This is a genomic window from Bacillus sp. FSL W8-0645, from assembly GCF_038007905.1.
Taxonomy (GTDB): domain Bacteria; phylum Bacillota; class Bacilli; order Bacillales; family Bacillaceae; genus Bacillus; species Bacillus pumilus.
The window spans coordinates 2,360,221-2,417,891 of sequence record NZ_JBBOYC010000001.1 but is presented as its reverse complement, the minus strand read 5'-3'; the positions used below and the strand labels follow the sequence as shown (position 1 = coordinate 2,417,891).

Genomic DNA, 57,671 nt, shown 5'->3' with positions numbered 1-57,671 from the left:
ATGGAAGAGGTATTCCCAGGTTCGACTTATGCCGATCAAGATGAAGAAATCAGCTATATTTGGCAGAGTGATAAAGGGGATGACATGTATTCAGTCATTCACGATTTAAGCTTTTTTGTAAAGGACGGAGACGTGTATCAGCGTTATGATGAGACACATGAACAGCGTACATTTCCATTTGAGACCTATGCGGCGTTCCTTGAGTCCGCTGGCTTTGAACAAATAGAAGTGACCGCTGATTTTACAAATGAAGCGCCCAGGGAATTCGCCGAAAGATATTTCATTTCAGCTAAGAAACCAAAAACCATCGTTTAATGGAACGATGGTTTTTTAAAACCCTTTTTTCGCTTGTTGCAGAGTTGATTAATTTCTGCGATCATCAGTAAACACACTTGGTGGATATTGATGCGCAACTGCTTCAAGATCTTCATCGAATTTTTCATGGGTGTTTTGAAAAAGGCGATGAAACATATCTTGAACACCTGCTTCAAGTGCTTTAATTCCTTCACCCGTGACGCCGCCTTTTACACATACTTTGTCTTGCAGTGTCGGAAGGGTATAGACTCTTTTTTCAATCAAACGGCCAAGCCCTACAAGCATATCTTCTGATAAGGTGGTGGCTTCTTCTTTAGAAATATCTGTTTCTTCAACGGCTGCTTCAATCATTTTCTGAACGAGAAAGCTGATAAAGGCAGGTCCGCAACTGACGATATCTGACGCCGCTCTTGTAATCGAATGATGAATTTCAATGGGTGTTGAAATGCAGGAAGCTAACTGTCTTAGTGCTGTTTTCGTCGCGACATTGCATGACGATCCAAATGTTAAAAGTGACGCACCTGATAAAGCGCGGTTCGTAATGCTTGGAATCAGCCTGGCGGTTTGACAAGGAACGATATCCTGAAGCTGTTCAGGATGAACTGGACTTGTAATGATGACAATGGTTTGGTGCTCTTTTAAAAGAGGGCTTAGCTCTTTTAAAAGAGGATAAATATCAAGCGGCTTGACACAAACAAAGATGAAATCTTTATCCATGACAGCTCCTGTAAGCTGTTTTGTTACTTCAAGCTCTGGGTGGTTCTTTTTTATATTGAACGCTTTTTCTATGGTCCGGTTTGTAATGGTGATGGATGAGGGATTGACTGCCTTTGATTCAATAAATGCCTCAGTAAGTATGGTACCCATGTTTCCTGTACCGATTATCCCGATATTCAAACGTTCTCCCTCCTTAGGCGCATAGGATCTGTTATCTTCTAAACAGTATGTTGTGCAATAGAAAAATATGATTGAAAGAAGCGTGAGCACGTGAAGCGACTCATTCCATTGAAAAAATACAGTCTTTATATCGGAGCTGGGCTCATGGGCGCGATCATCATCACTTTCTTCCTTTTGGCAGGAAATAAGGAGAGCGCTAGAGAGCCAAGTGTATTGAAGGGCGATCAAGACAAACAAGTCACATTAGAAGACAAACAAGAAAAAACCGATAATGAATCATCCTCCATTTTTGTGGAAGTCAAAGGGGCTGTAAAAAAGCCAGGTGTGTATACGTTTCAATCTGATGCACGGGTAGAAGAAGCCATTCGAAGAGCAGGAGGCTTTACTAGTAAAGCAGACACGAAAGAAATTAATCAAGCAGCAAAATTAGAAGACAGTATGATGATTTATGTCCGGAAGCAGGGACAAGCAGAGAGAGAGGCACAAACAGCAGGTGTAGATGCTCCATCGGGTAATGAAAAGAGTCAAGGTGTCAATGTGAATCAGGCTGATGCAGCGGAATTGCAAACCATTAATGGAATAGGGCCAGCTAAAGCAGAAGCTATCATTACGTACAGAGAGGAACACGGAGAATTTCAACAAATTGAAGATTTGCGGAACATTTCAGGTTTTGGGGAGAAGACCATTGAACGGCTGAAAAATGAATTGACCGTTAAGTAGAATTGACGGTATAGAAGGAAGGCATGTACACTTAATACCAACCATCATTCTGGAGGGATCAGCTCGTGGAAAGAATTTCATGGAATCAATATTTTATGGCGCAAAGCCATTTGCTTGCTTTACGAAGCACCTGTGAGCGGTTAGCTGTTGGGGCGACCATCGTCAGAGACAAGCGTATCATTGCAGGGGGATATAATGGCTCAATTGCTGGTGATGTCCATTGTGCAGATGTGGGATGCTATGTCATTGATCATCACTGCGTTCGCACCATCCATGCGGAAATGAATGCTATTTTACAATGTGCCAAATTTGGTGCACCTACAGCCGATGCTGAAATATATGTCACACATTTTCCTTGTTTGCAGTGCTGTAAAGCCATTATTCAAGCAGGTATTCGAACCGTTTACTATGCAAAGGATTATAAAAATCACCCATATGCCATTGATTTATTTGAGCAGGCAGGTGTTCAAACGGAACAAGTTGAACTCGATGAAATGATCATCGACTTAAAAAATCAAGAAAAATTAGCCTTTGTTGCAGATCTAATTGGCAAACTAAGTGAATCAGGACTTAGTGAATCAGAAATTCGCAATATGCATGAGAAGGCGAATCAATTATTTACTTCCTATGTTTAATTATTTGCCGTTTGGGGCAATTTCAGCAGCTGTTGGAATTGCTCTGGCTGCATATCATCTTCATATGTACTTCCTTCTCTTTCTTCTCATCATCTTACTTCTCAGCCTACTGAAAAAAATCCCCAAACTCTTTCTCATGATCAGCCTATGTGGAGCCGTCTATACTCTTATTTTTATGGTTCATGAGTTTTTTGAAACGGATCAACCTGTTCAAGAAAAATTCTTTTCCGGCTCTGTTGTGATTGAAACGATTCCGAAAACAGATGGCAATCGTTTTTCGGCAACTGTGTCAACAGAAGATGACCGGTTAGCCGCTTTCTATACCATTCAAACAGAGCGTGAAAAAGAGACGTTAAAAGACGTAGAGCCAGGTATGAGCTGTCATATGACAGGTGAAGTTCGGGCGCCTAAACACGCAACCATTCCTAACGGGTTTCAATACGATCAATTTCTAAAATCAAAAGGCATTCGCGCTATTTTCTTACCGCAGTCAATCAAAGGCTGTACAAAAAATGATCGTCCTTCCTATTATCTTCAAATGATGAGGCAAAAGGGCTTAAAATTTTTAGAAGATCATGTGCCGAAAAACTCTGTAGGTATTTTACAGGCTCTTATTTTTGGAGACCGAGAATTGATTGATCCTGACACGCTAAGAGACTATCAAATGCTCGGCATTATTCATCTGTTAGCGATCTCAGGGCTGCATGTGCAAACGCTTCTTGCCTGTTTATTTTGGTGTCTGCTTCGTGCCGGTGTGACAAGAGAGACAGCGCGTCTTCTTCTATTATGCTTTCTGCCTGTTTATGCTTGTTTGACAGGTGCTGCACCATCAGTTTTAAGAGCTTGCCTCATGGCAGGAATCTATTTAGTGATGACAAGCCTTCCAAAAGAAATGAAACAGCCTTCTGCTGTCGTATTAAGCGCAACGTTTTTATTCTTATTAGCGATTCATCCTTTATATCTATTCGAGATCGGATTTCAGCTTTCATTCATGGTAACGTTTTTTATTTTGTTATCGACCAGAATCTTATCACAAGCGAAAAGCGCAGTGATGCAGTTATTCCTTATCTCCTTTGTTGCACAGCTTGCCTCGCTTCCTGTTCTTTTATATCATTTTCAGCAATTTTCTTTGCTGAGCATCCCATTGAATATGATATTTGTCCCTTTTTATACAACAGTTGTCCTGCCTCTGTCCTTACTCTTTTATCTTTTGTCTATCATTTCTCTTCCGCTTGGACAAGTGTTGTTCCAGCTGCTTGATTCGGTCATCCAGTTAAGTCATCAGTTGTCAGCATATATGGCAGTTTTTGATGGGTTCAACTTGATTTTTATGAAATCGACTTGGTGGCATATTCTGCTTGAAGTGAGCGCCATTGTTTTTTTGCTATTTGTGATGGAGTGCAAAATGTCCGTGAAATCTTATGCCGTGCCGATTATATTACTCATTGGTGTCTTGAGTGCACACTATTTCACCCCGAATTTTCTCCAAAAAGGGGAGGTCACGATGCTGGATGTCGGACAAGGGGATAGTTTGTTTATTCAGCTCCCTTACCAAAAGGGACATCTACTTGTGGACACAGGTGGCAGACTTTCTTTTGATGATGAACCATGGAAAAAAAGACGTAAAGTGTCTACGATCGGTGATCAAACACTAATCCCGTTTTTCCATTCAAAAGGTATAGCAAAACTTGATGTGTTGATTCTCACGCATGCAGATCAAGACCACATGGGAGAGGCAGTTCGTCTAATCAAGCGAAATAAGGTAAAGCGGCTGGCCATACCAAAAGGTTTTGCCCGAAGTCCAGAGGATGCAAAGCTGCTAAAAGAAGCAGCTGAAAAAGGGATTATAATTGATGAATTAGAAAGAGGAGATCAGCTCCAAGTTGGAGAGCATATATTTGAGGTTCTTCACCCTTCGCAAGACACGGTGACAAGTAAGAACAATGATTCACTTGTTCTAGCTTTTACTCTTGGCGGGAAACGCTTTCTGTTCACTGGAGACCTTGAACATGAAGGGGAACGAGATATTATAGAAGCCTATCCTCACCTGCGAGCAGATGTCTTAAAGGTTGGGCATCATGGGAGCAAAGGGTCAACAAGTGATGAGTGGCTTCGGCATCTGGAGCCGTCGCATGCACTCATTTCGGCTGGTGAACGCAATCGTTATCAGCATCCTCATCAGGAAGTCTTGAAAAAACTAAAGGATCATCAAACGAAGGTGTACCGCACAGATCGAGATGGGAGTGTGACCTTTGAATTTCTTGAGGAGAAAGGAACGTTTTACACGCATCCTCCATATGATATCTTACAAAATCAATAAAAAAAACTGCCAAAACGGCAGTCATGTAGCAATCATGAAGTTAAGATCCAACGAGGTGTATAATGGTTGCCAAAATAAACATTGAGGCGAAAAATCCGAATGTGACGATAAAACCAACAGCTGAGTCGATCGCATCATTTCGCTTGCTTTGAACATTTTTTTCAAATTCATTCATTTTCATCCCTCCTGGCTAATTTTAGTATACTTGAACTCATTTGGAATTGCTAGAACGTAAAGTAACCGTTTTCCATTTTCATGATCATTTTATGAATATCGTCTGAAGCAAGCTGACCCGGGAGCTTGCACCAGACGTTTACTATAAATGAGGAGGCGGTACTTTCAGCTTCCTCTTTACTAATGTCTTCGCACACTTTAGGATAGAGGAGGAAGTGAAAGAGAGGGATTCAATTTATGGTCTTTGAGGTTTGGAACAATTTAAAAAGAGGGGATATCCATCCCGTTTATTGCTTATATGGAAAAGAAACGTATTTACTGCAAGAAACAGCAGCTAAATTAAGACAAGCTGTAGTAGACGAAGAGACAAAGGATTTTAATTTCTCCGTCTTTGATATGGAAGAGGTGCCGCTTGAACAGGCTGTGACAGATGCAGAAACCTTTCCGTTCATGGGAGAAAGGCGTCTCGTTTTGATCAAGAACCCTTATTTTCTTACAGCGGAAAAGAAAAAAGAGAAGATTGAGCATGAGCTTTCTCTGTTAGAAGCTTATTTAGAAAAACCGGCGCCTTATACCATTCTCGTCTTATTAGCACCATATGAAAAGCTGGATGAACGGAAGAAAATCACCAAATTGTTAAAAAAGAAAGCGGCTATGGTTGAGGCAAAAGAGTTAAACCCAAAAGAAACAACGGATTTCACCATTACACTGGTGAAAACAGAAGGAAAGACGATGACATCTGAAGCGGCTGAGCAGCTTGTGATGCTGTGCGGCGGGAGCCTATCCTCATTGTTTCAAGAGGTCAGGAAGCTAAGTACATATATTGGAGAGCGAGAAGAAATTGAATTAACGGATGTCAATCAGCTCGTTGCAAGAAGCTTAGAGCAGAATATTTTCGAATTAATTAACCAAATTGTCAACAGACGCCGCTCTCAGGCCATGCAGATGTTTTATGATTTGCTGAAACAAAATGAGGAACCCATTAAAATATTAGCACTTATATCCACTCAATTTCGTTTGATTTTGCAGACGAAGTATTTCGCTCAGCAAGGATATGGGCAAAAACAAATTGCTTCAAATCTAAAAGTCCACCCATTCCGCGTCAAACTTGCTATGGATCAGGCAAGGCTGTTTTCAGAAGAAGAGCTGAAGCAGATTGTCAAAGAGCTATCAACGATCGATTATGAAATGAAAACGGGTAAAAAGGACAAGCAGCTATTGCTAGAATTGTTTCTGCTTCGCCTATTAGGCGCTTGAACATAAAAAAACGACCTTCTAAAAAGAGGGTCGTTTTTGTTTAGATGTATAATTGTCAGTCTGTCCTAATGGCTGAGCCGGTCAGGACGGACGTACAGTTAAACAGTTGCCTCATTACTGAGGCGTTGCAAGCATTATGCAGAAAGTCCGTTTACTTGTTTAGCAAGTCTTGACTTGTAACGCGCAGCTGCGTTTTTGTGTACAAGACCAGTTTTAACGGCTTTGTCAATGCGTTTTGCAGCAGAAGAAAGAGCAGCTTTTGCTTGCTCAGCATCGTTGTTAGCTACAGAAACTTCAACTTGTTTAATCGCAGTGCGCATCGCAGACTTGATTGTTACGTTGTGTGCACGGCGTTCGTTATTCGTTTTTGTACGTTTGATCGCTGATTTAATATTTGGCATGTGTTTCACCTCCTAAGATACAACCTAAACACAATTGTCTTAAGGTTAAATCTTCACAATAGAACAAGTTGTATTCTATCAAACACACCTTTAGAATGCAATATAAATGTAAAGTATTTTTCATTGATGAAGCGCTCGAATGTTTCTTTCAAGAGATGGAAAGACTACTGTTAATTACTTGGTGGAAGGAGTCTTTTTATGGAGAAACAGAAACTTGATTTAAGTGCTTATCAAATTCGGACAGACTTGGCTGTTGAAACAAAAGAGATACTAGAACAAGAGAACGATCCGAATGTTGTCAAAAAGGATGGAATTCAAGGGATTGTCGAAAAGGAAAAAGAGGAGCATGGCATCCGTATACGCACGGTGGAGATCACGAAAGAAGGGGAGGCGCTGACCAGCAAAAAGGCAGGAACATACTTGACACTTGAGGCACAGGGCATTCGGGAGAAAGATTCTGAGATGCAGGAAAAAGTTGTCGAAGTCTTTGCCCATCATTTTGCTCAGTTTTTAAAAGATCGAGGCATTCAGACTGATGCGAGCTGTCTTGTAGTAGGACTAGGAAACTGGAATGTCACGCCAGATGCGCTAGGTCCGCTCACGGTTGAAAGTCTGCTTGTGACCCGGCATCTTTTTGAATTACAGCCGGAAAATGTACAGGAAGGCTACCGCCCAGTGTCTTCTTTATCACCGGGAGTGATGGGACTGACTGGTATTGAAACAAGCGACATTATACAAGGCGTGATCGAGCGGTCCAAACCCGATTTTGTCATTGCAATCGATGCCCTTGCTGCTCGTGCAGTGGAACGGGTGAATACCACGATTCAAATCTCTGATACAGGTATCCATCCCGGTTCAGGTGTAGGGAATAAGCGAAAAGAATTAAGCAAAGAAACGTTGGGAATTCCAGTGATTGCGATTGGCGTTCCGACAGTGGTAGATGCAGTCACCATTGCAAGTGACACAATTGATTATGTCTTAAAGCATTTTGGTAGAGAACTGAAAGATGACAGGCCGTCCCGCTCTCTTGTGCCGGCTGGTTTGACGTTTGGGAAGAAAAAAGTACTAAACGAAGAAGACTTACCAGATGAAGAAACGCGTCAATCATTCTTAGGTATCGTAGGAACTCTTCCAGAAGAAGAGAAACGGCAGCTGATTCATGAAGTGCTTGCGCCGCTAGGGCAAAATCTCATGGTCACGCCTAAGGAAGTGGATACATTCATTGATGATATGGCAAACGTGCTCGCCAATGGATTAAACACAGCGCTTCATCAAAAAATCTCTCAAGATAACATGGGTTCTTATAATCATTAATCGGTTCTACTTTCTCTAGCTCGCTCATAGTGTAATTACTAGAAAGCGTGCTGGAGGGAGTAAATCATGAAAAAAAGACCCCGCCGTCCTCGACAGTTGGTCGTTGCGATTAATGGAACAAAAGTAGTCAAAAGCATTTTCTTATTTATAGCCTCGCTTGTTGTAGTGTTTGTGATGTCAGGGGCGTTGACATCTTTAAAGCCTGAGCTGAGGCCACAAGCCTCGCTATATGGTGTAGCAGATGAGCTTTCCGGGGCGTTTTTCGCCACATTAATGGGCATGGAAAACCAATATTTCGCCTTAGCCGTCCCGAAAGATCAAAAAGGGTTTCATTTCTCTGGACTGTCACTCAAGCTTGCGACCAGTATCAATTTAGAAGACCCGCGTAGTTTTCTAGGGAGAGAACTTCCAGGCTTTAAACATTTTGATACAAAAATCATCTTAGCGGGTGAAGGAACAGACTATACCAACATGCCAATGGAATCGCCGCCACCAAGTGAAGTCATTCAAGATGAAAAAGAAGCAAATTTGGCAGAGCTGGACAAGCTCGACAAAGATGTACCAAAAAAGCCTGCGAAAGAGCCGGACCGGTCGACAGGAAAACGAAAAGCTGTGTACATTTACCATACACATAATACGGAATCATATTTACCATTTTTAAAAGGAGAAACGAATCCAAACAATGCAAGGCACTCAAAAGTGAATGTCACCCTTGTCGGCGACATGTTCGGAAAGGCGCTTGATCAGCAAGGAATCGGGAATACGGTTGACAAAACAGAAGTTGAAAAACGGCTTCTCCAAAAAGGGTTAAAGTATCCCCAGTCTTATAATGAATCAAGACTGGTCGTAAAAGAAGCCTTAGCGAAAAATGATGACCTCGAATATTTAATTGATATCCACCGTGATTCAAGAAGAAAGAAAGACACCACTGTCGAGATCAAAGGAAAGAAATATGCGAGAATTGCGTTTGTTGTGGGGAAGAAGAACCAAAGCTATGAGAAAAACCTTAAGCTGGCGACGGAGTTCCACCATTTGATGGAGAAAAAATATAAAGGGCTCAGTGTCGGTGTGTTTGCCAAAGGCGAAATTGGTGATAATGGAATTTATAATCAAGATTTATCCGACAAAGCCCTTCTTTTAGAATTTGGCGGAGTGGATAATAATATGGAAGAATTGAAAAATGCATCCAATGCAGCAGCTGATGTCTTCAGTGATATATTCTGGGATGCGGAAAAAGTAGACGGCAAAGCAAAGGATGAGAAAAAACGCTCTTAAGGTGGTGACGGTGCATGGGATCATTTATTGGAAAAACCATTATTTTAGGACTGGTCTTGCTATTTGGCGTCTTTTTAGGAATGCAGCAGGCAAATAATGGCATGCTGCAAATGAAGGGTTACCATGACCCGCAATTAAAAGGCGCTTTCTCCATCCAAATGAACGATGACGAAGAACGAGAAGCCTCTATCTTAGGAACAGCTGTTACAGAAAAGGATCTTGCCGAAAAACAAAAGCAGCTTGAGGAAATAGAGAGCTTTAATGCTTTCTCCAAGGCAGGGAAGGCGTTGTCTGATGGCATGACACATGCAGCTCGTTCTCTTTATGATTGGGTGAATGGGAAATAAACAAATCAACACCATATGACTAAAGCCGCTAATCAATGAGCGGCTTTTCTTGATTTCGATTGAATCTTTACAGCCCTATTGATATAATCTAACCTAGCGCAACCCGCGTTTTATAGTAGGAGTGATAGATTGTGACAGATAAAGAAAAACGATTAGAACGGCAATCAAGAATTCGAAATTTCTCCATTATCGCCCATATTGACCATGGGAAATCCACATTGGCCGACCGTATTTTAGAAAAAACAGCGGCGATTACGCAGCGAGAAATGAAAGAACAATTACTTGATTCCATGGACTTAGAGCGTGAACGCGGCATAACGATTAAATTAAACTCTGTCCAGCTGAAATATAAGGCGAAGGATGGAGAAGAATATATTATGCACCTGATTGATACACCAGGGCATGTCGACTTCACCTATGAGGTTTCTCGAAGCCTTGCTGCCTGTGAAGGTGCGATTCTCGTAGTAGATGCAGCACAAGGAATTGAAGCACAGACACTTGCGAATGTTTATTTAGCTCTTGATAACAACTTAGAAATTCTTCCGATTATCAATAAAATCGATCTGCCAAGTGCAGAGCCTGAGCGTGTAAGAGGAGAAATTGAAGATGTCATCGGGTTGGATGCGTCTGAAGCTGTTCTCACCTCTGCTAAGGCGGGTATTGGGATCGAAGATATTTTAGAACAAATCGTCGAAAAGGTGCCAGCACCTGCTGGAGACCCAGAAGCACCGCTTCAAGCTCTTATATTTGATTCTCTCTACGATGCGTATCGCGGCGTTATTGCGTACATACGAATTGTGGAAGGAACCGTCAAACCAGGTCAGAAAATCAAAATGATGGCGACGGGCAAAGAATTTGAAGTACTTGAAGTCGGCGTATTCACACCAAAAGCCATGCCGACAGATGAACTCACTGTTGGAGATGTTGGCTACTTAACAGCAGCAATTAAAAATGTTGGCGATACACGTGTGGGGGATACGATCACAAGTGCGGTGAACCCAGCGAAAGAAGCACTGCCAGGATACAGAAAGCTGAACCCAATGGTTTACTGCGGTCTTTATCCGATTGACACAGCGAAATATAACGATTTACGTGAAGCACTAGAAAAGCTTGAATTAAATGATTCTTCACTTCAATATGAGGCAGAGACGTCCCAAGCACTTGGCTTCGGTTTCCGCTGCGGCTTTCTTGGAATGCTTCATATGGAAATCATCCAAGAACGGATTGAACGTGAATTTAAAATCGATCTCATTACAACAGCACCAAGTGTTATTTACGATGTGTATATGACAGACGGAGAAAAAATCATCGTCGATAACCCATCCAATCTACCTGATCCGCAAAAGATTGAGAAAATTGAAGAACCATACGTGAAAGCAACAATGATGGTGCCGAATGACTATGTAGGCTCTGTCATGGAGCTTTGCCAAGGAAAGCGCGGACATTTCATTGATATGCAATACCTTGATGCAAACCGAGTGAGCATTGTGTACGAAATTCCTTTGGCGGAGATCGTGTATGAATTCTTTGATATGCTCAAGTCCAACACAAAAGGCTATGCGTCCTTTGATTATGAGTTGATTGGCTATCGTCCGTCTACTCTAGTGAAAATGGACATCATGCTGAATGGTGAAAAAATCGATGCCCTTTCCTTTATTGTTCACCGCGATTACGCCTATGAACGAGGCAAGATCATCGTAGAAAAGCTGAAAGAACTCATTCCACGCCAGCATTTTGAAGTACCAGTTCAAGCAGCGATTGGACAAAAAATCGTGGCTCGTTCTACCATTAAAGCAATGCGTAAAAACGTACTTGCTAAATGTTATGGCGGAGACATTTCCCGGAAAAGAAAGCTTCTTGAGAAGCAAAAAGAAGGGAAAAAGCGCATGAAACAAGTGGGCTCTGTTGAAGTCCCGCAAGAAGCATTTATGGCTGTGCTGAAGATGGACGACAGCACACCGAAAAAATAACAACCTCCTCAAGGCAACCTGCTTTACAATGTCAGCCTTGGCGTTTATAGTCGAAAACAAACAAAGGTGCCGCAGCGATAAACTGCGGCTCTTTACCTGTAAAGAAGGTGTCATCAAATGAAAGCAGCATACATTCACATTCCATTTTGTGAGCACATTTGCCACTATTGTGATTTCAATAAATTTTTCATTAAAACGCAGCCAGTCGATGAATACTTAGCGGCTCTTGAAAAAGAGATGCAGCACACGATCGAGCAAAAGGGCGAGCAAGAGCTAAAGACGATCTTTATTGGCGGGGGAACTCCGACATCATTGACCGTCAGCCAGCTAGACCAGCTTATGAACAGTATTCACCGTGTGTTAAAGCCGGCAAAAAAACTGGTTGAATTTGCAGTTGAAGCGAATCCAGATGAATTATCACTCGAGAAGCTGCATGTGTTAAAAGAAGCCGGTGTCAATCGGCTAAGTTTTGGCGTTCAAACCTTTGAAGATGATTTACTCAAAAAAATCGGACGAGTTCATCAAAAGAAAGATGTTCTCACGTCTTTCGAGCGAGCAAGAGATGTTGGATTTGACAACATAAGCCTTGACCTCATGTTTGGCTTGCCGCATCAAGAAAAGCATCATGTGATGAATTCACTTGAGACAGCTTTCTCATTAGGAGCAGAGCATTATTCTGTCTACTCACTGATTGTGGAGCCGAAAACGGTGTTTTACAACTTAATGCAAAAAGGAAAACTGCATTTACCGCCTCAAGAACGTGAGGCTGAAATGTATGAGCTTGTGATGGATGAAATGGAGCGCCATGGATTACATCAATACGAAATCAGCAATTACGCCAAACCTGGCTTTGAAAGCCAGCATAACCTGACCTATTGGAGCAATGAAGACTACTTCGGTTTCGGTGCAGGGGCACACGGGTATGTAGATGGCATCCGAAATGTGAACGCAGGACCAGTGAAGCATTACTTGGAACTGATTGAGCAAACTGGGTTCCCATATAAAGAAACTCATCAAGTCACAAAAACAGAGCAGATAGAAGAAGAAATGTTTTTAGGCCTCCGAAAAATCGAAGGGGTGAAAAGTGCGGACTTCCAAGCCAAATATGGTGCTTCACCAGAAGCTCTCTTTCCCTCGGTTCTTGAAGAATTAGAAGAAAAAGGTCTCATTGTAAAAGATGACATTGGAATTCGTTTAACAAGAAAAGGGAAATTGTTAGGAAATGAAGTATTTCAAGCGTTTCTCGGTGAGTTATAATTGACATTTTAATTTGAGTTTGGTAATTTTGTTTATACAATTAGCACTCGTTGAAAGAGAGTGCTAACAGGGGTGATGATGATGTTAACAAATCGTCAGCTTTTGATTCTGCAAGTCATCATTAATGACTTTATTCGTTCGGCGCAGCCAGTTGGGTCAAGGACTCTTTCTAAAAAAGAGGACATCACATTCAGCTCTGCAACGATTAGAAACGAAATGGCTGATTTGGAGGAACTTGGTTTTATCGAAAAGACTCATTCTTCATCAGGAAGAATTCCTTCAGAAAAGGGATATCGTTATTATGTAGATCATTTGCTCTCTCCGCGAAAACTGTCGTCTAAAGATCTTGTGCTTATCCAGTCGGCTTTTCAGGAGAAAATTTTTGAGCTGGAAAAAACAGTTCAAAAATCGGCGGAAATTTTATCAGATCTCACAAACTATACATCGATCGTGCTTGGTCCAAAGCTGAGTGAAAATCGATTAAAGCAAATTCAGCTTGTCCCCGTTCAGCCAAACAAAGCAGTAGCAATCATGATTACAGACAGCGGACATGTTGAAAACAAAACCATTACCTTCTCTGAGCATCTCGATGTCTCCGATATTGAGAAGCTGATGAATATTTTGAATAGCCGCTTAGCCGGCGTTCCAATGGACCAGTTGAAGGACAGGATGTATAAAGAAGTGGTCATGCTTCTGCGCACACATTTAAAAGATTATGATCACATTTTAGATGCGCTTGGCAACACATTTACATCGACACAAAATGAATCAAAACTTTTCTTTGGCGGGAAGATTAATATGTTGAATCAGCCTGAGTTTCATGACATCGACCGCATTCGCTCACTCATGATGCTGATTGAGCAAAAGAATGATGTCATGCAGCTGTTTCATCCAAATCAGCAAGGTATCACCATTAAAATCGGTTCGGAAAACAATTTAGAAGCAATGGAGAACTGCAGTTTGATCACAGCGACTTATTCGATTGATCAAAAATCACTTGGCTCCATTGCCGTCATCGGACCAACCCGCATGGATTACGGGCGAGTCGTTAGTCTTTTGCATCATGTATCAAAAGACTTGTCAAACGCACTTTCCAATTTGTATGATGAGTAGGGTGATAAAAAGATAGGGGCACAGCCCCTTCGTATTCTTGAATCTTTTGAGGGAGGTGAACACAATGTCAGAAGAAAAACAGACACCTGAGCAAGAAGCAGAGGTTGAAGCACAAGAAGAAGCAGTTCAAGCAGATACTGAGGAAGTAGCGCATGATGAACAGTCTGCCTTCCAAGAGAAAATCGATGAATTGCAGCAACTTCTAGATGAAAAAGAAAACAAGATTCTGCGTGTTCAAGCAGATTTTGAAAACTATAAACGCCGTGCTCGAACTGAAGTGGAGACCGTGCAAAAATATCGTTCTCAACATGTTGTCAGTGATCTTCTCCCAGCTCTTGACAACTTTGAAAGAGCACTTGGAATTGATCCAGACAATGAGCAGGCGAAAAGCTTGTTAGAAGGAATGCAAATGGTTTACCGCCAGCTGGTAGAAGCGTTGAAAAATGAAGGCGTTGAACCAATTGAAGCTGTCGGCAAAGAGTTCGATCCAAACCTTCATCAAGCCGTCATGCAAGTTGAAGATGAAAACTTCGATTCAAACATCGTAGTAGAAGAATTGCAAAAGGGCTATAAACTCAAAGACCGAGTTATTCGTCCATCAATGGTAAAAGTAAATCAATAACTACATAATGGGAGGTCATCGATTATGAGTAAAATCATTGGGATTGACTTAGGAACAACAAACTCATGTGTTGCAGTACTTGAAGGCGGAGAGCCAAAAGTCATTGCAAACGCTGAAGGAGCACGTACAACACCATCTGTTGTCGCTTTTAAAAATGGAGAGCGCCAAGTGGGTGAAGTAGCGAAACGCCAATCAATTACAAACCCGAACACAATCATGTCTGTTAAAAGACATATGGGTACAGATTATAAAGTAGAAGTTGAAGGCAAGAACTATACACCGCAGGAAATCTCTGCAATCATTCTTCAACATCTTAAATCTTACGCTGAAGGCTACCTTGGCGAAGAAGTAACAAAAGCTGTTATCACAGTTCCTGCTTACTTCAACGATGCAGAACGTCAAGCTACAAAAGATGCTGGTAAAATTGCTGGTCTTGAAGTAGAACGTATCATCAACGAACCAACAGCAGCTGCACTTGCTTATGGTTTAGATAAAACAGATGAAGATCAAACGATCCTTGTATACGACCTTGGCGGCGGTACATTTGACGTATCAGTCCTTGAGCTTGGAGACGGCGTCTTTGAAGTACGCTCAACTGCTGGGGACAACCGTCTAGGTGGAGACGATTTTGACCAAGTGATCATTGATCACTTAGTAGCTGAATTCAAAAAAGAAAATGGCATTGACCTTTCAAAAGATAAAATGGCGCTTCAGCGTTTAAAAGATGCTGCTGAAAAAGCGAAAAAAGATCTTTCTGGTGTATCTTCTTCACAAATCTCACTGCCATTTATCACAGCAGGAGATGCAGGTCCTCTTCACCTTGAATTAACGCTAACACGTGCTAAATTCGAAGAGCTTTCTGCAGATCTTGTAGAGCGTACAATGACACCTGTACGTCAATCATTGAAAGATGCTGGTTTATCTGCTAACGAGATTGATAAAGTCATCCTTGTTGGTGGATCAACTCGTATTCCTGCAGTACAAGAAGCAATCAAAAAAGAAACAGGCAAAGAGCCTCATAAAGGTGTAAACCCTGATGAAGTGGTTGCTCTTGGTGCAGCGATTCAAGGTGGAGTCATCACAGGAGATGTCAAAGACGTTGTTCTACTTGACGTAACACCACTTTCTTTAGGAATTGAAACAATGGGCGGCGTATTCACAAAGCTGATTGAACGTAATACAACAATTCCAACAAGCAAATCTCAAGTATTTTCAACGGCTGCTGACAACCAAACAGCGGTAGACATCCATGTCCTGCAAGGTGAGCGCCCAATGGCAGCAGACAACAAAACATTAGGTCGTTTCCAATTGACTGATATTCCGCCAGCACCACGCGGCGTACCACAAATCGAAGTATCTTTTGATATCGATAAAAACGGTATTGTCAACGTACGTGCGAAAGATATGGGTACAGGCAAAGAGCAAAACATCACAATCAAATCTTCTTCAGGTCTTTCTGATGATGAGATCGAAAAAATGGTCAAAGAAGCAGAAGAAAATGCTGAAGCAGATGCGAAGAAAAAAGAAGAAATCGAAGTGCGCAATGAAGCAGATCAATTAGTGTTTACAACTGAAAAAACATTAAAAGATCTAGAAGGCAAAATCGATGAAGAGCAAGTGAAAAAAGCAAACGATGCGAAAGATGCACTAAAGGCTGCGATCGAAAAAGGCGAGCTTGAAGACATCAAAGCGAAAAAAGATGAGCTGCAAACAATCGTTCAAGAACTAACGACAAAGCTCTATGAAGAAGCTGCAAAACAGGCACAAGCTCAGCAAGAAGGCGCTGAAGGTGCTCAAAAAGCAGATGACAATGTAGTGGATGCAGAATACGAAGAAGTAAACGACGATCAAGAGAAAAAATAATCACCTTTACTTTTGAAAAAGACTGCTGAAACGTACTCGTCAGAAAGTCAAAGTCAGGATCTCTTGGCTTTGACTTTTTTTCTTTCCAACGATGAAAGCAATTGAAAAAGGTCAAATCAAAATGATACAATCGTACTTATGTGAGAAAATCGGGAGTGTGAAGAGATGAGTAAGCGTGATTACTATGAAGTGCTTGGCGTGAGTAAGAGCGCCTCAAAAGACGAGATCAAAAAGGCATACCGCAAGCTTTCAAAAAAGTATCACCCTGATATTAATAAAGAAGCTGGCTCAGATGAGAAATTCAAAGAAGTAAAAGAAGCCTATGAAACCCTTTCTGACGATCAAAAACGTTCGCAATATGACCAGTTCGGTCATACCGATCCAAACCAAGGCTTTGGCGGCGGCGGTTTTGGCGGAGGAGGAGACTTTGGCGGCTTCGGCGGCTTTGATGACATCTTCTCTAGTATTTTTGGCGGTGGAGCCAGAAGAAGAGATCCAAATGCACCGCGTCAAGGAGCAGACTTGCAATATACAATGACGCTTTCATTTGAAGAAGCAGCATTTGGGAAAGAAGCAACGATTGAAATCCCTCGCGAGGAATCATGTGAAACATGTCATGGTTCAGGGGCAAAGCCTGGGACAGAAGCGAAGACTTGTTCACATTGCGGCGGCTCTGGTCAATTAAATGTTGAGCAGTCAACTCCGTTTGGTAAAGTGGTCAACCGCAGAGTATGTAACTACTGTAGCGGAACAGGAAAACAAATCGATCACAAATGTTCTACATGCGGCGGCTCTGGTAAAGTGCGTAAGCGTAAGAAAATCAATGTGACGATCCCAGCTGGTGTTGACGATGGTCAGCAACTCAGAGTGTCTGGTCAAGGGGAACCAGGTGTAAATGGAGGACCTCCAGGCGATCTATTTGTTGTGTTCCATGTGCGTTCGCATGAATTCTTTGAACGTGACGGAGATGATATTTACTGCGAAATGCCGTTAACCTTTGCACAGGCTGCATTAGGTGACGAAATTGAAGTGCCGACACTACACGGTAAAGTGAAATTAAAAGTCCCTGCTGGCACGCAAACTGGCACAAAGTTTAGACTCAAAGGAAAAGGTGTGAAAAATGTACGCGGCTATGGCCAAGGCGATCAGCATATCGTTGTACGAGTCGTCACACCAACAAATTTAACGGACAATCAAAAAGATATCATTAGAAAATTTGCTGAAGTGAGCGGAAATAAACCGGACGAACAAGAAATGAGCTTCTTCGATAAGGTAAAACGCGCATTTAAAGGCGAGTAAGACGGATAAGGAGTTGGTAGTATTGAAGTGGTCAGAAATTAGCGTCCATACAACAAATGAAGCGGTGGAACCAATCACCAATATTTTGCATGAAGCAGGTGCGAGTGGTGTCGTGATTGAGGACCCGCTTGATTTAGTCAAGGAACGTGAAAATGTATACGGTGAGATCTACCAGCTCGATCCGAATGACTATCCTGAAGAAGGGGTCATCGTCAAAGCCTATCTTCCAATGAACAGCTTTTTAATGGAAACGGTAGATGAGATCAAAGAAGCCATCAACAATCTTCTTCTATACGATATTGACCTTGGACGAAATACGCTGTCTATCTGTGAAGTAAATGAAGAAGAATGGGCCACCGCATGGAAGAAATACTATCACCCTGTGAAAATCTCTGAAAAATTCACCATCGTTCCAACATGGGAAGAATATACACCGGTTCATTCTGATGAACTGATTATTGAAATGGACCCAGGAATGGCATTTGGAACAGGGACACATCCAACAACCGTTCTTTGTATTCAGGCGCTTGAGCGCTATGTGAAGGAAAACGATACGGTGATTGATGTTGGAACAGGCTCTGGGATTTTAAGTGTGGCAGCAGCGATGGTTGGTGCAAAGGACATTCAAGCCTTTGATCTCGACACCGTTGCGGTTGAAAGTGCAAAGCAAAACATTGAGCTAAATGGTGTAAGCGAACAAGTGACGGTCAAGCAAAACAACTTACTTGATGGGATTTCAGGTGAACGAGATGTGATCGTCGCCAACATTCTCGCAGAAGTGATTTTGCGCTTTACAGATCAAGCCTATGACTTATTGAAGAAAGATGGCTATTTCATTACATCAGGCATCATTGGACAAAAGAAATTACAAGTCAAAACAGCATTAGAAGAAGCAGGTTTTGACATTGTTGAAGTGCTGTCAATGGAAGATTGGGTCAGCATTATAGCGAAAAAATAAAGCGAGTAGGTGTCAGGACACGTATGCAACGATATTTTATCGACCTCACGAAAGAAGAAGTGATCGCAAAGGGATCTATCGTCATCAATGGTGAAGATGTACATCACCTTTCCAATGTCATGCGCATGAAAGCAGGGCAGGAAATCCTTTGCTTAACGACAGACGGCTTTGAAGCGCTCAGTAAAATTGATACAATAACAAAGGAAGAAGTCATTTGTCACGTTGAAGGCTGGACAAATCAGGACAGAGAGCTTCCGGTAAGAGTAACAATTGCGAGCGGTCTCCCAAAAGGAGATAAGCTTGAGCTGATTATCCAAAAAGGCACAGAGCTTGGCGCAAGCGCATTTATCCCGTTTCAAGCGGCTCGTTCTATTACAAAACTTGACCAAAAGAAGTCACATAAAAAACGAGAGCGCTGGGAGAAAATCGCGAAAGAAGCGGCTGAACAGTCCTACCGGAATATCATTCCTCGTGTTGATCCAGTATCAACATTTAAAGAGCTGACTCAATTAGCTGGTGAATTCGATAAATGTGTCGTTGCATACGAAGAATCATCGAAAGAAGGAGAGCAAAGCCGCTTTCAAACTGTGCTCCAACAGATGAAAGGCGGACAAACCTTGCTAGTGGTTTTTGGCCCTGAAGGCGGTTTGGCAGAAAAGGAGATTGAAGCGCTTGAAACGCTTGGTGCAGTCATTTGCGGGCTCGGACCACGCATTTTAAGAACAGAAACAGCTCCTCTTTACGCGCTTTCTGCTATATCTTATCAAACAGAGTTATTAAGAGGTGAATCATGATGGGAACAGTAGCGTTCCATACACTTGGCTGTAAGGTCAATCACTATGAAACAGAAGCGATCTGGCAGCTGTTTAAAGAAGCAGGCTATGAAAGAAAAGAGTACGAATCAAAAGCAGACGTATATGTCATTAATACATGTACGGTCACGAATACTGGCGATAAAAAAAGCCGCCAAGTCATTAGAAGAGCCATTCGTCATAACCCGGATGGTGTCATTTGTGTAACAGGCTGTTATGCGCAAACATCTCCAGCAGAAATCATGGCGATTCCTGGTGTTGATATTGTCGTGGGAACACAAGACAGACATAAATTACTCGGTTACATTGAAGAATATCGCAGAGAAAGACAGCCGATTAATGGGGTTGGCAATATTATGAAAGCACGTGTGTTTGAAGAACTCGATGTTCCTGCTTTTACAGACAGAACACGTGCGTCATTAAAAATCCAAGAAGGCTGTAACAATTTCTGTACATTCTGCATTATTCCTTGGGCTCGCGGACTTCTTCGTTCTCGTGATCCAGAAGAGGTCATCAACCAAGCGCAGCAACTTGTGGATGCCGGCTATAAAGAAATTGTATTAACAGGTATTCACACAGGCGGATACGGAGAAGACTTAAAGGATTATAACTTTGCAAAGCTTCTGAAAGAATTAGATAAACGTGTCAGCGGCTTAAAACGAATTCGTATTTCATCTATCGAAGCAAGTCAAATTACAGATGAAGTGATAGAAGTGCTTGATCAGTCAGATAAGATTGTCAGACACCTTCACATCCCGCTTCAATCTGGCTCTAATACAGTGCTGAAAAGAATGCGCCGTAAATATACGATGGAATTCTTTGCAGAGCGTTTAACAAAGCTGAAAAAAGCATTGCCAGGTCTTGCTGTCACCTCTGATGTGATTGTAGGATTCCCTGGAGAAACAGAAGAAGAGTTTTTGGAAACATACAATTTTGTCAAAGACCATCAATTCTCTGAACTGCACGTATTCCCTTACAGCAAACGTACAGGTACGCCAGCTGCAAGAATGGAAGATCAAGTGGATGAAAATGTGAAAAACGAACGTGTCCACCGCTTGATCGCTCTTTCTGACCAGCTTGCGAAAGAATACGCATCAGCTTATGAAGGAGATGTCCTAGAGATTATTCCGGAAGAATCCTTCAAAGAACAAGAAGGGAAGCACAATCTTTATGTGGGCTATACAGATAACTATATGAAGGTTGTTTTTGAAGGAACAGAGGACATGATCGGCCGTTTGGTCAAAGTGAAAATTACGAAAGCGGGTTATCCTTATAACGAAGGACAATTCGTTCGTATAAGCGATGAAGTACAAACAGACAAAGTGAGAATGACCTCATAATCAATAAAACACCGGCTGCCAAAAGGGCAAGCCGGTGTTTTATTTTGATTGATTCGGTAACAGACATAAAATCAATGTGTGAAATGGACGGATGAATGGGAAGAAAAGCAAAGAGCTTGCCACATTAAACAGCAGGCTGAAGTGCGCAATTTGCTGGGCTGGAGCGTTTGCAAGAAGAGCGACGAATTCTGTCATCATGGCGAGAAATGGGAGACATAAAAGCACTCCGAGCACATTAAACAAAACGTGTGCATAAGCCGTTTGACGTGCTGCATAGCCGCCAGATATGGCAGCCATTACGGCTGTAATACAAGTCCCAATATTGGACCCTAACACAAAGCTGATGCCTTCTTGAAGCCCAACCGTTCCTTCATTCATAAATCCCATTAAAATGCCGATACAGACGGAGCTCGAATGAACAATCGCTGTGAAAATAGTGCCAGAAAGCAGCGCCGTCCAGTCAGAATGCTGCATCATTTCGAGAAAGCGCAGTGTCTCAGGCTGACTTGTCATCATACCTGCAATTTTAGAAAAGCCTTGAATACAAAAAAAGATCATCCCGAGTCCAAATATACTTTTTCCTGCATGCCTAAAAGATTTTCTGCCTAACATCATGCATATGAGACCAGCTAGAATTAAGACCCACATGAAAACATCCATTTTAATGGCGATAAATTCTGTTGTAAACGTAGAGCCAATATTGGTACCAAGAATCATTGGAATGGATTTTTTAAAAGAGAGAATACCTGTACTGACAAAGCCAATCACGATGACCATAAACGCTGAACTGCTTTGAAGAATCCCTGTAAATACGATGCTGACTAAGAATGCTTTTACCGGATGATCTGTAAAGAGAAGAAGTGATTTCTCAATGCGAGACGACGCAAGCGCCATTAATCCTTTTCTCAGCAAACCCATTGACCATAAAAAAATGAAAATAAGTGCACAAAAATAAATGATCGCCATCATAGAAAAGTCCTCCTCTTACCAATGAATATATGGACTTGTCTACCTGCTCATGACGAAAATATATTTCCAAATCACTTAGTTGACCTCACACTAGGCTTATATTATAATATCTAGGTACATGTTTTGCATGTATATCTTTTTTTAATGCAGTCGATTGGTGTATTCGGAGGGAGGGAAAGAGAATGTCAAAAACGGTCGTTAGAAAAAACGAATCGCTTGAAGATGCTCTTCGTCGCTTTAAACGCAGTGTATCCAAAACTGGAACATTGCAAGAAGCAAGAAAGCGTGAATTTTATGAAAAGCCTAGCGTAAAGCGCAAGAAAAAGTCTGAAGCTGCTAGAAAACGTAAATTCTAAAGAGGGTGGATTTTATGAGTCTTCTTGAGCAATTAAATTCTGATATGAAGCTTTTTATGAAAAACCGTGAGAAAGACAAGCTTGTTGTCATTCGGATGGTTAAGGCTTCGCTCCAAAATGAAGCAATTAAGCTTAAGAAAGACAGTTTGACCGGCGATGAGGAACTAACCGTCCTTTCCCGCGAGATTAAGCAACGTAAAGACTCCCTCCATGAATTTTCGAAAGCTAATCGCTTAGATTTAGTAGATAAAGTTCAAAAAGAGATTGACATCTTAGACGTTTATTTACCTGAACAGCTTTCTGAAGAAGAACTGCAAACGATCGTGAAAGAAACGATCGCTGAAACAGGTGCATCATCGAAGACTGATATGGGTAAAGTCATGAGCGCTATTATGCCAAAAGTAAAAGGTAAAGCTGATGGAGCTGTCATTAACAGACTTGTCAGCGAACAGCTGTCTCAATAAAAAAGTATCCTTCTATTGTTAGAAGGGTACTTTTTTTATACCTTCATCATTCTGTCATATAAAAATGAAACCTATGATACATTTGTAACGTATGTAAAGGAACGGTAAAATGGAAGATAGAGAGGAGGGATCACCAAATAGATGAAAAAAATAAAAATTTCTATTGCTCTCTTCAGTTGTTTTATAATATGCTTATTATTAGGGGTTCAATTGACCGCGAAATCAGTAGATCAAAAAGTTCATGTTATCCCAATTGAAGATACAGTAGAAAAAGGACTTTCTCAATTTATTGAACGATCATTTGAGCAGGCAAAGTCCGAACGAGCGAAACATATCATTCTAGACATCAATACACCAGGTGGTGCAGTCGATGCGGCGCTTGAGATCGCAGATACCATTCGTGCGTCTGATATTCCTGTGACAGCGTTTGTGAATCATAGAGCGCTTTCTGCTGGGGCATTCCTTGCACTAAATGCCGACGATATTTATATGACCCCAAATGGAAAGATGGGGGCTGCTGCGATCATTGATGGAGAAGGCAATGCTGCCGACCAAAAATCTGAATCGCTATGGCTTGCTGAAATGAGTGACGCTGCCGAAAAGAAGGGGCGTGATCCAAAGTATGCACTTGCAATGGCAGATGTCGATATAGACGCAAAAGAGGCTGGTGCACCAAAAGGAGAATTGCTCACCTTCAACACAGACCGTGCGCTTCAATTCGGTTATGCAGAAGGGGAAGCGAAAAATATGGATGACTTGCTTCAGAAGCTGAAGTTAGCCGACGCTTCTGTTCAATACGATGAAGTGAGCTTTGCTGAAAAGGTTGCGCGCTTTCTCACGCACCCAATCGTCATTCCAATCCTTTTATCCATCGCAAGCTTAGGGTTAATTGTTGAGCTCTATTCTCCTGGTTTTGGGATTCCAGGCACGATGGGAGTGACAGCGCTTCTTTTATTCTTTTATGGTCATCTCGTGGCTGGTTTTGCAGGATATGAGACGTTGTTCCTGTTTTTAGCAGGGATATTACTCATGATTCTGGAATTGTTTTTGCCGGGGGGAATCGTAGGTGTCATTGGACTGATCTGTGTGGTTGTCAGCTTATTTTTAGCAGCTGGAAGCTTTACAGAAATGGCGATTTCCATCTTGATTGCCACTGCTGTTTCAATCATAGCAGTTATTATATTGACAAAGGTGTTGGGGAAACGTATGAAATTTTTCAAAAAGTTCATTTTAACCGATTCAACCAATAAGGAAAGCGGTTATGTCTCAAATGAAACAAGAGAAGATCTTGTTGGGCAAATCGCGGTGACAGCAACCGCACTTCGTCCGTCAGGTACAATAGTATTTGGAGATGAGCGCATTGATGTTGTATCAGAAGGTGCATTCATCGATAAGGATGAACAAGTAAAAATTGTGAAAGCGGAAGGCTCACGCATTGTCGTGAGGAAAGTATAGATAACTGATTTTATAGGAGGAATAAAATGGATCCATCTACTTTACTATTATTTGTGATTATCGCAGCAGGTCTGATCGTTCTATCGATCTTCTTCACCTTTGTACCGGTGATGCTGTGGATTTCTGCCCTAGCGGCTGGCGTAAAGGTAAGCATTTTTACACTTGTAGGAATGAGACTTCGCCGCGTCATTCCAAACCGAGTGGTCAACCCGCTCATCAAAGCACATAAAGCAGGTCTTGATGTGACGATTAACCAATTAGAAAGTCACTACCTTGCAGGTGGTAACGTTGACCGTGTTGTAAATGCATTGATCGCGGCTCAACGTGCGAATATCGAATTGAACTTTGCACGCTGTGCAGCGATCGACCTAGCAGGCCGTGACGTACTTGAAGCTGTACAAATGAGTGTAAACCCTAAAGTCATTGAAACACCATTTATCTCTGGTGTGGCAATGGACGGGATTGAAGTAAAAGCAAAAGCACGTATTACAGTTCGTGCAAACATCGAACGACTTGTCGGTGGTGCAGGGGAAGAAACAATCATTGCTCGTGTAGGTGAAGGGATTGTCTCTACAATCGGTTCATCAAATAATCATAAAAAGGTTCTAGAAAACCCAGATATGATTTCTCAAACGGTTCTTGGTAAAGGATTAGATTCAGGTACTGCGTTTGAAATTCTCTCGATTGATATTGCAGATGTGGATATCGGTAAGAACATCGGGGCAATTCTGCAAACAGACCAAGCAGAAGCAGATAAAAACATTGCACAGGCAAAAGCGGAAGAACGCCGCGCAATGGCTGTTGCCCAGGAGCAAGAAATGCGTGCAAGAGTTGAAGAAATGCGCGCGAAAGTTGTAGAAGCAGAGGCTGAAGTACCACTTGCCATGGCTGAAGCATTACGTGAAGGTAATATTGGAGTCATGGACTACATGAATATTAAGAATATCGATGCTGATACGGACATGAGAGATTCATTTGGTAAAATGACAAAAGGTCCATCTGATAATGAAAACAAATAAGCATCCTTTCACGCTTTAAGGAGGGAGCCCAATGGACATTCTATTTGAAAATCCGTTACTAATTGCGATTATCATCGGTATCATCTCTGCTGTCTTTGGGAAAATCGGCAAACAAGAGGAGAACGAACAAAAGAATCAGCAAAACAAGCCAGCTCCTCAGCGTAAGCAGATGCCCCAAAAGCAAACAAAACAAACAAGTCCAGATCCAGTCGTGACGGATCAGATGGACGATTTCGGCGATGTACATGATCATGGCGGGATGAAGAAAAAAACATCTCAATCCTTACAGGACCGCTATACCGCTACACTTGCCGAAATGGAAGAAAGAAAAAGCGAGCTGAATAGAGAATTCCAATCGCTTGAAAGAGAACTGACAAGGCCAAAGGCTGCTTCTGCCGAAGTGAAGCCAAAGATCATTGAGAAGCTCAACCAAGATACAATTGTTCGGGGGATGATCCTTGGAGAAGTATTTGGAGAGCCACGCGCGAAAAAGCCGCACAGAACGATGAAACGGCCATATAACAGATAAACAAAAAAGTCCCATATAAAGGGGCTTTTTTTGTTTGACCTGATGGAGATTTCTCGCAGTAAAAATGCTGAAACGGCTGTTTTGCGGGATTCATTAGCATGATCTGAACCGCTGAGGAATAGGATGATATAGAGACTTTCTCATCAGTCTCACCATCTTTCAGTTTGATCTCATACACATGGGGCGGGAAGGGGTTCTAATTGAATGGGAAAAAGAAAAAATCGACTTAAAGTATGGCTGACAAGAACACTTGAAATCCCTCCAGACGTCATGATGGATCTTCCCCGTATTACGATGGTTGGCAGACTCCACATTTACATAGAGAACCATAAAGGGCTTTTGCTTTTCAGTGATCAAGAGGTAAGGCTGATGCTCAAACAAGGGCAATGCATTATTTCAGGGAAAGATTTTGTGATTAAAACGATTTTGCCAGAAGAGATCTTATTAGAAGGGAAAATCGATGAGGTCCGTTATATTGATTCTTAACTGACGGAGGGGAGAAGTGTGAAGAATAAATGGTTCGCCTATTTTATTGGCAGAGTGGAAGTGGAAATCAAGGGAAACGGCATTGAGCGGCTCATCAATGAGTGCACGAGACAGGGGATCACAATGTTTCAAGTGAGCCGCCGTCAAGACAGCGTGCGCTTATTTATTCGCTTATCAGATGTACATGCCTTCAGAAAAGTACAAAGACATCATGACGTAAAATGTTCATTTCATCAAAAGAAGGGATTTCCGTTCCTTCTCCTATGGTCAAGGAAGAATATTGGGTTTACCCTTGGGATTGTGTTCTTTCTAGTGACGATATTGGCACTTTCAAACATGGTGTGGAAAATTGATATTAAAGGAGCCAATCCAGAAACTGAACATCAGATGAGAAAGCATTTAGACGAGATTGGTGTGCAAAAAGGCCGTTTTCAGTTTCTAATGGGAACACCTGAAAAAATTCAAAAATCACTGACCGCCAATATTCAAAGCATAACATGGGTTGGCGTTGAACTAAACGGTACAACATTTCAAATGAAAGTTGTGGAAAAAAATGAGCCGGAAAAAGAGAAATATACGAGTCCTCAGCATATTGTGGCCAAGAAGAAGGCGGTCATCACGAGAATGTATGTGGAAAAAGGGGAGCCGCTTGCCGCAGTTGATGAACATGTGAAGAAAGGACAAATGCTCGTCTCTGGCCTCATCGGCAGCGAAGACCAGCAAAAAACGGTTGGTGCTAAAGCGAAAATTTATGGTGAAACGTGGTATCGTTCTGAAGTTTCTGTCCCTCTTCGAACATCTTTTGATGTCTTTACGGGTAAAATGAAGACAAAGCACAAGCTCTCCGCATTTGGAGGTTCAATGCCATTTTGGGGCTTTTCCTTTAAAAAGGATGATTTTAAGCAGCCAAAAACAGAAACTGAAGTTCACCCACTCCATTTCTTAAACTTCCAGCTCCCATTTTCCTATGAAAAAGAAACGACACGCGAAAGCGAAAAAATAAACCGGACATACACAAATAAAGAAGCGGTTCAAGCAGGGATTAAAATGGGTAAAAAAGAATTAGAAGAGAAGCTAGGTCAAACAGGAGAGGTGAAAAGTGAAAAAGTTTTGCACGAGGCAACAGGGAATGGTAAAGTTAAGTTAATCATCCTTTACCAAGTAATAGAAGATATTGTTCAACCAACACCTATTGTTCAGGGAGACTAGAGAATGACAGAACATTTACTTGAAATTCAACAAAAATTAGATAGCCCAAACGAAGCGATTGCTTTATTTGGAAATCAAGATGCTTATCTGAAACTGATGGAAAACGAGCTGAATGTCTCCATTATTACGCGCGGAGAAAAGGTGTATGTTTCTGGTCAGGAAGCATCAAGAGAAACAGCGAGCCGTCTGATTACATCTCTCTTACATCTCATCCAAAAAGGAATTGAGATTTCTGAACGGGATGTCGTCTATGCCATTAAAATGGCGCAAAAAGACAAGCTCAATTATTTTGAAAATATGTATGAAGATGAAATTACGAAAAATGCAAAAGGAAAGTCAATCAGGGTAAAAACCATTGGCCAGCGGGAATATGCTGCGGCAATGAAAAAAGATGACTTGGTCTTTGGAATTGGACCAGCTGGAACAGGGAAGACGTATTTGGCAGTCGTCAACGCGGTACATGCACTGAAAAATGGACATGTGAAACGGATTATCCTGACAAGACCAGCTGTTGAAGCAGGAGAAAGTCTTGGCTTTTTACCAGGTGATCTAAAGGAAAAAGTAGATCCTTATTTAAGACCACTATATGATGCCTTGCATGATGTGCTTGGCAGTGATCATACGGAACGTTTAATCGAGCGCGGTGTGATTGAAATAGCGCCTCTTGCCTATATGAGAGGACGGACACTCGATGATGCATTTGTTATTTTAGATGAAGCGCAGAATACAACGCCTGCCCAAATGAAAATGTTTTTGACGAGACTTGGGTTTGGCTCTAAAATGGTCATTACAGGAGATATTACACAGATTGACCTACCGAAGGGCATGCAGTCTGGCCTTGCAGCTGCAAAGGACATGCTTGCAGAGATCAAGGGCATCTCATTTATTGAGCTAGACCAGACAGATGTGGTCAGACACCCGCTTGTGGCAAAGATCATCGGAGCATACGAAAAGCAAAAATGACCTTAGTGACCCGATCGTCTTCATCGGGTCATTTTGTTTCGATCGTGGTTTAAAGTAAAAAAGGAGGTACTTTCCTTGAGAAAGAATCAGAAAGACAGTAAGCGCAAAAGACTGCTGTCTAAAAAAGAACCTCAGAAAATGGAGCGCTCACGTTATTTAAATGTTTTGCTATACGCTGGTTTAGCAGCCATTCTATTCGTGGTGCTCTTCTTCCATGTAAAGCCTGAATCGCTCGACTTAGATTTATTTTCAGTGAGCGAACAGACCATCTATTCTCCATCAACCGTCGATGATCAAGAAGCGACAGAAGAAAAGAAGCAAGAAGCAACAGATCAAGTAGAGGATCAATATACACTCAAAAAAGCGTATTCTGACAATCGTGTTGACCTCATCTCCTCCCTTTTCGAAGCCATTAAAGAAGAGAAGAAAGCAGCTGATGAAAAAGAAAATCCGCCATCAGATAAAGAAATGGTCAAGCGTGTCAAAGAAAAACTCACATCAGATATGCAGGAGGCTGTTTCAGACCAATCCATCAAAGCACTGCTTCAGGCAAGTGACGAAAATCTCTCTTTTACTAAGGATTCCATCATCACAGTGGTGAATTCACTGATGAGTAAAGAAATCACAGCAGCGAAATTACAAGATGAGAAAAAACAAGTGAAAACAGAGCTTGAAAATAACTCAATTCCATCCAAATACTTAAATGCAGCGAAAGAAATCGGTGAATTTGCGATCATTCCAAACTATGTATTTGATCCAGTGGCGACAGAGAAGAAAAGGCAAGAAGCCGCTGATAATATTCAGCCGGTTCAAATTAAGCAAGGGCAAATCTTAGTCGAAGAAGGAGAACTTATCGACCGAGAAGTGTATCGTAAATTAGAACTGACAGGGCTCTTAAATAGCTCCAATTTGATTAAGCCTGTAAGCGGTCTTATGATATTGATTGGTCTATTCTTAGCAGCGATTATTCATTCACTTGAATCGAGGAAAAAATCGCTTGTTCATAAGAATAAGTCGTTGCTTCTCTACTCGCTCATTTTTACCATTATTTTAGTTATCATGGAAGTATTCAGTCTCTTTCAGGAAACGAAGTATACGACGATAGGTTATGTGGTGCCAGTGGCGCTTGGCACGATGCTGATCAAGCTGCTTATCAATGAGCGGCTAGCGATCTTCTCTGGTCTTGTATTTGCTCTTTGCGGCAGTATGATGTTTAATCAAGGAGTAACCGGCGTCTTTAACTATGTGATCTGCGCTTATTACCTTGTGAGCGGGATGGCGGGCATTTTATTTTTGAGAAAGCATAATGCGCGTTCAAAAATATTGCAGGCAGGGCTTTCGGTCGCTTTGGTGAATGTCCTTGTGGTTCTATCCATAACGCTGATTCAAAACTCCTCACCATCAGGACTTGAAATCGGTGTGAACCTTATGATGGCGATTGTATCAGGGTTTGCATCATCTATTTTGGTCATTGGTCTAATGCCAGTGTTTGAGAGTATGTTCGGCATTCTTTCAACAATGAAGCTGATTGAACTATCTAACCCAAACCATCCGCTCCTTAAAAAGATTTTAACAGAGACACCAGGTACATATCATCATAGTGTCATGGTGGCAAATTTAGCAGATGCTGCATGTGAAGCAGTCGGAGCAAACGGTCTTTTAGCAAGGGTTGGCGCTTATTATCATGACATTGGGAAAACGAAAAGACCGCAATACTTTATCGAAAACCAAATGAACATTGATAATCCGCATGACAAGCTTTCTCCTCAGCTAAGTAAAAATATCATTATTGCCCATACGACAGATGGAGCTGATATGCTGAGAGAAAAAAAGTTTCCTGAAGAGCTTGTCGATATTGCCGAACAGCACCACGGGAAGTCGCTGTTAAAGTTCTTTTACTATAAGGCAAAAGAGCGTGATGATCAGGTGACAGAAGAAGAATTCCGTTATCCTGGGCCAAAACCGCAATCAAAAGAAGCGGCGATTATTTCAGTAGCGGATAGCGTGGAAGCAGCGGTACGATCGATGCATAATCCAAATCCAGAGCGGATCGAAAAGCTCGTCAAAGGCATTATTTCCGATAAAATGCAGGATGGGCAATTCAGCGAATGTGATCTGACATTTAAAGAGTTAAATATTATTAGTCAAACGATTTGTACAACATTAAAGGGGATTTTCCATTCTCGGATTGAATATCCAGATGCCCCGAAGCAGAAGGTGAAGTAAATGACATTGTTAATCGATTTAATAGATGAAACAGGACAAGTATCAAAAGAGCAGCTTGAAGAAGTGGAAAAGCTTCTTCAGTTCGCTGCTGATTCCCTTGAGGTCAAAGATCAAGCGGAGGTATCAGTGACGATCGTCTCGAATGAAGAGATTCATCAAATTAATAAAGAATACCGCGGAAAAGACGCACCAACGGATGTGATCTCCTTTGCACTCGAAGAAGAAGGAGAAGGGGAAATTGAAATCATTGGTGCTGATGATATTCCGCCTGTACTCGGTGACATCATCATTAGTGTGGACCGTACGAAAGAGCAGGCAGAGGAATATGGACATTCCTTTATGAGAGAGCTTGGATTTCTCGCCATTCATGGATTCCTGCATTTGCTCGGGTTTGATCATATGACAGAGGAAGATGAAAAAGAAATGTTCGCCAAACAGACAAAGATCTTGGATGATTATGGCCTTTCAAGATCTTCGTAAGAAAAGAAGGCCGCTTGCCCGTTTTTTTCGGAGTTTTTATTATGCATTTAGAGGAATATGGCGAACTTTCTTGAATGAACGGAATTTTCGATTTCACACAGTCGCAGCCATCATCGTGGTGACCTGCGGCTTTTGGTTTCACATTGAACCATTCGAATGGATGATCGTTTTGCTTTTATGCGGGGGGATGTTTGCGCTTGAACTTGTCAATACAGCCATTGAACATACAGTGGACCTGATGACAGAAGAGAGGCACCCGCTTGCTGAGAAAGCGAAAGACGCCGCAGCAGGCGCTGTTTGCGTTTACGCCGCGATTTCGGTTATGATTGGGTTGATCATCTTCTTACCGAAGATCATGCAATAGAACAATATTACTATTTATTAACATTTTTAGAAATGGGCGTGAAAATGTCACGTGAATTATGTAAAATATAAATGTGACAGTGGGTCCATTTCTTCTGAAAGTGGGAACTAGGAATGAACAAACAAGAGTTGATTTCAGAAGCAGTTAAAGCAAGAGATTTTGCATATGTACCCTATTCAAAATTCAAAGTCGGTGCAGCATTGTTGTCGAACGATGGAAAAGTGTATGGCGGCTGCAACATTGAAAATGCAGCATATGGTATGTGTAATTGTGCGGAAAGAACAGCACTTTTTAAAGCCTATTCAGAAGGCATCACATCGTTTCAAATGCTAGCGGTAGTAGCTGATACAGACCGGCCTGTTTCGCCGTGCGGCGCATGCAGACAGGTTATTTCAGAGCTATGTGCACCTGACATGCCAGTGATTCTAACGAACTTAAAAGGACAAATATACGAAACAACAGTAAACGAACTATTGCCAGGCGCATTTTCACCGGAGGATTTAAATGACTAACGAAAGCTTCAAATCAGGATTTGTATCCATTATTGGAAGACCAAATGTAGGAAAATCAACCTTTCTTAATCGTGTGATTGGACAAAAGATCGCCATCATGAGTGATAAGCCCCAAACGACACGAAACAAAGTGCAAGGTGTCTTAACAACAAACACGTCACAAACGATCTTTATCGATACACCAGGGATTCATAAACCTAAGCATAAGCTTGGTGATTTTATGATGAAAGTGGCTACAAATACACTGAAGGAAGTCGACCTGATCTTGTTTATGATCAATGCAAAGGAAGGCTATGGCAAGGGTGATGAATTCATCATTGAACGACTCAAGCAAACATCTACACCGGTATTCCTAGTCGTCAATAAAATCGACCAAATTCACCCAGATGAGCTGTTCCTTTTAATTGATGAATACCGCACACGTTATCCATTTAAGGAAATTGTGCCAATTTCAGCTCTTGAAGGAAACAACATTGACACGCTTCTTCAGCAGGTTGAAGGTTATCTTCCTGAGGGCCCGCAATTTTATCCAGCAGATCAAGTAACAGATCATCCAGAGCGGTTTATTATTTCTGAATTAATTCGTGAAAAAGTGCTGCATTTAACAAGAGAAGAGATCCCGCACAGTATTGCAGTGGCGATTGAATCCATTAAGCCAGATGAAAATGGTAAGATCCATGTGGCGGCGACCATTGTCGTAGAACGTGATTCACAAAAAGGGATTGTTATTGGGAAACGAGGCAGCTTATTAAAAGAAGTGGGACAAAAAGCGCGCAGAGATATTGAAGCACTTCTCGGTTCAAAAGTGTATCTGGAGCTTTGGGTAAAGGTTCAAAAGGACTGGCGTAATAAATCCACTCACCTTCGTGATTTCGGATTTAGAGAAGACGAATATTAAAAAATCGTTGCTGTTGTCATAAAATCTGACAATGGTGCGGTTCGATTAGTAAAAATTGTTTATCATGAAATGGAGGTAGCTTGGTCAAGATATAATTAATATGTTGGATGTAGCGTTGCTGCTTCTAATAAAGAAAGGTGGGGTTTTTATGTTGAATTTTACATGGAACGTATTTTCACAAACAGGAAGCGTTGACACGTATCTGCTTTTCAAAGAGTTAGAAAAGGAGAACCTGGAAAGACCCGATATACTTGAAGAAGAGATAGCACGATTTGATTTTCCAATCTTATAATTCTTGACCCCTCCAATGCTCGGAGTGTAGACAAATGCTCATTAAAAGTGAAGGAATCGTCCTTAGAACAACAGATTATGGCGAAACAAACAAAATTGTCACGCTGCTCACTAGAGAACATGGGAAAATTGGTGTGATGGCAAGAGGCGCAAAAAAATCAAACAGCCGCCTGTCAGCCATAAGCCAGCCGTTTTTATACGGAACCTTCCTGATCCAATCATCAACAGGACTTGGAACGCTCCAGCAAGGCGAAATGATTGAAAGTATGCGAACCATTCGGGAAGATTTATTCTTGACCGCATATGCCGCATATATGACAGAGTTACTCGATAAAGGCACAGAAGAAAAAAAGCCAAACCCTTATTTGTTTGAGCTCCTGCTTCAATCTTTGCGTCATTTGAATGAAGGCACAGATGCTGATATTATCTTATTTATCGTAGAGGTCAAAATGTTATCAGTGATGGGAATGAAGCCTGAACTGGATCAATGTGTCCACTGTGGTCAAAAAGAAGGGCAGTTTCATTTCTCGATTAGAGACAACGGCTTTATTTGCCAAAATTGCTTTTCTAAAGATCCGTATAAACTGCCCTTATCTCCAGCAGCTGCAAGGCTGCTCCGTTTATTTCATTATTTTGATTTATCAAGGCTCGGTCAGGTTGATGTGAAACCGCAGACAAAACAAGAAATTCGTCAAGTGCTCGATCACTACTATGAAGAGTATTCAGGCCTTTATTTGAAATCAAAAAAATTCATGAATCAGATGGAATCCATGAAAAAGCTCATGGGTGGGGAAAACAAAAGTTGACATCTTCCATGACTTTTTGTAAGATCATCTAAGATAAAATATGTTGCATTGACAGAAAGAAGTACTTGCGCAGAATCCATAAAAGCGACCTTAGGGCGGTGTGAGCTAAGGATGGAGGCGTAACGAAAGGCATTCTTGAGCAACGTAAAACAAAGCGGCTGGATGCTACGATACCAGCAAATAGGGTGGAACCGCGGGAAAAACTCTCGTCCCTATGTTTGCAAGGAGCCTTGCGAGCATAGAGACGGGAGTTTTTGTGTTCTTTTGCGGGGTTCTAGACCCACCCGCCATACATAGCGGATGGTGTAGAAAAGATGGAGGTGCGATCATTGAATATTCAAGACATGATTTTGACGTTGCAAAAGCATTGGTCAAATGAAGGCTGCGTATTAATGCAGGCGTATGACACAGAAAAAGGTGCCGGAACGATGAGTCCATACACGTTCCTCAGAAGCATTGGTCCAGAGCCATGGAAGGTAGCGTATGTAGAGCCTTCAAGACGCCCGGCTGATGGCAGATATGGAGAAAACCCAAATAGATTGTATCAGCATCATCAATTCCAAGTGATCATTAAGCCGTCACCTGACAATATTCAAGAACTGTATCTTGAATCTTTGAAAGCGCTTGGTATTGACCCGCTGAAACATGATATTCGTTTTGTAGAAGACAACTGGGAAAACCCATCTCTGGGCTGTGCAGGGCTAGGCTGGGAAGTATGGCTTGATGGGATGGAAATCACCCAATTCACGTATTTCCAGCAAGTCGGCGGCTTAGAATGTGTGCCCGTTTCCGTAGAAATCACATACGGTATTGAACGTCTTGCTTCCTACATCCAAGACAAAGAAAATGTCTTCGATCTTGAATGGACAGACGGATTCACGGTGAGAGATTTATTCTTAATGGCTGAATATGAGCACTCTGTTTATACATTTGAAACATCTAATACTGACATGCTGTTTGATTTATTTACAACCTATGAGAAAGAAGCGCATAGCCAAATGGACAAAGGGCTTGTTCATCCGGCATACGATTATGTGCTCAAATGCTCTCATACGTTTAACCTGCTCGATGCAAAGGGCGCAATTTCTGTTACTGAGCGAACTGGTTATATCGGAAGAGTGCGCCAGTTAGCAAGAAAAGTAGCCAAAACATATTATGAAGAACGAGAAAAATTGGGATTCCCTATGCTAAAAGAGGAGGGGGCTTCTCATGAATAAACAAGATGTATTACTCGAAATCGGCTTAGAAGAGATGCCGGCTCGTTTCATGCCAGAAAGCACAAAGCAGCTAGGCGAGAAAGTAAAAGCGTGGTTTGAAGCGCAAAACATTTCATTTGAAGATGTTGCTCTATTTAACTCACCAAGACGTCTTGCTGTACTTGTGAAAGGTGTCGCAGAAAAACAAGAAGACATCAAAGAAGAAGCAAAAGGTCCGGCTAAAAAGATCGCGCAAGATGCGGAAGGCAATTGGACAAAAGCAGCGGAAGGCTTTGCCCGGGGACAAGGTGCTTCAACAGATGATCTCTATTTTAAAGAGATCAAAGGAGTGGATTATGTCCATGTCCAGAAGTTTCAAGAAGGAAAGCAAGTCAAAGACCTTCTGCCAGCATTAGGTGAGATCGCCGCTTCATTAAGTTTTCCAAAGAACATGAGATGGGGGAGCAAGGATTTACGCTACATCCGTCCGATTAAATGGATTGTTTGTTTATTTGGAGAGGAGATTGTACCTGCTCACATTGCTGGGGTGAAAAGCGGCCGCGAGACAAGAGGACACCGTTTCCTTGGTAAGGCAGCCATCATCGACTCGCCTGCTTCTTATGAGCAAACATTGCGCGATCAATTTGTCATTGTAGATTCAGATAAAAGAAAACAATCCATTACCGAGCAGCTAAATGCTCTATCTTCAGAAAAAGGTTGGGTGATTCCTGTTGATCCTGAGCTTCTAGAAGAGGTCAACAATCTTGTAGAATACCCAACGGTACTATCTGGTTCCTTTGAAGAAGAATTCCTTGCATTGCCGGAAGAAGTATTGGTAACTACAATGAAAGAGCATCAGCGCTATTTCCCTGTGAAAAATGAGCAAGGGGAATTATTGCCTCACTTCATAACGGTGAGAAATGGAAACAGTGAGGCGCTTGAAAATGTCGCAAGAGGGAACGAAAAAGTACTTCGTGCACGTTTATCAGATGCTGCCTTCTTCTATAAAGAAGACGAAAAACTAGTCATTGAAGACAATATTAAGAAGCTTGATAAGGTTGTATTCCATGAGAAACTTGGCACAATTGGCGACAAGCTAAAGAGAGTGACAGACATTGCGACGCGTCTAGCAGCGCATGTCGGTGCAGATGACGAAACGTCAGAGCGTGTGGCAAGAGCTGCAAGTATTTCGAAGTTTGACCTTGTGACTCAAATGGTCTATGAATTCCCAGAATTACAAGGAATCATGGGCGAGAAATATGCAAAAGCACTTGGCGAACATGAAGAAGTGGCAAAGAGCATCAATGAGCACTATATGCCGCGCTTTGCTGGTGATGAGGCGCCTTCCACTTTAATTGGTGCGATTGTGGCAGTAGCCGATAAGCTGGATTCTATTTGTTCCTTCTTCTCAATTGATGTCATTCCAACGGGCTCTCAAGATCCTTATGGACTAAGAAGACAAGCGAGCGGTATCGTTCAAATTCTGCTTGATCGTCATTGGAACATTTCATTCAAAGAGCTTTTGGCACTTGCTCAAGTAGAAGCAGCACATGAAACGGCTCTCATTGAATTTTTAACACACCGTTTAAAATATGTCCTCCAAGCAGAACATATCCGTCATGATGTTGTCGATGCAGTACTGGATGTTGAAAATATTGAACCTTATGCAGTCGTGAAAAAAGCAGCTGTTCTTGAAGAGAGCGTGAAACAAGAGAGCTTCAAAGAAACAGCAGAAGCATTAGGACGCGTCATTTCAATCAGTAAAAAAGGGGAAGACGCAGAAATTCAGCCTGAGCTGTTTGAAAATGAGCATGAGCAAAAGCTATATGAGGCGTATCAGCAAGTAGAGACAGCTGTCAATGAATATGTAGCAGCAGGGCAATACAGCGCAGCACTTGAGGCGCTTGATACGTTAAAAACACCGATTGTTCATTATTTCGATCACACAATGGTTCATGCAGATGATGAAAAGCTGAAGCGAAATCGTTTGGCGCAAATGGTCAAACTAGCAAAAGTCATTCAATCATTTGCGAATATGAACAATTTAATTGTAAAATAAATACCTAAGAACGGTTGCCTTTTTTGAAGGGCAATCGTTTTTTACTCATTTAATTCACGGTTTTTGAGTGGATTTTTGTTTCATTCGGACAAAGATGCGCTATAATATGATGAGTTATGAAAATGATATACATAAAGTAAAGATTCGCTCTCTCTATTTAAAGGTGGTGAGTACAATCGAGTTAAATAAACGGCAAGAGCAGATTTTACAGATTGTCAAAGAGAATGGTCCGATCACTGGAGAGCATATCGCCGATCGGCTGAACTTAACTAGGGCGACCCTCAGACCGGATTTAGCCATATTAACGATGTCAGGCTTTTTAGAAGCAAGACCAAGGGTCGGCTACTTTTTCACAGGGAAAACAGGTACGCAGCTTCTAGCAGATAAGCTGAAAAAACTTCAAGTGAAAGATTTTCAATCCATTCCAGTGGTGATACATGAGAATGTTTCAGTTTATGATGCGATTTGTACGATGTTTTTAGAAGATGTGGGCACATTATTCGTTGTGGACGATCACTCTATTTTAACAGGCGTGTTGTCAAGGAAAGACCTCCTTCGCGCAAGTATTGGAAAACAGGAGCTTCCATCTATTCCTGTCCATATTATTATGACAAGAATGCCGAACATCACCGTTTGCCGCAAGGAAGATTTCATTATGGGTGTGGCGAAGCACTTGATTGAAAAGCAGATAGACGCACTTCCTGTTATAAAAGATACGGATAAAGGCTTTGAAGTGGTCGGCAGAATTACGAAAACAAACATGACGAAAATACTTGTTAACTTATCGGAGAATGAAATAATCTAATTACAGAAGACTGCGAGGGGATGTTATGAGTAATCGCGTAATTTTTGTGGTATCAGATTCAGTAGGAGAAACGGCAGAGCTCGTAGTCAAAGCGGCACTTAGCCAATTTGATGGCGGCTCATCAGACCATTCAAATATCAGAAGAATCCCATATGTAGAAGATGTCGGTACGATTAAAGAAGTCATTTCACTGGCGAAAGCAGATAACGGAATCGTCTGCTTTACTCTTGTTGTGCCAGAAATGCGTCAATTCTTAATTGATGAAGCAGAAGCAAACGGAGTCGTTTATTATGACATCATCGGACCACTAATCGATAAAATGGAGACTGCTTATGGAAATGAAGCGAAACATGAGCCGGGGCGTGTACGTCAATTAGATGAGGACTATTTTAAAAAGGTTGAAGCCATTGAGTTCGCAGTGAAGTATGATGACGGCAGAGACCCAAGAGGCATTCTAAAGGCTGATATTGTGCTCATCGGTGTATCACGCACATCTAAGACACCACTATCTCAATACTTGGCGCATAAACGGCTGAAGGTAGCAAACGTTCCAATTGTTCCTGAAGTAGATCCGCCAGAGGAGTTATTTTCAGTTGATCCAAAGAAATGTATCGGTCTGAAAATCAGTCCAGACAAACTAAATCATATTCGTAAAGAGCGTTTGAAATCTCTAGGTTTAAATGATCGCGCGATTTATGCGAACATTGAACGGATTAAAGAAGAGCTAGAGTATTTTGAAAAAGTGGTGGACCGCATTAACTGTCAAGTTGTTGATGTATCGAATAAAGCAGTTGAAGAAACGGCAAATGTCATTCATCAAATGCTGACCAAAAGAGGTTCCGAATAAACTCAGGATGCTCCTCCTGGGTTTTTCCTATGGTGGGAAACGGGTAAACAAAAACAATGGCATATTTGCTGCATTTGTATTATAATAAAAAATTGTGATAAAATGATTGATTTTAGGTTTAAGTTAAGTCAAGAACGAATAAACTAATATTGGCAGAAGTCAAGTGATTCTGAACATAACTTTTCGACAAAATGAGTTTTACTGTTGTTTGCTATATGGGGGAAAAGTATGGTCTTTTTGCTTCTCTAAAGCAGGAATAAGGTGGAGGGATGGAGAATTAGTCACCTGAATGAACATAAACAAGAGAGGACGATTTATGTCGATGCAGATGCTTGTCCTGTAAAAGACGAAATCCTTTCTGTCGCATCTCAATTTCAAATACCTGTGACATTCATTGCTTCATATGAGCATTTTCAAACCAAAAGATCTCCACTTGAAGATTGGCGGTTTGTAGATACACATAAGGAAGCAGCGGATTTAGTCATTGCGAACTCAGCTGCCGCGCATGATATTGTCGTCACCCAAGACATTGGTCTTGCCTCATTACTGCTTCCAAGACAGGTCATTGTACTGTCTGAAAGAGGACGGATGTACACGAACGAAACAATTGATTTTGATTTGGAACGCAGACATGTTTCCAGTAAACAGCGAAGAAAAGGTGTATATGGAAAAGGTCCCAAAAAGCTTTTAGAAGAGGATAAAAAGCGATTTATTACGCAACTACAAAAAATCCTGTCGAATCATGAAGGATTTTTGAATTAAAAGGCGAATAATGTACGACGGAGTGTTATTAGGATGAGCAAACGTATACCAGATGAACTTTTGGAGCAAATCCAAAAAAACGCAGACATTGTCGAAGTGATTGGAGAATACGTACAGCTTAGAAAGCAAGGTCGAAATTACTTCGGTCTTTGTCCATTCCATGGTGAAAATACTCCTTCATTCTCTGTTTCAGCAGATAAGCAAATCTTCCATTGTTTTGGCTGTGGTGCAGGAGGTAATGTATTTTCGTTCCTCAGACAAATGGAAGGCTACTCATTTATTGAAGCCGTTTCACATGTTGCTGATAAGTACCATATTGATTTGCCTGATCATGTAGCAAATGCTCAGATCAGCTCCTCACAGCAAGAGGGCACTGCAGATCATAAAATGATTGAAGCGCATGAGCTTCTTAAGAAATTTTACCACCATTTGCTGGTAAATACAAAGGAAGGTCAAAACGCACTCGATTATTTACGGGCGAGAGGCTTTACAGATGAAACAATTGCCAAGTTTGAGATCGGATATGCTCTTGACTCTTGGGATTTCGTGACCAAGTTTTTAGAAAAACGAGGGTTTGATCCTGCGATGATGGAGAAGGCCGGTCTTTTGATTCAACGTGAAAACGGAACAGGCTTTTTTGACCGCTTTAGGGATCGTGTGATGTTTCCCATTCATGATCATCATGGGACAGTCGTCGCTTTTTCCGGAAGATCGCTTGGTGATCAGCAGCCTAAGTATATGAATAGTCCTGAAACGCCACTTTTTCATAAAAGTAAGCTGCTTTATCACTTTCATGACGCGCGTATGCATATTCGAAAACGCGAACGGGCGGTTCTTTTCGAAGGATTTGCTGACGTCATCTCAGCTGTCACATCAGGTGTCGGCGAAAGTGTTGCAACAATGGGTACGTCTCTAACAGAAGAGCACGTAAAACTTCTCAGACGGAACGTAGAAGAGATCATCCTTTGCTATGACTCTGACACGGCCGGTTATGAAGCCACCATGAAAGCTTCAGATTTGCTTGGAAAAAGAGGATGTAAAGTTCGCGTTGCCATGATACCAGATGGACTTGATCCAGATGATTACATTCGTAAATATGGTGGCGAGAAATTTAGGAATGACATCATAGATGCAAGTGTGACATTAATGACTTTTAAGATGAACTTTTTCCGTAGGGGAAAGAATTTATCTGATGAAGGAGACCGGCTTACTTATATGAAGCAGGTACTCCGAGAAATTAGCCGATTAAACGGTTCCTTGGAACAAGAGATTTACATGAAACAGCTTGCTGGAGAGTTCTCGATCTCACTTGATTCATTAAAGGAACAACTGGAGCTGTTTGAAAAACAGCAGCGTCAAGAAGCCAAAAGCACGCAGGAAGAAAACGGGCTTGAAAAACGGCGTGCACATCTGTCAACACAGGTACGAAGAAAGCGTCTGAGGCCAGCATATGAAAATGCAGAGCGAATGCTGCTTGCTCATATGTTAAAAAGCGATGACGTGATCCGAAAAGTACTTGACAGAGTAGGGATTGAATTTAATATAGATTCTCACAGGGCGCTGGCCACGTACATTTATGCTTTGTATGAAGAAGGCAAAGAACCAACGCCGCAGCACCTGATGAACCGTATAGAAGATGATATCATCAATCAACTTCTGACGGATATATTCATGATTCAAGTTGGAGACGAACTAAGTGAAGCTGAATTAAGTGATTATGTAAAAAAAGTGTTGAATCATCGGAATTTGTCAATGATAAAGGAAAAAGAACTAGAACGTGCAGAAGCGGAGAGGCAAAAAGATTTCTTCAAAGCGGCAACACTTGCAAAAGAAATTATTCAGTTGAACCGTTCGCTGAAGTAATACGTCTAATATTTATGACAAGACTTACGGCTGGCAATGAATCCTTTACGGGAGGAGCATAAGACCGCAAGCATCTTGCCTTCATCATTATTTATTTTATTCCTATTTGCTCATCTGTTTGATAAAGAGAGAAAAGCAGGGCGGAAGCAAATCGCAAGTTACTTTAGAATTCGTTGCAAGCTTTGGAAGGAGGGATCCATAATGGCTGATAAACAAGCCCACGAAACCGAAACTGAATTAACCTTTGAACAGGTGAGAGATAAGCTCACTGAAACGGGTAAAAAACGGGGCGTTTTAACATACGAAGAAATTGCAGAGCGTATGTCTAGCTTTGAAATTGAATCAGACCAAATGGATGAATACTATGAATACTTAGGCGAACAGGGTGTAGAGCTCATTAGTGAAAACGAAGAGACAGAAGACCCAAATGTTCAGCAGCTGGCTAAAGCAGAAGAAGAATTTGACCTGAATGATTTAAGCGTACCACCAGGTGTCAAAATTAATGATCCTGTTCGTATGTACTTAAAAGAAATCGGACGCGTCAATTTGTTATCTGCTAAAGAAGAAATTACGTATGCTCAAAAGATCGAAGAAGGCGATGAGGAATCAAAAAGAAGATTAGCGGAAGCAAACCTTCGTCTCGTTGTCAGCATCGCGAAACGCTACGTCGGTCGTGGTATGCTGTTTCTAGACTTGATTCAAGAAGGAAACATGGGTCTTATGAAGGCAGTTGAGAAGTTTGATTACCGCAAAGGATACAAATTCTCAACATATGCGACTTGGTGGATTAGACAGGCGATCACGCGTGCGATTGCCGATCAGGCAAGAACAATCAGGATCCCGGTTCATATGGTGGAAACCATTAATAAATTGATCCGTGTTCAAAGACAACTTCTGCAAGACCTAGGCAGAGAACCAACGCCAGAAGAAATTGCTGAAGACATGGATTTAACGCCAGAAAAGGTTAGAGAAATTCTTAAAATTGCGCAAGAGCCTGTATCTTTAGAAACACCTATTGGTGAAGAAGATGACTCGCACCTTGGTGATTTTATTGAAGACCAAGAGGCGACATCTCCATCTGACCATGCTGCATACGAATTGTTGAAAGAGCAGCTTGAAGATGTATTAGACACGTTAACGGACCGTGAAGAAAATGTACTGAGACTACGTTTCGGACTAGATGACGGAAGAACACGTACGTTAGAAGAGGTTGGAAAGGTGTTCGGCGTCACAAGAGAGCGTATCCGCCAAATTGAAGCGAAAGCTCTGCGTAAATTAAGACACCCAAGCAGAAGTAAACGATTAAAAGACTTCTTAGAGTAGAAACTGGACGGATCTTGAAAGAGATCCGTTCTTTCTTCATCAAGAATGAAAACGCTTTTTTCAATCTGATTATATTTTACTGAATAAATAATGAATTTGCAACGTTCTTAGAGAAAAGATGTATAAAAAATACATCAAAATGTGCTGAAGGCTTCATTTCTCATCTTTGCATCATTTTTGTCTAATCTGTGAACTTGACCAAAGTTTTGTATCATAATTCGTTTACTTTTTGTAAAATTAAAGTAGAATTAGAATTGTTTGTATAGTCTTAAAGGGGTTTTCACAAAGGGGAGGATGAAAGAAATGAAACGGAATCCACTTATACCATTTTTATTGATTGCCATTTTAGGGATTGGACTCACTTTTTTCTTATCAATGAAGGGGCTGAAAGATGAAGACAAAATCGCCTCTGGAGGCGAGGAGCAAAAGCAAGAAGAAACAGCAAATGCGACGCCGGAAGAATTGTATAAACAAAACTGTCTGAGTTGTCACGGGGAAAACTATGAAGGCGGTGCAGGTCCTGCATTAAAAGGTGTTGGAGACAAGCTTGAAGTGGCCGACATCAAGAAGAAAATTCAAGAAGGCGGCAATGGGATGCCAGGCGGGCTGATTCCAAATGAAAAGCTCGATGAAATGGCGGAATGGGTGTCTAAAATTAAATAATCTTACACAAAAAGCTCTTTTTCATCAGAAGAGCTTTTTTTCATTTGAAAACGACTTTTAATTTATATAAGATAGACAAGAATGAACATAAAAGAAAAGTAGTGATACGTATGAATGAAATGAATTTATCAAAACGATTAAAAAGAGTCGCAGACTTTTTACCACATGAGGCTGTCTTTGCTGATATCGGCTCAGATCATGCCTATTTGCCGTGCTATGCGATCCTGCATCAAAAAGCAGTAAAAGCAATTGCTGGTGAAATTACAGAAGGACCGCTTCAATCAGCGAAGCAGCAAGTACATAGACTTGAATTAGATGACAAGATTTCGGTCAGAAAAGGAAATGGTCTTGAAGCCATTGAAAAGGGCGAAGTGAATGCTGTAACGATTGCAGGTATGGGCGGAGCACTCATCGCAAGCATTTTAAATGACGGCAAGCATAAGCTCACAGGCCATGAAAGGCTTATTCTTCAGCCAAATATCCATGCTCACCACATTCGTTTATGGCTCTATCAAGAGGGGTATGAATTGATGGATGAAGTCATTTTAGAAGAGGATGGCAAAATATACGAAATTATGATCGCCGAAAAAGGCGACAAAGATAAAGCCTATGAAGGGATGTCAATTGAAACAGGCATGCTAGTTGGTCCGTTTCTTGCGAAAGAGCAAAATGATGTCTTCCGGCGCAAGTGGATGCAAGAACTTCAGCATATGGAGAAGATAGAAAGTCAAATCCAGCAGGCAGCGCGAACAGAAGAGAACAAGGATCGCCTTGAAGAGCTGCAAGTAAAAATAAAGATTCTAAAGGAGGTTTTGACTGTTGGCTAAAACAGTAAACGGACATGAAATCATCCAATTATTTGAACAATTTTCACCAAAGGCATATGCCATGGAAGGTGACAAAATCGGTCTCCAAATTGGGACGTTAAATAAAAAGGTAAACAATGTCATGATCACCTTAGATGTACTAGAGAATGTGGTAGATGAGGCGATCGGAAAAAATGTGGATCTCATTATTGCTCACCATCCGCCGATCTTCCGTCCGTTAAAACATGTGGCGACAGATCAGCCAGCTGGACGGATCATTGAGAAATGCATCAAACATGATATTGCAGTATATGTGGCACATACGAATTTAGATGTGGCTGATGGAGGAGTTAATGACTTGCTTGCTGAGGCTTTAGAGCTTGAAGAAACAAGAGTGTTAGTCTCGACATATGAAGATCAAATCAAACAGCTTGCCCTCTATGTCCCGCAGGAATTTGAGGAAGCCATCCGTACAGCTTTAGGAAATGCGGGCGCCGGCCATATTGGCAACTACAGCCATTGCGTATTTTCAAATGAAGGGACAGGCAGCTTTTTGCCATCAGAAGATGCGGACCCGTTCATTGGTAAGACCGGTCAATTGGAATTTGTGAAAGAAGTACGGATTGAAACCATTTTTCCGGCAAGTATTGAAAAACAAGTGATTCGTGAAATGATCAATGCACATCCTTATGAAGAAGTCGCTTATAGTGTACACACGACAGACCTTCCTCCTATTCAAAAAGGGCTTGGCCGTATAGGGGAGCTAAGAGAGCCTATGACCCTTGGGGACTTCGCGCGATTTGTGAAGACGAAGCTGGATGTAAATGGTGCTCGCTTTGTAGGCGATCAGGACGCTGTTGTGAAAAAAGTAGCTGTGCTTGGCGGAGACGGAAATAAATACATTCACCAAGCAAAAAGAATGGGTGCTGATGTGTATGTAACAGGGGATCTTTATTTCCATGTCGCCCATGATGCTATGATGCTCGGGCTGAACGTAGTGGACCCAGGGCATTATGCAGAAAAGATTATGAAAGAGGGCGTAAAGGCGAAGCTTCAATCGTTATGTTCAGAGAAAAAGTATGATGTACAGCTCTTTGTTTCTGAATCAAACACAAATCCATTTCAATTTATGTAAATAAAAAACGTCAGAGCATAGAAGCTCTGACGTTTTTTTATTTCTTTGTTTTCACGCGTGGTAGTATTTTCGAAAGAGGAACCGATCGTTCAATTTTCCAAGTTGATTCATCATCCGGCTCGTAGTTTTCTAAGAAACGGATAACTTCTTTTGTAATAGGGGTTGGTGTAGAAGCGCCAGCAGTAATGGCAACGGTATTTACACCTTGCAGCCACTCCAGCTTGAGCTCACTTAGGTCACCAATACGGTAAGCCTGCGTTCCAGCAATCTCCATTGACACTTGTGCCAGACGATTGGAGTTATTACTTTTTGGATCGCCGACAACAATGGTAAGATCGGCTTGACCAGCTTGCTGAGATACAGCTTCCTGACGTACTTGTGTCGCAAGACAAATTTCTTGGTGGTACTCGACGTGAGGATATTTCTCTTTTATGAGCTCCATCAGATCGTGGACATCCCACTGAGACATCGTCGTCTGATTGGTGATAAGCAATTTATCTGATGTTAAATCGAGCGCCTCAATGTCCGCTTCTGATTCGACAAGATGCACCTTGTCAGGGGCTACTCCGACAGCTCCCTCTGGCTCAGGATGACCTTTTTTTCCGATATAAATAATGTCATACCCAACGGCTGTTTTCTCTGAAATGAGTTCATGTGTTTTCGTTACATCGGGACAGGTTGCATCAATGGCGACAAGACCTTTTTCTTCTGCAATTTGACGAACCTCAGGTGAAACGCCGTGAGCAGTGAAAATAACTGTTCCGCTTTCAACCTGCTTTAAAATGTCTAAGCGGTTTGGTCCGTCCAGTGTGTAGATCCCATCTTCTTCGAAGGCATCTGTCACGTGCTTGTTGTGCACAATCATACCTAATATATAAATTGGGCGTGGCAAGTTTTTATCAAGTGCGGCATTTTTAGCAATGACCATTGCATCTACAACGCCATAGCAATAGCCACGCGGCGAAATTTTAATTACATTCATTTATTCGTCCTCCTGTAGGGAAGTGCTGCTAGAGAAGAACAATATAAAAAGCCGTGAAAAAACGGCTTTTTATCATTCTCTAGCTTCCATTATAGCCAAAGTAAGCGTATATATCAAAGATTGTTATACGCAGGGGACACTTCGCCGTTAAAAGATCACTAGACATATAGTTTTGGAACAGAGCTGCCAGGTCTTTTTTTCGGTTTTGCTTCAGGAGCAGGTGATGTGTGAGGAGCTGCTTTTTTGACGAGGATGTCCTCTGGTTCTTCGTTTTCTTCTATTTCATCATCTCCTGATGCAACTTCTTTTTGCACTTCTGTTTCCTCGCCAATTTCTTTAGGTTCTTCATCTGTACTTGTTTCATCATCATCTGCACTGCCAAGCTGGCTGTACAGCTTAATCATCGCAGGCAAATTTCTGACTAAAGGACCGTATTGCTGAATCATTGGCGTAAATTGCTGCGCCATTCCGAGCACCTTTTGAACATTTCCCAACATGCTTGAAAGGGTTGCAGGATTTGCAAAGCTCTGGATTCCTTGTAATCCCGCACCACCTCCAGAAACCCCTGCTCCCCCTGCGCCAGGAAGAAATTTAGCGAGCATGCCTTTCATTCCTGCTCCGCCGCCTAGTGCACGGCTTTCGCCTCCTGGAATTCCGCCCATTCCGCGTACACCGCCTCCCTGTACAGACGGGGAGCGAGGCATCATTTGCTGAAATTGATTGCCTTGCCCTTGAAAAGGCTGTTCGATAGGAGCCTGCTGCCTCCTTTGAAAAATTCCGGGCTGTCCGCCATTTCCAAGATGCCGGCGTGAGGGACGGTGCGGCTGAAAATCGCCCATAGGCCTTTGCCCTAACATACTTGTACCTCCCTTACTGCATTCTCTTTCTCTTCATAGGTTATGCAAGGAAGCATCAATTGGTTTCCTGTAAGAAAAGCGGACATGGTTTTTTTGCTGAAAATCAGCTATAATGAGGAGATGAGCAAAAAGGCATTGCCTTAAGGAGTGAAAACATGAACGAAACAAAATTTACGACATATGAATTAAAGTCTTTTATTATAGATGCTATTCATGAACTGGGCTTTTATGAGCCAACTGATATTCAAAAAAGAATCATCCCTGCTGTGTTAAAAGGAGAAAGCGTGATTGGTCAATCACAAACAGGAACAGGAAAAACCCACGCGTACTTATTGCCGCTTATTCATTCAATTGATCCAAGCAAAGAGCAAGTACAAGTTGTGATTACTGCACCTACAAGAGAATTAGCCAATCAAATTTTCAAAGAAGCCCAAACAATCTTAAAGAAGGCCTCTCCAGAAGAAGAGATTAAAGCAAAGCTTTACATTGGTGGAACGGACAAGCAGAAATCCATTCAAAAGCTAAAAAACCAGCCGCATTTGGTTGTCGGCACACCTGGACGTATTGCTGACCTCATTCATGAGCAGGCGCTGAACGTTTACAAAGCGACATCTCTTGTCATTGATGAAGCGGATTTAATGCTGGATATGGGATTTTTAGAAGATGTGGACCGTATTGGTTCACAAATGCCAGAACAGCTGCAAATGCTTGTGTTCTCAGCAACGATTCCAGAAAAACTAAAGCCGTTCCTGAAAAAATATATGGACAATCCAAAATATGCCCATGTTGAACCAAAACGAATTACAGCTGAAAACATTCAGCATATTTTAGTCCCATCTAAACAGCGTGACAAGCTAAAATTGCTCCATGAAATGGTGACGAATGTACAGCCTTATTTAGGTATCATTTTTGCCAATACAAAAACAACCGTCGATGAAATCGCATCATTCCTACAAGAAAAAGGAATGAAAGTTGGAGTGCTTCATGGCGGATTAACGCCGCGCGAACGTAAAAAAGTGATGAAACAAATTGATGATTTAGAGTTCACTTATATTGTGGCATCTGATCTTGCAGCCCGCGGAATTGATATTAAAGGCGTCAGCCATGTGATCAACTATGAACTTCCATCTGATCTTGATTTTTATGTTCACCGTGTTGGTAGAACAGCTCGAGCTGGTTCATCTGGAATTGCGATGACTATTTATGAGCTTGCTGATGAGGATGCACTCATTCAAATCGAGAAAATGGGCGTTGTGTTTGAAAACAAAACCATTGTTCATGGCGAATGGCGAGATGCAGATGACCGCTTGAAGCGTCAAAGACGTAAAAAAGCACCTAATGAAATTAAGGAAAAAGCAAAGCGTCTTGTGAGAAAACCGAAAGCCGTCAAACCTGGATATAAAAAGAAAATGACACGTGAGATGGACAAAATCAAAAGACAGGAACGTAGAAAGTCAAAGCGTAATGGAAAGTAGGGGGAAACATTGTTGAAGATTGGTTCACATGTATCCATGAGCGGAAAACATATGCTTCTTGCAGCGAGTCAAGAAGCTGCCTCTTATGGTTCGAATACGTTTATGATTTATACTGGTGCACCGCAAAATACGCGCCGTAAAAAAATTGAAGATCTCAATATTGAAGCTGGACAAGCGCATATGAAAGAGCATGGTATGACAGATATCGTCGTACATGCACCGTATATTATTAATATTGGGAACACCGTCAATCCAGCGACGTTTGAGCTTGGTGTGGACTTCCTTCGCTCTGAGATTGAACGTACAGAAGCGCTAGGTGCGAGGCAGATTGTTCTCCACCCAGGTGCACATGTCGGAGCAGGACCAGAAGCAGGAATCCAAAAAATCATCGAAGGTTTAAACGAAGTCATCGTAAAAGGGCAAAAGGTTCAAATTGCACTTGAAACAATGGCTGGCAAAGGATCAGAGTGCGGAAGAAGCTTTGAAGAGCTTGCCCAAATTATCGACGGAGTGACACATAACGAAGCACTTTCTGTCTGCTTTGATACGTGTCACACACACGATGCTGGTTACCCGATTGTGACTGACTTCGATGGGGTGTTAGAAGAATTTGATCGAATCGTCGGTATTGACCGAATCAAGGTTCTTCATATTAATGACAGTAAAAACGTACAAGGCGCAAGAAAAGACCGACATGAAAATATCGGCTTTGGTGAAATTGGCTTCGATGCACTGAACAATATTGTGCATCATCCGCAGCTTCAAGATGTGCCCAAAATCTTAGAAACGCCTTATGTAGGTGAAGATAAAAAGAACAAAAAGCCACCTTACAAATTCGAAATTGCGATGCTAAAAGAAAAGCAATTTGACGAAGGCTTACTAGATAAAATTAAAGATCAGTAAAAAGCATACAACATCATGAGGTGCCGCTAAATGCGGCCCTTTTTTGCTTAACTTGTAAACTGATTAAACAGATCATTGACAGTCTGAGCTGTCTGTTTAGATGTAATCGCTTCTACTTGCTTAAGAAGCCGGCTACGCTCTGCATCATTAAAAATATTGACGTTTTTCCCATTCATGAGTTTGGCCACCTCAGCAGCTTGATTTGACGTTAAACTGACACCATACTGCTTCGCATACCTTAACAGATCATTTGCTGTGATCTGATTGAGCCGTTGCAGGACAATTTTTTGAATTAAAATCAATTCCATTCCTCCCCTCTGTAACAATGTATGGGCGAAAACGGAAAATGTGCAAAAAATTTTATTTTACCCTGTGAAATGATAAAATAGTAAAGTGAATAAAATGTTCATTGAAAATTTAAGATGTGTAGAGGGGAGACCGTATGGCAAATAGTAAACAGCATAGAAAGGAATCAGTGCCTCATTTTATATTTAGAATTTTCCTAATTCTGGTAGGGGCTACATGCGCAGCAGTCAGCATTGAATTATTTTTAGTGCCAAACAATATTATCGATGGAGGCATCATCGGCATTTCGCTTATTTTGGATTATCTCTTTACAGATAACCCATTCATCAATTTTGCGACGATTGTTGTCATTTTGAATATTCCATTTATGATATCAGGATACAAACATATTGGGAAAACCTTTCTGGTTTCCACAGTAATTGGGATTGTCAGCTTAGCCGTGATTGAATCTTCACTTCATCATGTAGAGGCATTTACAAATCAGCCGATCTTAGCCACTGTATTTGGCGGGCTATTACTTGGTTTTGGTGTTGGACTTGTCATTCGTAATGGAGGTTCAATGGATGGAACAGAGATCTTAGGCATTCTGCTAACGAAAAAAATTCCATTCTCCGTCGGTGAGTTTGTCATGATCGTCAATGTGTTCATTTTTATTTGGGCAGGCTTTGTCTTCGGACCAGAGCAGGCTATGTATTCTGTTATGACATATTATTTGGCAATGAAAACAATTGATGCTGTCATTCAAGGGCTTGATGAAACAAAAGCTGTCATTATCGTGTCAGATTATTATGATGAGATTTCAGATGCGATTCTTCATCGACTTGGCAGGGGAACGACAAAGCTGAGAGGGAAAGGCGGTTATACAGATGAAGAAAAAGATGTCATCTACGCCGTTGTCACAAGACTTGAAATCACAAAGCTAAAATCCATTGTATTTGAAATTGATAGTCAAGCATTTATTACGATTATGGATACGCATGAAACAAAAGGCGGTAAGTTCAAAACAGCCATTCATTAGCTTTTATTTTACTTTTTAATCTTTCTTTTATATAATGAAATGTATGTATGGACAGAGAAAATGGCAAAAGCCATTTTCTTTTTGTTGTATAAATCGTAATCATTCTTTTTATATTGATTAAAGGTGGAAAGATTCATGGCAAAGCCAATTATTGAAATGAAGGACATTTCGTACTCGTATGGACAGCGAAATGTCATAGATCACATTCATTTAACAGTAGAGGAAGGGAACTTTCTAGCACTTGTTGGACCGAATGGATCTGGTAAAACAACCTTATTAAAATGCCTGCTTGGGCTCATTAAACCACAGCAAGGTGAATTAAAACTATTTGGCACGCCTGCTTCAAAATTTAGAGACTGGGATCAAATTGGATTTGTTTCTCAAAAGGCGAATAGTTTTAATACAGGTTTCCCTGCTTCTGTTTACGAGGTCGTCGCAAGTGGATTGACGGCGAAAATAGGTTTATTCAAACGAATGAGCAAGCAGGACAAGTGGCAAGTTGAGGATGCCATTCGCTCAGTTGGGATACAAGATTTAAAGCACCAAAACATCGGGGAACTTTCAGGTGGTCAGCAGCAGCGTACCTTTATTGCCCGTGCGCTCGTCAGTCAGCCAAAGCTGCTTATTTTAGATGAACCAACGGTTGGGGTAGACCAGCGGACAGTTGAGGGCTTTTATCGGCTGCTCGAAACATTGAACAAAGAAAAAGGAATGTCTTTAATTCTCGTCACACACGACGTTGGCACCGTTTCTGATAAAGTCACCCATGTGGCTTGTTTAAATCAGACACTTCATTTCCACGGAGATGCAGCAACGTTTGATTCAATGGATGATCAGGCGTTATCTCAATTTTACGGACATGACATTCAAGTGATTCATCACGATCATCACCATCATGGGGGACATGAATAATGCTATTTCCATTTTTTCATTATGAATTTTTACAAAATGCGTTTATCGCAGGAATGCTGATCGGTTTTATTGCGCCCTTGCTTGGTGTATTTATCGTCGTGAGAAGACTCTCGCTGATTGCAGATGCCCTCAGTCACGTATCACTTGCGGGTATTGCAGCAAGTTTATTCCTTGATAAAAAGTTTGGCCTTTTGACAGGGGTGAGCCCGCTGTACTTAGGGATGGCGTTTTCTGTTGCCGGTTCGTTATTTATTGAACGCCTGCGTTCCGTGTATAAGCATTATCAGGAACTTGCGATACCTATTATTTTATCAGGCGGTATCGGGATTTCCGTCATCTTCATTTCACTAGCGAATGGCTTTAATACAGATTTGTTTAGTTATTTGTTCGGAAGTGTCAGTGCGGTGTCGAGATTAGATCTTTGGATTGTTGTTGGGATCTCACTCGTTGTAGTGTTAGTTGTCGTGCTTTTATATAAAGAATTGTTTTTACTTTCTTTTGATGAAGAGCATGCAAAGGCTTCTGGTATTTCAGCGAAATGGATTCATTTTATTTTTATCTTAGTTGTTGCACTTGTCATTGCGGCATCGATGCGTATCGTAGGTACACTACTTGTCTCTGCGCTCATGACACTTCCTGTTGCGGCAAGTATCCGCATTGCCAAAGGGTTCAAACAGGCAATCTTCCTTTCGATCTTGTTCGGTGAATTGTCTGTATTGGCGGGATTGATCTTAAGCTATTATCTAGATTTAGCGCCAGGCGGAACCATTGTGATGCTGTCCATTTTGATTTTAATCGGATGTATTTTTATTGGAAAATTCAAAAGGGGGAATCATCATGAACGTACAAGAAGCGCTTGATTTATTAAAGGAAAAAGGCTACAAGTATACAAGCAAACGTGAAGACATGCTTCAACTGTTTTCTGATTCTGATAAATATTTGACTGCTAAAAATGTGCTGACGGCACTAAGTGAAGACTACCCGGGTCTTAGCTTTGATACGATTTATCGAAACCTGTCGCTATATGAAGACTTAGGTATATTAGAAACAACGGAATTGTCAGGGGAGAAGCTTTTTCGTTTTAAATGCTCTTTTTCTCATCACCACCATCATTTTATTTGTCTGACATGCGGTAAAACAAAGGAGATCGATGCCTGCCCTATGGACAAGTTAGACGCCGATCTAGAGGATTATCACATTAGCGGACATAAATTCGAAATATACGGAACGTGTCCTTCTTGCGAACCGAAGGAAGTTCACTCATAGACTCATAAAAAAACCAGCCGCAGAGCTGGTTTTTTTATGAGTCTTTTTGAAAACGTTTTACAAAGGGCGGCTGTTTCATTAAAATGAGAACAAGGTACTAAAGCATTTTGCGTCTTTTGGAGTAAAGGGAGGGGTCAAAAGTGGCTTATTATGTCGTGTTCGATGTAGGCGGGACGAGAACAAAACATGGATTAATGGATCAGGATGGGGAGATTGTCACGAGCGGTGACTATGAAACGAACTGCCGGCAGCTTGAACCGTTTTTAGAAGCGATGGCGGATGTGGTCAAGCAATATCAGAGAACGTCGGATGTTAGCGGAATCGCGATTAGTCTTCCAGGCTTTGTGGACAGTGAAACAGGTTATACAGAATTTGCAGGTGCCATCATCGCCTTAAATGGTCAAAATATAAAAACACTTTTAGAAGCGAAAACATTTCTTCGTGTTGAAGTCGAAAATGATGCGAACTGTGCAGCTCTTGCAGAAAAATATAGTGGCCATGCGAAAGAGTGTGACAGCTTTATTTGTATGACGCTTGGCACAGGTGTTGGCGGTGGTATTTTCGCTGGCGGTCAGCTTGTGCGAGGGGCTTCCTTTCGCGGCGGTGAATTTGGCATGATGCTGACAGAGACAGAAAATGGACAATTTACAACACTTAACAGCAGTGCTTCAACGGCTGGTTTAATTCGCAGCTATAAAGAAAAGCAAGGAATTCCGCAAAGTACTCAAATAGACGGTCAAGACATTTTTGAAAAGGCAAAGCATGATCCGTCCATTGAAAAGCTAGTGGATCAGTGGTACAAGCGAATCGCCATTGGCATTTACAATGTAGCAACTGTCCTTAATCCAGAGAAAATTCTCATTGGCGGCGGCGTAAGTGCAAGACAGGATTTGCTGTCAAACATTGAGAAACATTTACATACACTGCATGCGTGGAAGAACATTCAGGTGAAGCTGGAAACGTGCTACTACTTGAATCAGGCAGGCATGAAGGGAGCACTGTACCATTTTCTCATGAAAGAAGGTCAGCTTGTTCCATCCAAAAAGCCGATACATTAAGCGTATCGGTTTCAGCATGTAGACAAACCCTCGCACTCGCCCGCAGTCCTGCGCTCTGGTGCTCACGAATGTCAAATTCGCTCCGCAAAAGTAGCCGTCCTTCCTAGACTTTAAAGGTTTTCTATCACGCTGAAAAGAAGACAAAGGGCTAAAATAATGATCATTTTAGCCCTTTGTCAATAATCTGAGCCGATACATTTGAGTATCGGCTTTTCTACATTAATAAGCAGTTTCCAAACGCTGCTCGTATTGTTTGATCCATTGAGATGCTTCCTGCCAGTTGTTGACGCGTATAATCCTGTCATCAATGGGCATTTGATTATATGGGGAGTTAAAAAGAATAACCGGGATGTCAGCCTCTTTTGCAATCATTGTGGCATTCCCATGATGATCCTCGAAAAACACATCAATCTTGTGCTTTTGAACAGCTTCGAGCTTATGATGACCGCCAACCAGCTCAATGTCATCATAGTGCACGTGATGTTTGTGAAACCACTCGTAGGTGATATCCGCATGATGCTGCCTTCTCGCTGTAATATAGATTAGCCTGTGTTGATGTTTCATTTGATCAAGAATCTCTTTTGCGTCCTTAGCAGGCTTTGCCTGTTTATATATAATAGGCTCATGCTGATTCATCCAGCCCCAAAACTCTTCTTGAGAAATATTTAAAAGCTTCGTCAAATCATATTCTGTCATATCATCTAGTGTCATGGCACGTTGGAACGACTCATTTAAATAGGGAACAAAGGTGTCCTGCGCCGTCACTGTGCCATCTATATCAATTCCTAAACGTAACATGCCCACACTCCTCATTTTTATACTCTTAAAGTGTAACATAATCAATTCACAATTCCAGCAAGTTTTAGCAAACATGAAACAGACATTTTTGCTCATACTAAAAAAGCTCCTTTCTATTAACCAAAAGGGGGAATTGATCATGGAAAGAGACGAAGATTTCAGAAGAAATGATCGTGAAATCGACACACACTTTAGTAATGATGATGGCTATCTAGAGGAAACAGCTGCTGAAATTGCAGAGCCATATCAGGCTTCAAGAGATCGAGTAGACAGACGAGAACGTGACCAAGTAGGTGACGATTCAGGCAGTAAGGGGATAGGCTATACAGCACTCGCGATTGCGATTATCTCGTTATTTGTCTTGCCGGTGCTATTAGGAGTAGCGGCAATCGTCGTTGGTTATATTGCAAGAAGAAAAGGAGCACATGCGCTTGGCGCATGGTCAATCGGGATCGGAATTGTTTCCGTCATCCTTGGCATATTTATCACCCCGTTCTTTTAACAAGAACAGAAAAACGCCTGACAGTGACGTCAGGCGTTTTTTGTTATGCGTTGGCTTTTGCTTTTTCAGCTTCCATTTTTGCATAATGCTCTTCAGCAATTTTATCGATTTCTTTTTTCAGTTCTTCGACCATTGTTTCTTCTGGCACTTTACGAACAATTTCACCTTTGCGGAACAATAGGCCTTCGCCTCTAGCTCCGGCAATTCCGATATCAGCTTCACGCGCTTCACCTGGACCGTTTACAGCACAGCCAAGAACAGCTACTTTAATCGGTGCTTTAATCGTGGAGATATATTCTTCGACTTCATTTGCAATGCTAATGAGGTCAATTTCAATTCGTCCACAAGTTGGGCAAGAGATCAGTGTGGCTGCATTTGCTGCAAGACCAAATGATTTCAACAGTTCACGTGCTACTTTTACTTCCTCAACTGGATCAGCACTTAATGAAATGCGGAGTGTATTCCCAATCCCCATATTCAAGATAGCGCCGAGACCAGCTGCACTTTTAACCGTACCTGCAAATAATGTACCTGATTCTGTAATTCCAAGGTGAAGAGGGTAGTCAAATGCTTTTGCTGCTTTTTCGTACGCCTCAATAGCTAGGTTTACATCAGATGCTTTCATGCTGACGATGATATCATGAAAATCTAGATCTTCTAGAATTTTAATGTGGTGCAGTGCACTTTCGACCATACCATCTGCTGTTGGGTAGCCGTATTTATCAAGAATTTTTTTCTCTAATGAACCAGCGTTTACCCCAATACGGATTGGAATGCCTTTTTCTTTTGCTGCTTTTACAACCGCTTCGACTTTTTCTCGTCTTCCGATGTTTCCTGGGTTGATTCGAATTTTGTCTGCACCTGCTTCAATCGCTTTCAGTGCAAGCTTGTAGTCAAAATGAATATCGACAACAAGCGGGATGTTGATTTGTTTTTTTATGTCTGCAATCGCATTTGCTGCACGCTCGTCTGGGCATGCGACACGCACGATTTGACAGCCTGCTTCTTCAAGACGCTTAATTTCAGCTACTGTCGCTTCGACATCATGTGTTTTGGTTGTTGCCATACTTTGAATGACAACCTCATTATTTCCACCTATAGTTAAAGGTCCCACTTTGACGGGACGCGTTTTAGTACGATGTGTGACTTCACTCACTTGTCAATCGCTCCTTAGTGTACAAGCAATCATTTGCCATGTACGTCTTGTTTTACAGTTCATATTGTAACAGTCTCTCTGTATGAATGACAAGGAATTAACGTTTTATCTCTTATATACCGGAAACTTATATGTGCTGCCTGCCCGAATTTCGTTTGCTTTGACGCCTTGATTCAGCTCTTCAAAATCCTCAATGACTTCATCAAGTGGCTTGCTTGTATGGACGATAGAGACGACAGTTTCACCTTGTTTCACTGTGACCTTCTTATATGCTTTTTTCTCAGGTGTTTGAAAGGCATTTGCAGGGACAGCTGGACCTTCTTCAACGGGAATGGTGCCATTTTTTAAATCAAAAAAGATAATAAAGAGGACAAACAAACTGATTAGCAAAAAAATAATACGCCGCATTTCACTCACCGCTTTTAAGAGTTTACTTCAGTCTATGCATGTCCCGAAATGATAGAACCAACATGAGGAGAAAAGCTGGAAAGGGAGGTTCTAGTTAGTTCTAGTGAGTCTTGTATTGAATTTACGCTCGGTGGTGCTTTTTCAAGCTTCTATCACGATTATGATAAAATAAAAGCAGGGGGGAGAGTTTATGAAGAAAATAAGTCAGCATATATATGTGAGAACGCTAACAGAAAATGATGCACAATCACTACTCGCACTTGAACTTGAGAATCGCTCATATTTTCAGCAATTTACACCTTTGGTCAAAGATGATTTTTTCACGATATCTCGTCAAATTGAACGAATTCAGCGCAGTGTGGAAAGATGCGCACGGGATGAAGCCTACATGCACGGTATTTTCTTAAATGAAACAGATGCCTTAATTGGGACAATCTCATTAAGTTCTGTCGTAAGAGGTCCGGTAGAAGGAGCTTGGCTAGGGTATGTACTTGATGAAAAGCATGGCGGGAAAGGGTATATGACAGAGGCCATTCGTTTAATCATCGATTATGCCTTTGATGAGCTGCACCTGCATCGTATTGAAGCTGGAGTAAAGCCGAGTAATATAGGCTCCATTCGTGTGCTTGAAAAGACAGGTTTTGAAAATGAGGGA

Annotated in this window: 61 protein-coding genes (2 of these 61 only partly in view); 51 read left to right on the top strand and 10 right to left on the bottom strand. The window is 41.6% G+C overall.

All coding sequences use genetic code 11. The features are described 5' to 3' along the window. On the top strand, positions 1-315 hold the 3' portion of the coding sequence (locus NST39_RS12405) for a class I SAM-dependent DNA methyltransferase (RefSeq protein WP_341028609.1). It extends 429 nt beyond the left edge of the window; 315 of the gene's 744 nt are visible here — the last part of the coding sequence; its start codon lies off the left edge, out of view; it ends in the stop codon at positions 313-315. Positions 316-363: 48 nt separating this feature from the next. Here the strand turns inward: NST39_RS12405 and comER are convergent, their stop codons facing one another. Then, positions 364-1,212, bottom strand: coding sequence for a late competence protein ComER (comER, locus tag NST39_RS12400; protein WP_003217379.1), 849 nt, complete (start codon positions 1,210-1,212; stop codon positions 364-366). A gap of 90 nt (positions 1,213-1,302) precedes the next feature. Here comER and NST39_RS12395 point away from each other — a divergent pair, with 90 nt between their 5' ends. The 3 genes from NST39_RS12395 (at position 1,303) to NST39_RS12385 (ending at position 4,887) form a co-directional block, all read left to right on the top strand. After that, a complete protein-coding gene (locus NST39_RS12395) occupies positions 1,303-1,932 on the top strand; it encodes a helix-hairpin-helix domain-containing protein (RefSeq protein ID WP_341028608.1) in 630 nt (209 codons plus the stop codon). Positions 1,933-1,997: 65 nt separating this feature from the next. Further along, positions 1,998-2,567, top strand: a complete 570-nt coding sequence (locus tag NST39_RS12390) for a ComE operon protein 2 (protein WP_003217422.1) — start codon at positions 1,998-2,000, stop codon at positions 2,565-2,567. Next, positions 2,560-4,887 carry a DNA internalization-related competence protein ComEC/Rec2 gene (locus tag NST39_RS12385; protein ID WP_341029972.1) on the top strand — a complete coding sequence of 776 codons (2,328 nt, stop codon included), beginning with the start codon at positions 2,560-2,562 and terminating at the stop codon, positions 4,885-4,887. Before NST39_RS12390 ends, NST39_RS12385 begins: the two co-directional genes overlap by 8 nt. Positions 4,888-4,927: 40 nt before the next feature. Here NST39_RS12385 and NST39_RS12380 read toward each other — a convergent pair whose 3' ends face one another. Next, on the bottom strand, positions 4,928-5,062 hold the full coding sequence (locus tag NST39_RS12380; protein WP_003217416.1) for a YqzM family protein: 135 nt from the start codon (positions 5,060-5,062) through the stop codon (positions 4,928-4,930). Positions 5,063-5,298: 236 nt separating this feature from the next. Between NST39_RS12380 and holA the strand changes: the two genes are divergently transcribed. Beyond that, positions 5,299-6,318, top strand: coding sequence for a DNA polymerase III subunit delta (holA, locus tag NST39_RS12375; RefSeq protein WP_341028605.1), 1,020 nt, complete (start codon positions 5,299-5,301; stop codon positions 6,316-6,318). A gap of 134 nt (positions 6,319-6,452) precedes the next feature. On the opposite strand, the gene rpsT is transcribed toward holA, so the two are convergent. Beyond that, complete coding sequence (gene rpsT / locus NST39_RS12370) at positions 6,453-6,719, bottom strand: 30S ribosomal protein S20 (protein ID WP_003217506.1); 267 nt, start codon at positions 6,717-6,719, stop codon at positions 6,453-6,455. Positions 6,720-6,917: 198 nt separating this feature from the next. On the opposite strand from rpsT, the gene gpr reads away from it, so the two are divergent. The 12 genes from gpr to mtaB all read left to right on the top strand — a co-directional run bounded on the left by gpr (position 6,918) and on the right by mtaB (position 20,889). Next, the gene (gene gpr, locus NST39_RS12365) at positions 6,918-8,033 is read left to right on the top strand and encodes a GPR endopeptidase (protein WP_003217353.1); all 1,116 of its coding nucleotides are present in this window, start codon (positions 6,918-6,920) and stop codon (positions 8,031-8,033) included. A gap of 66 nt (positions 8,034-8,099) precedes the next feature. Further along, positions 8,100-9,308, top strand: a complete 1,209-nt coding sequence (locus tag NST39_RS12360; protein ID WP_341028604.1) for a stage II sporulation protein P — start codon at positions 8,100-8,102, stop codon at positions 9,306-9,308. A 14-nt stretch (positions 9,309-9,322) separates the two neighbouring features. Then, positions 9,323-9,655 (top strand): YqxA family protein, encoded by a 333-nt coding sequence (locus NST39_RS12355; protein ID WP_061408632.1) that lies wholly within the window; start codon positions 9,323-9,325, stop codon positions 9,653-9,655. A gap of 131 nt (positions 9,656-9,786) precedes the next feature. Then, positions 9,787-11,625 carry a translation elongation factor 4 gene (lepA, locus tag NST39_RS12350; protein WP_050943735.1) on the top strand — a complete coding sequence of 613 codons (1,839 nt, stop codon included), beginning with the start codon at positions 9,787-9,789 and terminating at the stop codon, positions 11,623-11,625. A gap of 117 nt (positions 11,626-11,742) precedes the next feature. Beyond that, positions 11,743-12,882: a radical SAM family heme chaperone HemW gene (gene hemW / locus NST39_RS12345; RefSeq protein WP_341028602.1), complete on the top strand. Its 1,140-nt coding sequence runs from the start codon at positions 11,743-11,745 to the stop codon at positions 12,880-12,882. 81 nt (positions 12,883-12,963) lie between these two features. After that, on the top strand, positions 12,964-13,995 hold the full coding sequence (gene hrcA, locus NST39_RS12340) for a heat-inducible transcriptional repressor HrcA (protein ID WP_050943737.1): 1,032 nt from the start codon (positions 12,964-12,966) through the stop codon (positions 13,993-13,995). A gap of 64 nt (positions 13,996-14,059) precedes the next feature. Further along, positions 14,060-14,617 (top strand): nucleotide exchange factor GrpE, encoded by a 558-nt coding sequence (gene grpE / locus NST39_RS12335; RefSeq protein ID WP_044139427.1) that lies wholly within the window; start codon positions 14,060-14,062, stop codon positions 14,615-14,617. A 24-nt stretch (positions 14,618-14,641) separates the two neighbouring features. Then, positions 14,642-16,480 carry a molecular chaperone DnaK gene (gene dnaK / locus NST39_RS12330; protein WP_065098446.1) on the top strand — a complete coding sequence of 613 codons (1,839 nt, stop codon included), beginning with the start codon at positions 14,642-14,644 and terminating at the stop codon, positions 16,478-16,480. A gap of 165 nt (positions 16,481-16,645) precedes the next feature. Continuing rightward, entirely contained in the window at positions 16,646-17,779 is a 1,134-nt protein-coding gene (gene dnaJ / locus NST39_RS12325) for a molecular chaperone DnaJ (protein WP_003217525.1), read from the top strand. Between the two features lie 22 nt (positions 17,780-17,801). Next, positions 17,802-18,737, top strand: a complete 936-nt coding sequence (gene prmA / locus NST39_RS12320) for a 50S ribosomal protein L11 methyltransferase (protein ID WP_003217481.1) — start codon at positions 17,802-17,804, stop codon at positions 18,735-18,737. Between the two features lie 23 nt (positions 18,738-18,760). Beyond that, complete coding sequence (locus NST39_RS12315) at positions 18,761-19,531, top strand: 16S rRNA (uracil(1498)-N(3))-methyltransferase (protein ID WP_044139424.1); 771 nt, start codon at positions 18,761-18,763, stop codon at positions 19,529-19,531. Further along, positions 19,531-20,889 (top strand): tRNA (N(6)-L-threonylcarbamoyladenosine(37)-C(2))-methylthiotransferase MtaB, encoded by a 1,359-nt coding sequence (mtaB, locus tag NST39_RS12310; RefSeq protein ID WP_044139423.1) that lies wholly within the window; start codon positions 19,531-19,533, stop codon positions 20,887-20,889. Before NST39_RS12315 ends, mtaB begins: the two co-directional genes overlap by 1 nt. A gap of 39 nt (positions 20,890-20,928) precedes the next feature. On the opposite strand, the gene NST39_RS12305 is transcribed toward mtaB, so the two are convergent. Then, complete coding sequence (locus tag NST39_RS12305; RefSeq protein ID WP_044139421.1) at positions 20,929-21,858, bottom strand: Na/Pi symporter; 930 nt, start codon at positions 21,856-21,858, stop codon at positions 20,929-20,931. 182 nt (positions 21,859-22,040) lie between these two features. Between NST39_RS12305 and rpsU the strand changes: the two genes are divergently transcribed. From rpsU to NST39_RS12180, 25 genes are all read left to right on the top strand, one after another. Then, on the top strand, positions 22,041-22,214 hold the full coding sequence (gene rpsU / locus NST39_RS12300) for a 30S ribosomal protein S21 (RefSeq protein WP_003152957.1): 174 nt from the start codon (positions 22,041-22,043) through the stop codon (positions 22,212-22,214). A gap of 14 nt (positions 22,215-22,228) precedes the next feature. After that, complete coding sequence (locus NST39_RS12295) at positions 22,229-22,678, top strand: GatB/YqeY domain-containing protein (protein WP_003217508.1); 450 nt, start codon at positions 22,229-22,231, stop codon at positions 22,676-22,678. Between the two features lie 141 nt (positions 22,679-22,819). Next, complete coding sequence (locus NST39_RS12290) at positions 22,820-24,133, top strand: NfeD family protein (RefSeq protein ID WP_341028598.1); 1,314 nt, start codon at positions 22,820-22,822, stop codon at positions 24,131-24,133. Between the two features lie 26 nt (positions 24,134-24,159). Continuing rightward, positions 24,160-25,152: a flotillin-like protein FloA gene (floA, locus tag NST39_RS12285; RefSeq protein ID WP_044139418.1), complete on the top strand. Its 993-nt coding sequence runs from the start codon at positions 24,160-24,162 to the stop codon at positions 25,150-25,152. A gap of 31 nt (positions 25,153-25,183) precedes the next feature. Continuing rightward, complete coding sequence (locus NST39_RS12280; RefSeq protein ID WP_044139417.1) at positions 25,184-25,681, top strand: hypothetical protein; 498 nt, start codon at positions 25,184-25,186, stop codon at positions 25,679-25,681. A gap of 204 nt (positions 25,682-25,885) precedes the next feature. Further along, on the top strand, positions 25,886-26,167 hold the full coding sequence (gene yqfC / locus NST39_RS12275) for a sporulation protein YqfC (protein ID WP_251190304.1): 282 nt from the start codon (positions 25,886-25,888) through the stop codon (positions 26,165-26,167). A gap of 18 nt (positions 26,168-26,185) precedes the next feature. Continuing rightward, positions 26,186-27,376, top strand: a complete 1,191-nt coding sequence (yqfD, locus tag NST39_RS12270; RefSeq protein WP_044139416.1) for a sporulation protein YqfD — start codon at positions 26,186-26,188, stop codon at positions 27,374-27,376. A 3-nt stretch (positions 27,377-27,379) separates the two neighbouring features. Then, positions 27,380-28,339, top strand: a complete 960-nt coding sequence (locus NST39_RS12265) for a PhoH family protein (protein WP_044139415.1) — start codon at positions 27,380-27,382, stop codon at positions 28,337-28,339. A gap of 114 nt (positions 28,340-28,453) precedes the next feature. Then, positions 28,454-30,565 carry an HD family phosphohydrolase gene (locus NST39_RS12260; RefSeq protein ID WP_374726557.1) on the top strand — a complete coding sequence of 704 codons (2,112 nt, stop codon included), beginning with the start codon at positions 28,454-28,456 and terminating at the stop codon, positions 30,563-30,565. Next, positions 30,566-31,045 (top strand): rRNA maturation RNase YbeY, encoded by a 480-nt coding sequence (ybeY, locus tag NST39_RS12255; protein ID WP_341028593.1) that lies wholly within the window; start codon positions 30,566-30,568, stop codon positions 31,043-31,045. Further along, entirely contained in the window at positions 31,023-31,409 is a 387-nt protein-coding gene (locus NST39_RS12250) for a diacylglycerol kinase family protein (protein ID WP_217012224.1), read from the top strand. Before ybeY ends, NST39_RS12250 begins: the two co-directional genes overlap by 23 nt. 113 nt (positions 31,410-31,522) lie before the next feature. Continuing rightward, positions 31,523-31,921 carry a cytidine deaminase gene (locus NST39_RS12245; RefSeq protein ID WP_003217296.1) on the top strand — a complete coding sequence of 133 codons (399 nt, stop codon included), beginning with the start codon at positions 31,523-31,525 and terminating at the stop codon, positions 31,919-31,921. Further along, positions 31,914-32,819 carry a GTPase Era gene (gene era / locus NST39_RS12240; protein WP_065098416.1) on the top strand — a complete coding sequence of 302 codons (906 nt, stop codon included), beginning with the start codon at positions 31,914-31,916 and terminating at the stop codon, positions 32,817-32,819. Before NST39_RS12245 ends, era begins: the two co-directional genes overlap by 8 nt. Positions 32,820-32,967: 148 nt before the next feature. After that, positions 32,968-33,111 carry a YqzL family protein gene (locus NST39_RS12235; protein ID WP_065098441.1) on the top strand — a complete coding sequence of 48 codons (144 nt, stop codon included), beginning with the start codon at positions 32,968-32,970 and terminating at the stop codon, positions 33,109-33,111. 34 nt (positions 33,112-33,145) lie between these two features. Continuing rightward, positions 33,146-33,916, top strand: coding sequence for a DNA repair protein RecO (gene recO / locus NST39_RS12230; RefSeq protein ID WP_034661344.1), 771 nt, complete (start codon positions 33,146-33,148; stop codon positions 33,914-33,916). A gap of 329 nt (positions 33,917-34,245) precedes the next feature. Beyond that, complete coding sequence (glyQ, locus tag NST39_RS12225; RefSeq protein WP_341028587.1) at positions 34,246-35,133, top strand: glycine--tRNA ligase subunit alpha; 888 nt, start codon at positions 34,246-34,248, stop codon at positions 35,131-35,133. Then, positions 35,126-37,171, top strand: coding sequence for a glycine--tRNA ligase subunit beta (gene glyS, locus NST39_RS12220; protein WP_341028583.1), 2,046 nt, complete (start codon positions 35,126-35,128; stop codon positions 37,169-37,171). The genes glyQ and glyS overlap by 8 nt, the downstream gene beginning before the upstream one ends. A 166-nt stretch (positions 37,172-37,337) precedes the next feature. Further along, positions 37,338-37,976: a helix-turn-helix transcriptional regulator gene (locus NST39_RS12215; RefSeq protein ID WP_034620854.1), complete on the top strand. Its 639-nt coding sequence runs from the start codon at positions 37,338-37,340 to the stop codon at positions 37,974-37,976. A gap of 25 nt (positions 37,977-38,001) precedes the next feature. Further along, on the top strand, positions 38,002-38,823 hold the full coding sequence (locus NST39_RS12210; protein ID WP_044139409.1) for a pyruvate, water dikinase regulatory protein: 822 nt from the start codon (positions 38,002-38,004) through the stop codon (positions 38,821-38,823). Between the two features lie 261 nt (positions 38,824-39,084). Beyond that, positions 39,085-39,585, top strand: coding sequence for a YaiI/YqxD family protein (locus NST39_RS12205; RefSeq protein WP_044139408.1), 501 nt, complete (start codon positions 39,085-39,087; stop codon positions 39,583-39,585). Between the two features lie 33 nt (positions 39,586-39,618). Further along, the gene (dnaG, locus tag NST39_RS12200) at positions 39,619-41,448 is read left to right on the top strand and encodes a DNA primase (protein WP_065098415.1); all 1,830 of its coding nucleotides are present in this window, start codon (positions 39,619-39,621) and stop codon (positions 41,446-41,448) included. Positions 41,449-41,649: 201 nt separating this feature from the next. Further along, positions 41,650-42,771, top strand: coding sequence for an RNA polymerase sigma factor RpoD (rpoD, locus tag NST39_RS12195; protein ID WP_008342392.1), 1,122 nt, complete (start codon positions 41,650-41,652; stop codon positions 42,769-42,771). A 303-nt stretch (positions 42,772-43,074) separates the two neighbouring features. Continuing rightward, entirely contained in the window at positions 43,075-43,434 is a 360-nt protein-coding gene (gene cccA / locus NST39_RS12190; protein ID WP_044139406.1) for a cytochrome c550, read from the top strand. A gap of 110 nt (positions 43,435-43,544) precedes the next feature. Then, positions 43,545-44,261 carry a tRNA (adenine(22)-N(1))-methyltransferase gene (locus tag NST39_RS12185; RefSeq protein ID WP_265208159.1) on the top strand — a complete coding sequence of 239 codons (717 nt, stop codon included), beginning with the start codon at positions 43,545-43,547 and terminating at the stop codon, positions 44,259-44,261. Beyond that, positions 44,254-45,375, top strand: a complete 1,122-nt coding sequence (locus tag NST39_RS12180; protein WP_341028578.1) for a Nif3-like dinuclear metal center hexameric protein — start codon at positions 44,254-44,256, stop codon at positions 45,373-45,375. The genes NST39_RS12185 and NST39_RS12180 overlap by 8 nt, the downstream gene beginning before the upstream one ends. A 37-nt stretch (positions 45,376-45,412) precedes the next feature. Here the strand turns inward: NST39_RS12180 and NST39_RS12175 are convergent, their stop codons facing one another. Both NST39_RS12175 and vrrA read right to left on the bottom strand, forming a co-directional pair. Then, a complete protein-coding gene (locus tag NST39_RS12175) occupies positions 45,413-46,357 on the bottom strand; it encodes a 4-hydroxy-3-methylbut-2-enyl diphosphate reductase (protein WP_044139403.1) in 945 nt (314 codons plus the stop codon). A gap of 158 nt (positions 46,358-46,515) precedes the next feature. Beyond that, entirely contained in the window at positions 46,516-47,214 is a 699-nt protein-coding gene (vrrA, locus tag NST39_RS12170; RefSeq protein WP_065098412.1) for a VrrA/YqfQ family protein, read from the bottom strand. 155 nt (positions 47,215-47,369) lie between these two features. Here vrrA and NST39_RS12165 point away from each other — a divergent pair, with 155 nt between their 5' ends. Next, complete coding sequence (locus NST39_RS12165) at positions 47,370-48,689, top strand: DEAD/DEAH box helicase (protein WP_341028575.1); 1,320 nt, start codon at positions 47,370-47,372, stop codon at positions 48,687-48,689. 9 nt (positions 48,690-48,698) lie between these two features. Continuing rightward, positions 48,699-49,592 carry a deoxyribonuclease IV gene (locus NST39_RS12160; protein ID WP_044139400.1) on the top strand — a complete coding sequence of 298 codons (894 nt, stop codon included), beginning with the start codon at positions 48,699-48,701 and terminating at the stop codon, positions 49,590-49,592. A 47-nt stretch (positions 49,593-49,639) separates the two neighbouring features. Here NST39_RS12160 and NST39_RS12155 read toward each other — a convergent pair whose 3' ends face one another. Continuing rightward, entirely contained in the window at positions 49,640-49,894 is a 255-nt protein-coding gene (locus NST39_RS12155) for a DUF2624 domain-containing protein (RefSeq protein ID WP_044139399.1), read from the bottom strand. A 140-nt stretch (positions 49,895-50,034) separates the two neighbouring features. On the opposite strand from NST39_RS12155, the gene NST39_RS12150 reads away from it, so the two are divergent. The 5 genes from NST39_RS12150 to NST39_RS12130 all read left to right on the top strand — a co-directional run bounded on the left by NST39_RS12150 (position 50,035) and on the right by NST39_RS12130 (position 54,152). After that, positions 50,035-50,916: a YitT family protein gene (locus tag NST39_RS12150; protein WP_003217308.1), complete on the top strand. Its 882-nt coding sequence runs from the start codon at positions 50,035-50,037 to the stop codon at positions 50,914-50,916. 135 nt (positions 50,917-51,051) lie between these two features. After that, positions 51,052-51,828, top strand: a complete 777-nt coding sequence (locus tag NST39_RS12145) for a metal ABC transporter ATP-binding protein (RefSeq protein WP_217012221.1) — start codon at positions 51,052-51,054, stop codon at positions 51,826-51,828. Beyond that, a complete protein-coding gene (locus NST39_RS12140) occupies positions 51,828-52,688 on the top strand; it encodes a metal ABC transporter permease (RefSeq protein ID WP_003217436.1) in 861 nt (286 codons plus the stop codon). Before NST39_RS12145 ends, NST39_RS12140 begins: the two co-directional genes overlap by 1 nt. Further along, the gene (locus NST39_RS12135; RefSeq protein ID WP_003217433.1) at positions 52,666-53,094 is read left to right on the top strand and encodes a Fur family transcriptional regulator; all 429 of its coding nucleotides are present in this window, start codon (positions 52,666-52,668) and stop codon (positions 53,092-53,094) included. Before NST39_RS12140 ends, NST39_RS12135 begins: the two co-directional genes overlap by 23 nt. Positions 53,095-53,234: 140 nt before the next feature. Further along, positions 53,235-54,152, top strand: coding sequence for an ROK family protein (locus tag NST39_RS12130; RefSeq protein ID WP_065098408.1), 918 nt, complete (start codon positions 53,235-53,237; stop codon positions 54,150-54,152). A 219-nt stretch (positions 54,153-54,371) separates the two neighbouring features. On the opposite strand, the gene NST39_RS12125 is transcribed toward NST39_RS12130, so the two are convergent. Continuing rightward, a complete protein-coding gene (locus NST39_RS12125; RefSeq protein WP_044140951.1) occupies positions 54,372-54,950 on the bottom strand; it encodes a 5' nucleotidase, NT5C type in 579 nt (192 codons plus the stop codon). Between the two features lie 139 nt (positions 54,951-55,089). On the opposite strand from NST39_RS12125, the gene NST39_RS12120 reads away from it, so the two are divergent. Then, the gene (locus NST39_RS12120; protein WP_003217474.1) at positions 55,090-55,452 is read left to right on the top strand and encodes a DUF308 domain-containing protein; all 363 of its coding nucleotides are present in this window, start codon (positions 55,090-55,092) and stop codon (positions 55,450-55,452) included. Positions 55,453-55,495: 43 nt separating this feature from the next. On the opposite strand, the gene ispG is transcribed toward NST39_RS12120, so the two are convergent. Beyond that, entirely contained in the window at positions 55,496-56,608 is a 1,113-nt protein-coding gene (gene ispG / locus NST39_RS12115) for a flavodoxin-dependent (E)-4-hydroxy-3-methylbut-2-enyl-diphosphate synthase (RefSeq protein WP_003217392.1), read from the bottom strand. Between the two features lie 105 nt (positions 56,609-56,713). Continuing rightward, positions 56,714-57,016, bottom strand: a complete 303-nt coding sequence (locus NST39_RS12110; protein ID WP_034661318.1) for a hypothetical protein — start codon at positions 57,014-57,016, stop codon at positions 56,714-56,716. A 190-nt stretch (positions 57,017-57,206) separates the two neighbouring features. Between NST39_RS12110 and NST39_RS12105 the strand changes: the two genes are divergently transcribed. Next, positions 57,207-57,671 carry the 5' portion of a GNAT family N-acetyltransferase gene (locus tag NST39_RS12105; protein WP_065098407.1) on the top strand. The gene runs 81 nt beyond the window's last position, so the window shows 465 of its 546 coding nt (coding positions 1-465); the start codon lies at positions 57,207-57,209; the stop codon falls past the right edge of the window.

Coding starts and splice junctions, on each gene's coding strand:
- NST39_RS12385 (WP_341029972.1), top strand. CDS start 2,560: ATGTTTAATTATTTGCCGTTTGGGGCAATTTCAGCAGCTGTTGGAATT.
- NST39_RS12380 (WP_003217416.1), bottom strand. CDS start 5,062: ATGAATGAATTTGAAAAAAATGTTCAAAGCAAGCGAAATGATGCGATC.
- holA (WP_341028605.1), top strand. CDS start 5,299: ATGGTCTTTGAGGTTTGGAACAATTTAAAAAGAGGGGATATCCATCCC.
- rpsT (WP_003217506.1), bottom strand. CDS start 6,719: ATGCCAAATATTAAATCAGCGATCAAACGTACAAAAACGAATAACGAA.
- gpr (WP_003217353.1), top strand. CDS start 6,918: ATGGAGAAACAGAAACTTGATTTAAGTGCTTATCAAATTCGGACAGAC.
- NST39_RS12360 (WP_341028604.1), top strand. CDS start 8,100: ATGAAAAAAAGACCCCGCCGTCCTCGACAGTTGGTCGTTGCGATTAAT.
- NST39_RS12355 (WP_061408632.1), top strand. CDS start 9,323: ATGGGATCATTTATTGGAAAAACCATTATTTTAGGACTGGTCTTGCTA.
- hemW (WP_341028602.1), top strand. CDS start 11,743: ATGAAAGCAGCATACATTCACATTCCATTTTGTGAGCACATTTGCCAC.
- hrcA (WP_050943737.1), top strand. CDS start 12,964: ATGTTAACAAATCGTCAGCTTTTGATTCTGCAAGTCATCATTAATGAC.
- grpE (WP_044139427.1), top strand. CDS start 14,060: ATGTCAGAAGAAAAACAGACACCTGAGCAAGAAGCAGAGGTTGAAGCA.
- dnaK (WP_065098446.1), top strand. CDS start 14,642: ATGAGTAAAATCATTGGGATTGACTTAGGAACAACAAACTCATGTGTT.
- dnaJ (WP_003217525.1), top strand. CDS start 16,646: ATGAGTAAGCGTGATTACTATGAAGTGCTTGGCGTGAGTAAGAGCGCC.
- NST39_RS12315 (WP_044139424.1), top strand. CDS start 18,761: ATGCAACGATATTTTATCGACCTCACGAAAGAAGAAGTGATCGCAAAG.
- mtaB (WP_044139423.1), top strand. CDS start 19,531: ATGGGAACAGTAGCGTTCCATACACTTGGCTGTAAGGTCAATCACTAT.
- NST39_RS12305 (WP_044139421.1), bottom strand. CDS start 21,858: ATGATGGCGATCATTTATTTTTGTGCACTTATTTTCATTTTTTTATGG.
- rpsU (WP_003152957.1), top strand. CDS start 22,041: ATGTCAAAAACGGTCGTTAGAAAAAACGAATCGCTTGAAGATGCTCTT.
- NST39_RS12295 (WP_003217508.1), top strand. CDS start 22,229: ATGAGTCTTCTTGAGCAATTAAATTCTGATATGAAGCTTTTTATGAAA.
- NST39_RS12290 (WP_341028598.1), top strand. CDS start 22,820: ATGAAAAAAATAAAAATTTCTATTGCTCTCTTCAGTTGTTTTATAATA.
- floA (WP_044139418.1), top strand. CDS start 24,160: ATGGATCCATCTACTTTACTATTATTTGTGATTATCGCAGCAGGTCTG.
- NST39_RS12280 (WP_044139417.1), top strand. CDS start 25,184: ATGGACATTCTATTTGAAAATCCGTTACTAATTGCGATTATCATCGGT.
- yqfC (WP_251190304.1), top strand. CDS start 25,886: ATGGGAAAAAGAAAAAATCGACTTAAAGTATGGCTGACAAGAACACTT.
- NST39_RS12265 (WP_044139415.1), top strand. CDS start 27,380: ATGACAGAACATTTACTTGAAATTCAACAAAAATTAGATAGCCCAAAC.
- ybeY (WP_341028593.1), top strand. CDS start 30,566: ATGACATTGTTAATCGATTTAATAGATGAAACAGGACAAGTATCAAAA.
- NST39_RS12250 (WP_217012224.1), top strand. CDS start 31,023: ATGGCCTTTCAAGATCTTCGTAAGAAAAGAAGGCCGCTTGCCCGTTTT.
- NST39_RS12245 (WP_003217296.1), top strand. CDS start 31,523: ATGAACAAACAAGAGTTGATTTCAGAAGCAGTTAAAGCAAGAGATTTT.
- era (WP_065098416.1), top strand. CDS start 31,914: ATGACTAACGAAAGCTTCAAATCAGGATTTGTATCCATTATTGGAAGA.
- NST39_RS12235 (WP_065098441.1), top strand. CDS start 32,968: ATGTTGAATTTTACATGGAACGTATTTTCACAAACAGGAAGCGTTGAC.
- recO (WP_034661344.1), top strand. CDS start 33,146: ATGCTCATTAAAAGTGAAGGAATCGTCCTTAGAACAACAGATTATGGC.
- glyS (WP_341028583.1), top strand. CDS start 35,126: ATGAATAAACAAGATGTATTACTCGAAATCGGCTTAGAAGAGATGCCG.
- NST39_RS12210 (WP_044139409.1), top strand. CDS start 38,002: ATGAGTAATCGCGTAATTTTTGTGGTATCAGATTCAGTAGGAGAAACG.
- dnaG (WP_065098415.1), top strand. CDS start 39,619: ATGAGCAAACGTATACCAGATGAACTTTTGGAGCAAATCCAAAAAAAC.
- rpoD (WP_008342392.1), top strand. CDS start 41,650: ATGGCTGATAAACAAGCCCACGAAACCGAAACTGAATTAACCTTTGAA.
- cccA (WP_044139406.1), top strand. CDS start 43,075: ATGAAACGGAATCCACTTATACCATTTTTATTGATTGCCATTTTAGGG.
- NST39_RS12185 (WP_265208159.1), top strand. CDS start 43,545: ATGAATGAAATGAATTTATCAAAACGATTAAAAAGAGTCGCAGACTTT.
- NST39_RS12175 (WP_044139403.1), bottom strand. CDS start 46,357: ATGAATGTAATTAAAATTTCGCCGCGTGGCTATTGCTATGGCGTTGTA.
- vrrA (WP_065098412.1), bottom strand. CDS start 47,214: ATGTTAGGGCAAAGGCCTATGGGCGATTTTCAGCCGCACCGTCCCTCA.
- NST39_RS12165 (WP_341028575.1), top strand. CDS start 47,370: ATGAACGAAACAAAATTTACGACATATGAATTAAAGTCTTTTATTATA.
- NST39_RS12150 (WP_003217308.1), top strand. CDS start 50,035: ATGGCAAATAGTAAACAGCATAGAAAGGAATCAGTGCCTCATTTTATA.
- NST39_RS12145 (WP_217012221.1), top strand. CDS start 51,052: ATGGCAAAGCCAATTATTGAAATGAAGGACATTTCGTACTCGTATGGA.
- NST39_RS12140 (WP_003217436.1), top strand. CDS start 51,828: ATGCTATTTCCATTTTTTCATTATGAATTTTTACAAAATGCGTTTATC.
- NST39_RS12135 (WP_003217433.1), top strand. CDS start 52,666: ATGAACGTACAAGAAGCGCTTGATTTATTAAAGGAAAAAGGCTACAAG.
- NST39_RS12125 (WP_044140951.1), bottom strand. CDS start 54,950: ATGTTACGTTTAGGAATTGATATAGATGGCACAGTGACGGCGCAGGAC.
- NST39_RS12120 (WP_003217474.1), top strand. CDS start 55,090: ATGGAAAGAGACGAAGATTTCAGAAGAAATGATCGTGAAATCGACACA.
- NST39_RS12110 (WP_034661318.1), bottom strand. CDS start 57,016: ATGCGGCGTATTATTTTTTTGCTAATCAGTTTGTTTGTCCTCTTTATT.